This is a genomic window from Kitasatospora sp. NPDC092039, assembly GCF_044756065.1.
GTDB lineage: Bacteria > Actinomycetota > Actinomycetes > Streptomycetales > Streptomycetaceae > Kitasatospora.
Window position 1 is genome coordinate 599,879 of record NZ_JBIVSD010000003.1, and the last position, 56,005, is coordinate 655,883.

Here is a 56,005-nt window from a genome sequence, read left to right on the forward strand (position 1 = left end):
GCAACTGCCGTGGCGCTGCCTCCGGCCCCGAGCCTCACCACGGAAGCATGAAGACCACCCTGCGCTTCCGACCGGGTCTCGTACACGGCCCGCAGCTGCGCTGTGCACGCCGCCTGCAAGCCATCCCGAACTCCACCAAGGCCGCCGGTCGGCCGCCCCACCGGCCCGCCGGGGACCGCCCGCCCGACCACGGAAAGATCCACAATGTTCACCATCCACAATGACGCCAACGCCACCACAGACGACGAGCGCCGCTACGAACGGCTGATGGAAGCCGCGATCCCGTTGGCCGGTGACCTCTCCCAGCTGCCGCTGCCCAGCCGAATCACCGTTCGCCTAGCGACCCCGGACCAGTTCGTGGCCTGGCAGACCGAGCACAACCAGCTGATGGTCGACAGGGGTATCGAATCCCTCGGGCTGGGGCGAGTGAAGCGTCGGCTGCTCAGGGCGACGACGATGCTGGCGGTCAAGACGAAGGGCAAGGCCATGGCCGAGAAGTTCGCCCCCGTGGTCCAGGGCGCGATCATCTTCCGCTCCGAGGGCCCGGTCCTCGTGGTCATGCCTGCCGCCCATGCCGAGTCCCGCGGTACCGACCGCTTCCTGACCTGCATCTTCGCTCACGAGATCACCCACCTCGCCCAGGCCGAGTTCAACCCGGCCCTCCCCTACGCCATGGTGCGGCTCGGCATCCGGGATCAGCTGGACCGCCGGCCCCAGGATGAATGCCGCTTCCCGTCCGCTGTCCTTGAGGGCCACGCCTCCTGGGTCCAGGCGAGGGCGTCCGAGCGGCTGTGCGGCGTCGCCACCTGCAATCGCCTGGACGGCGAGCCTGAGCCGACCGAGCTGTTCACCCGGCTCACCGCCGAGTCCCCCAGGGCGGACGCCTACGACCTCGGCGAGAAGTTCATCGTTGCCGTCCACACCTTCGGCGGCTTCCCGATGGTCGAGCGCCTCCTGAAGGACGAGGACTGGATGCCGACCAACCGGGAGATCCAGGACCCGGCCATCTGGTTGGATCGTCACCAGGACGCCTGAGCACGCATCGATTGAGGCGGTGGACGAAGACCGGCAGCTGCTCCTGAGGCAGCTGCCGCCGCCACCTCGGCTGCGCGCGCCACAGGGCCCGGGACGACACAAGAAAGGGCGCCCATCTACCGTCCCTCCTCGCCACCCAGCAGCGCGAGGAGGACGACGGTGGAGTTCATCGTGACAGCCGAGGATGTCGCCCGCCGTCTCGGTTACCCCACCCCGCTCGGCGACTTGGTACAGCAGCGCATCGAGGTCGCCCTCGAGGACGCCCAGGAGACCCTGACCGCGCACCTCGGCCGGCCGCTGCTGCCCGCGCAGTACACCGAGAGCGGTGTCCACGCCGGGGCAGACGGCTGGGTGCTCAGCCACGGCCCTCTCATCGCGGTGATCTCCGCCGTCCTGGACACGGGCACGTCGGGCCCCCTCGGTCTTCCGGCATACACCGTCACCTACACCGCCGGCATCGACGCCCGCACCGACCCGCAGACTGCCCCGCTGCGCCTGTGGGTCCGGGCGACCGCCTGTCACCACCCGCTGCTGGCCGACGCACCCGCGCGCCAGCGCCGGGTCGCCTCCGCCTCCGTGGAGGGCCAGTCGGTCACCTACGACACCGCGGCCGAGCCGCCGGTGGTGCTGGCGCCCCCGGACCTCGCCACCACCGACCGGTGGCGGCTGCGCGGCCGCAGGGTCTACCAGGCCCCGACCCGGCCGAACCCGCCCGGCCTCACCGTCGGGTCCTACCGCTCGGGTGGGCTGTGATGGCCGTCCTGCTTGCAGACAGACAGCTCGGCGTCCGTACCCGGGGCACGCCCATTCTGGATGCGCACGGCGCGGGGGTGACCGGGCCGCTCGGCCCGCTGCGGGGACCGTGGCCAGGCCGCGCCATGCCGCAGACCGACGGCACGTGGCACCTGGCCCTGGACGGGAAGGCCGGCCTCCTGCTGGTCGGCGACGTCGTGGTGGAGCCGTCCACCGGCACCGAGTGGACCGTCCTCGCTGCCGACCGGTTGGCGAACACCGACGACCCGTCACTGACCTACGTGCGGATCCAGGCGCGCGCCCGCGTCTCGGACGGCACCCGACCGGAAGGACACCCGTGATGGCACACCTCGAGCTGCCCTCGGACATCGCGCGCCGCCTGGCACCCCTCATGCTGCAACGCACCCAGCGTCTGGCCGAGGAAGTCGAGGAGGAAGCCCGGCGGCGAGCCCCGGCGGCCAAGACCTGGCACACCCAGGAAGATGGCCAAGCACGGCCCAGTCACCAGGCCGCCGACGGCCAGACCGTACCGGCGCCGATCCCCTTCTCTGTCGGGAATACCACGCTCGCCGGGCCTCGGGACGCTGATGGCCCGACCGAGGAGACGACAGGATGCCGGTGCACGGTCACCGAGGACCCGGAAGCTGTCGCTGAGACGATCTTGGCGGGTAAGGCCGCCATCAACGGCGAGCGTGTCCGTGCCACGGTCACCTGCGACTTCCCGCGAGCCGCCGAAGCCGAGTTCGCGCATGGCGACGGCACGCACTTCATGAGCGGCGCCGCCTCCCAGGTCGCCGCCCGGCACCGCTGACCGGCACTGCGGGCCACCGCGACTGCCTCTGGAGGGTCAGGCGGGGCGGACGGTACAGGCCAGGCCCTGCTTTCCTTCGCCCGGTCACCCCATCACCGTCCGAAGGAGCCGACATGGCCCAGCCTGACCGCGTCCGGATCGTCCTCGCCCACCACCTCACGCGCGAGGACAAGGACCTCCTGCCCGGCGACGAGATCGAAGTGCCGTACCACGAGGCCCGGCAGCTGATCAGCGCCGGATACGTCGCCAACGTGGACCCGGCCGATACGGACGCGGTGGCCAACGCCCTCGCGCCCGTGGTCGAGCCCAAGCCGGCCGTCGCCCGGCCGCCGGCGAACAAGGCAGCAGGGCAGGCAAGTGAGTGACCTGGCCTCCCTCGACGCCGAGGAGCTGGCCGTCGCCTGGCTGTCGGGGCACGCCGAGCTGACGAAGGTGCTCGGCGGCCCAGGCCGGGTCGGGGCCCGCAACGCCCCGCCCTACCCCCGGATCCGCATCACCCAGGTTCCCGGCGGCTCCGCGCCGGGCTGGCGTTGGATCGCCACCGTCCACCTCCAGGTCGAAGCGCTCGGCGACCTGGACCGGTCGACTCCCCGGCCCGTACTGCGTCGGGCGTTCGCCACCGCGGTCAAGGCTCTGCACGAGCTGGCCGAGCAGGGCGCGATGTCGGGCCGGCCGGTGGTGACCGCGGTACGGGCGCTGTCGGCGGGCGGGTGGCTGCCGGAACCGACCGGCCAGGCCCGCTACGTCGGCGTGGTCGCCCTGACCGCGCACCCGCCGGCCACCTGAAGCGCATTGCGCGAGTTGTGCGACAGCCTCACGCGCGGCGACGGCGCGACGCTACTGCTCGCAGCGGCCTACGGTCCAGCACGTCCCTGCCTGCCCGTGTTGAGGAGGATCGGCTGTGCCCGCGGAGAGCATGTTCGTTGCCCAGATGGCCCGCCTGTACCTGGCCGCGCCGGGTACGGCCGCGCCCACGGACCCGGTGACGGCGATGCCGACCGGTTGGAAGGAGGCCGGGCTGTTCAAACCGAGCAGCCTGGAGTGGAACACCGACCCGAAGTTCGAAGATCTCAAGTCCCATCAGCTGCGGTACGCGGCCCGCACCATCCAGACCGAGGACGCCGCGACCATCAAGGTCGAGCTTCAGGAGTGGAACGCGGGCAACATCATCGCGGTGTACGGCGGTGGCGAGGTCACGAGCGTCACCCAGAACGGCAAGACCTTCTACCGGTTCAACCCGCCGAAGGTGGGCGGGCGCAAGCAGTTCGCGGCGGTAGTTGAGCTGATCGACGGCGTGAAGCACTACCGGCGGATCGTGCCGCTGTGCGAGCAGGTCGCATCGGTGGCCCAGAAGTACCCCAACGACGCAGAAAGCACACTGCCGCTGGAGCTGAAGGTGATCGGAGGCGAGGCCGGCGACCCGTGGTACGACCTGACCGACGACCCCGGCTTCGCCCCGGCAGCAGCTTGAACTACCCGTGGTGGTAGTGGTGTTTGGGCTGTGCCCATTCGCAACCCCTGCGCCTACTGTGGATCACGTCGGGCAGCCCACCCCCCCTGGGGCCAGCCCGGCCCATGATGCCCCGTCCGATCCCCCCGGGCGGGGCATCGCCGTGTTTGCGGTGGGCTGGATGTGAGGCGGGACGGCCGGCCGGTATGACTCGACCGATCCGCCTAGTGCTACCTAACCAGTGCGACTTTTCGCTAGCTTGTAGTCGTACCCAGTGAGTGATACTTTCGGGGTGTGGCGAAAGTATCGGTCTCTATCCCGGACGCACTCCTTGGGCGAGCACAGGCCCTCCATCAGCACGACAGCGTGAGTCAGCTCGTGCAGAAGGGCTTGGCGCTCCTCGCTCCGGAGGCTGAAAAGCTAGACCGTCCGGAGTGGGCGAAAGCTCGCATTGCGGCGGCGGCCAACCGGTTCCGAGCCGCGGCCCGGCAGGACTACGAGGACGGGTACCGCGCGGGTATCGAGCTGGCCGAGCAGGCGCCCTGGGACTGGGTGCTCTGGCTCGAACGGCGGCAGTTCAACATCTCCTACCTCTTGTCCGTCCACTCGCGCGTGGAGCATCGGCCGGAGGATGGTGGTGCTGAGGTGGAGTACATGACGGCCTGCCGGTCGGGGTCTTGGCCATCCGAGTGGCACCTGGCTCTCTTCCAGGTATTCCGTGCCGAGCTGGCCCCACCGGGGGAGGAGGACTGCCCTTACCGCAGTGATCAGTTCCTCGCCGGTTTCGGGCAGGCTTTCCGGGACGTCTGGGATGCGGTCAACATGTCCGTTGACTAGCGACCGTGCCATGGAGTGCAAGCTGACACTTCGCTCCTAAGAACCCCGCCTACCCCTCGCAGTGCTTCCGACGGCTACCAGCGAGGGGTGGCGGTTGCAGTACCCATCTGAACCAAGCCAGAAAGGTACCCAGTGAGCATTATCGCGCGTCGTTCCCAGGAGAGCCACGTGCTCTCCTCCGAGTACGTCTTGCCCGGCCGGATCACACAGGCCGTCCGGGACCGGGCCGCGACCGACGGCCTTCCGGTGGTCCTCCTCAGCGTCCTCGTGTACGGAACCGTCCAGGGCCTGTCGGCCGGGCAGGTGATGTTGCTGACGGCCGAGGTTTCCCTGTTCGTGGTCGCCGAGCGCTGGTGGAGGGCCCGGCGAGCTTAGCCACCGTGCCCAGCGCTACCACTTAACCCGTAGGAGGGGCCGCCGGTACGCCGGCGGTCCTGCCCGGGTTGATCGCGGTCTACAACCGCACCCGTGCTGCTCTCTGCACTCGGTGTTGGGCGCGACGCTAACCGGCGTCGGCTCTTACGGTCTGCGGCGTTCCGTTGCCGACAGACCGAGGAGCCGACGTGGTCGGGATTGACCTGGACGCCGCTCGTGAGCGCCGTCTGGCCGCTGCTGCCGAGAAGGCCTTTCTCGCCAAGGCCGAGTACACGGTCGGCGAGGAGCCGCTGATCTTCGGGGGCACCACCGTGGCGATGCTGCCGGCCGAGCTGCCGCTCGCGGTGTGGGAGCCGCTGATCGGCATCCCGTACCTGCCGCTGCTGCTGCGCTCCCTGGTGGAAGCCGCGCAGACACAGGGCGACGAGCAGTCCGAGGCCGCGAGCCTGATCGTGGACGTGCTCGGCTCGGAGCCGAGCCTGCCGTCCGACCTGCTCGCCGCGGCCGCCGAGATGGGCCGCCGTCTGCTCGGACACGACGGGTTTGCCCGGCTGATGGAGCAGCGCCCCAGCCACCCGGACATCTTTGAGCTGGTGCGTGCCGTCTGGGCGAAGTACTTCCCGGGTGGGAGCCTGGGGGAACTCATGGGGCCGTCCGGCTCGCCTTCGGGCGCTGGGACGACCTCGAAGCCGACTTCCAGCGGTACTACCATCTCGACGCCCGCGGTGTCTGGCGACGGCCCGGTGACCCTGGATTCGTCGGGACCCGGCGCTTCCTGACCCTGATGCGGGGGCTGCCTGCCGAGGCCCTGCTGCGGCGAGATGGGGCGGAGATCGGTGCTGACCGCTGGGGTCTGACGCAGGAACTGCTGGCGCAGCTGGTCGAGCTGGTATCGGTGGTGGCGGCGGAGCACCGCCTGCGGCGGCCGGTCGAGCTGCCGCGTCCGGCCCACCTGAGCGCTGGCCGCGAGTACGAGCGGGACGTGCAGGGCATGGCCCGCGCGGTCGCCGTGCTGCGCCGCAGCGGGAAGGCGGCCAGCCGTGGCTGAGGAGATCGACTCCGGCCGTCTCGTTGTCGAGGTCGTCGCCGACTCGTCGGGGTTCGCGGCGAATGCCCGAGCGCGCGTCGATGCGGCAGTGCGCAACCTGCGGGCCAAGGTCCGGTTGGACCCGGACGCCTCCGGGCTGCGCGAGCGCGTCGAAGCTGCTGCGCAGGCCGCCCGCGCCCGGATCGAGGTCGCGGTCGACTTCGACGCTTCTGGGCTGCGTGAACGCGTCCGGGCTGCTGTCGAAGCGGCCGCGGCCAGCGTCAAGGTCGACCTCGACGTCGAGACGGCCGGGCTGCGCTCCCGCGTCGAGGAAGCGCTGGCCGGCCTGTCGGTGCGCGTGAGGGTCGACGTCGATACCGCCGCCGCGACCAGCCGCCTCGTGGCCTTCCGCACCCTCGCGTCCCGGCCGGTCGACGTCCCGATCAACGCTGGCGGTGGCAGCGGGGGGCTGGCCCAAGCGGCACAGGGCCTCGGCTCCACCGTCGCCGGGCTGGTCCGCTTGCCCGCGATGGCCTCCGGGGCGCTCGCCCTCGGCCAGGCCCTCACCCAGGTCGCCGCCGGGCTGTTCGCGATGGGTGCGGCCGCCGCGCCTGCGGTCGGTCTGCTCGGTGCCCTTCCTGGCGCGGCGACCGCCGCGGTGCAGGGCGCTGGCACCCTGCTGGCCGCGTTCAGCGGCATTGGTGCCGCGGTCAAGGCACTCGGCCAGGCGGACAAGCAGTCTGCCGGGGCCTCGTCCGCTTCCGCGCAGGCCCGGCAAGCCGCCGCCGATCGGGTGGCGGACGCGCAGCGCCGTCTCGGCGCCGCCCAACGCGACAGCGACGAGCAGGCGCTTCGCGGCGCCGAACAGGTCGCGCAGTCCCGGCGCCGTCTGGCCGATGTCCAAGAGCAGGCGGCGGCATCGGTTGCCGCCGCCGACCGACAGCTGGCGGCGGCGGAACTCACGGTCACCCGCGCCCACCAGGCCGCCGCGCAGGCGCAGCAGGCACTGAACGACGCCCGGCAGGCCGCGCAGCGCACCCTGGAGGACCTGAACCGGGACGCGGCCCGCGGGCCCCTGGAAGAGCAGAAGGCGCTGCTCTCCCTAGAGCAGGCCCGCGCCCGGCTCAACCAGGTCAACGTCTCTCCGTTTTCGTCGGAGACGGACCGGCGTGAAGCCCAGATCTCCTACCAGGAGGCGGTCAACCAGCTCGAGGACGTTCGTATCCGCAACCGGCGGCTCGCCGAGGATGTCAAGAAGGTCAACCAGCAGGGTGTCGAGGGCAGTGACCAGGTCACCTCCGCGAAGGAACAGCTCGCCCGCGCCCAGGAGGCCGAGCAGGATGCGGTCCGGGGCGTCGAGGACGCCGAGCAGCAGTCTGCCCGCGCCCGCGTTCAGGCTCTGCGCGAGGTCCAGGATGCGCACGCCGACCTCGACAAGTCCGTCCGCGAAGCGCAGGGCCAGCAGCTGCGTTCCGCCGAGCAGGTGGCGGACGCCCAGCGGGATGTCGCCCGCGCGGTGCGGGACCAGTCCCAGGCGCTGAACACTGCTGCCGGGGCCGCCAGCGCCGCTGAGCAGGCACTCGCCGCACTCTCCCCGGCGGGACGGCGCTTCGCCCAGTTCATCTCCGGCACGGTGCAGCCGGCTCTCCGCAGGCTGCGGGACACCGCGCAGGGAGCCCTGCTGCCTCCTCTGGAGATAGCGATCAGCCGCGGCCTCACCCTGCTACCGATCTTCAACCGGGCGATCGGTGACACCGGTCAGGTACTCGGGCAGGCCGCCCTGCGAGGCGCGGAGATGGCCACCTCCGGACCGTGGCGGGCGGACCTGGCGCAGGTCGCCTCGACCAACACTCGGGTCATCGGCTCGTTGGCGAACGCCGGGCTGAGCGCGGCCGACGGGCTGCGCAACATCACGGTTGCCGCCGCACCGTTGCTGGAACGCCTCGCCCGTGCCGTTGAACGCGGTCTCGCGCTGGCCGCCGCGTTCATCCAGGCCCGCCGCGACGGCGGTCAGCTCAGCGCGTTCTTCCAACGTGCCGGGGACACCGGCGCGCAGCTGTGGGGAATCCTGCGGGACATCGCCCTCGGCGTCTTCAACATCGGGCGCGCCGCCGCCCCCGCCGGACAGCAGCTCCTCACCTCGCTGTCTGCTGCAGCAAAGTCGTTCCGCACGCTCACCGGAGAGGGTGAAACCCAGGCCAAGCTCGCCGGGTACTTCGCCAACACCGTCCCCGTGCTGCAGGAAGTCGGGCGGCTGGTGGCGGCCCTCGGCATCGCCTGGTTCAACTTCACCAACAACCCGGCGTTGGCGCCGCTGATCGCCCGGCTGCGCACCGAGGTGCTGCCTGCCGTCATGCAGCTGGCCGGATCGCTCGGCAACGGCCAGCTGTGGGAGCAGCTCCTCGGGCTGCTCTCCTCCATCGTGGGCATCGCCGCCCAGCTCGGCGGCCTCGGCAACACCTTGTCCGGGTTCCTGTTCGTCATCCAGGCCGTCGCCTCTGCCGTGCAGCTGCTGCTGTCGATCCCCGGCATGGGCGCCTTCGTGTCGGCGCTGCTGACGATCGCCGGCGTCGCGGGCGGGGTCATGGCCGTGGGCAACGCGATCGGCGCTGTTCGCGGCGCGCTGACCCTGCTGTCCGCCAACCCGATCATGCTGATCGTTGCTGCGGCCGCCGCCCTGGTGCTGGCGTTCACCACCGCCTACCAGAAGTCCGAGTGGTTCCGCAGTGCCGTCAACGGGGCGATCAGCGGCCTCGCCGACGGCGTGCGCTTCGCGCTCGACAGCATGGTGTCCTTCGCGGCCTGGTCGTGGGGCAAGCTCACCGGGATCTTCGCCCCGCCTATCCGCTTCCTGGTCAACACCGTCTACGACGGCGGGATCAGGCGGGCCTGGAACTGGATCGCCGACAGCTTCGGGCTCGGCAAGCTGCCGTCGTTCACCGTCGGGTTCGCCCGAGGCGGTGTCGTGCCCGGCTACGCGCCCGGCCGTGACACAGTGCCCGCCATGCTCTCTCCCGGGGAGGGCGTACTGGTGCCGCAGGCCGTACGCCAGCTCGGCGGAGAAGGGGGCATCACCGCCCTCAACGACGCTGCCCGCGCCGGGCGCCTCGCAGACGCCGGCGCGCCCGTGCAGGGCTTCTTCCTCGGCGGCCTCGTAGACGGCGCGTTCGACAAGCTGCGCGGCTGGGCCGCCGGAGCCCTGGGCAAGGCTCTCAATCCCGTGCGGTCCTGGTTCAACTGGATGCCTGACAACGCGTGGGGCGGCATGCTGCGCGGCATGGTCAACCGGGCCGTCGACGGTGTGCTGGCCTTCGTGCGCGGCTACGCCACCGGGGGAGTGGTGCCCGGCTACGCGCCCGGCCAGGACAGCGCCCTGGCCCGGCTCAGCCCCGGCGAAGGTGTCCTGACGCCGCAGGCCGTGAGAGGACTCGGCGGCGGCGGGGCCGTCAGCGCGATCAACGCCGCCCGCGGCCAGCTCGCCACCGACGGCGGCCAGGGCCAGTGCATCGGCACCGTCATCTCACCCGGAGCGATCGTGCAGTACATCACCAACCCGCAGCCTGAGACGCCGGGGGAGACCGTCAACAACCGGCTGCGCGCGCTCGCGAGCTTCGGCCTGTTCGACAAGGAGAGCGCCTGATGGCCCGCGAGCGCTGGCTGGTGGACGGCTACGACCTCACCGACGGCCTGGTGCGCGACATCGAGTACCGGGCCGGGCTGATCGGCACCCCCGCGGTCGTCGGAGCGAACGCCACCGTCCCGAACCGCATCGGGGAGTTGTGGCGGCCCAAGCGCCACGGCCCCGGCAAGTTCACTCTCACCGTGTGGCTGGCGCCCACCAAGGGCGGGTGGCAGGACGTCGAAGCGGCGTGGGAAGACCTGCTGCGCGCTGTCGCCCGCCCGCACCGGCTGCTCACCTTCGAACGGCACACTGCCGCGGGCCAGGTGCGCCGCTGCGAAGGCGAGGTGCTGTCCGCGCTCACCCCGACGCCGCTGGGCCAGAGCGGCATGCGCATCAGCCTGGAGGTCAACGTGCCCGCCGGATACTGGGTGTCCGCCGACACCAGCACCCAGGCGACCGCCCCCGGCACGCCCGTGCCCCAAGACCTCCCGCTGACCGCGTTCTCCGACGCCACCGCGCCCATGGAGCAGCTCGCCTATCTGCTCACCGGCCCGATCACCGCCCCGACCGTCACCGACACCACTGACGGGACTGGTGGCGACGCCTTCACCTACACCGGGCAGATCGGCGCCGGGCAGAGCCTCACCGTAGACGCCGCCACCTGGCAGCTGACCGGCAGTGGAGGCTTCGTCCCCGACCCGGGGCGCCTGACCAACACCGGGGCGGCCTTCCTGCGCCTGGCCGCCGGCCGCCCCGGCAAGCCGCCAAGCGTGCGCCTCACCGGAACCAACACCGGGCCCACCACCCAGCTCGCCGTCACCGGCCGCCGCGCCTACCTGACCTGACAGGAGAACCACCGTGGCTGTCCACCTGCGCGTCTCAAGCCCGAGCGGCAGCCTGCTCGGGCTGCTGCCCTACCCCGCCGACCTCAAGACGCAGGCCGAGCACAACGGCCCCGGCGCACTGACCTTCACCTACCCGCGCAACGGCCCGGGCGCCGGTCTGCTGTCCGGGGACGACCCGCGGATCTCCCTCGTCATCGACGGCGTCGAGCAGCCTGAGCGGTACCTGCTGGAGGACGACGGCGACGACCCGGCCGACGACGTGGGTGCGGCTCGGCCGGTCCAGGTCGGGTGCCGGGGCGCCCTTGCCCTGCTGGAGCGCGCCGTGATCTACCCGGTCGGCCACACGCCGGGCAAGGCCGTGCAGGGGCTGGACGCGCACTTCCCGTTCGTCAACGCCACCCCCGGGGCCGTTCTCGCCACCCTGCTGCAGCGCGCCCAGGCCCGCGGCGCCCTGCCCGAGATCAGCTGGGACTTCACCTCCGCCGCCGACAGCGCCGGCCGCTCCTGGCCCACGACGTACACCGTCCAGTACGACGCCGGAGGTGACCTGCTTAAGACCGTCGCCTCGATCACCGGCGCGGGGTGGGCCGACGTGCGGATGGAGGGCTACCGCCTGCACGCCTACGTGCCCGAAACCGTGTGTGCCACCGATCACCCCGGCATCGTCCTGTACCTGGGCCGGGACGTGCTGAAGGGCCCCCGGCAGCGCTCCCGCCGCTCGGTGCGCTCCCACCTGCTCGCTGCCGGCGACGCCGGCAACCTGGCCGAGGTCGTGGACTCCACCGCCGCGGCCCGCTACGGCCGCCGTGAGGCCTTCGACGGCCGCGGGGGCATCACCGATGCCGCCACCCTGGCCGAACTCGCCCGTGTCACCCTCGGCGGCATGGTGGCCGCCGCCGAGGGCTTCACCATCGAACTCGACCCGACCGCCACCCAGCACCGACCCGGCATCGACTACCGGCCCGGGGACTACATCCGCTACGACCAGCGGCGCACCAGCCCGACAGAGCTGGAGCCGCTGCGGGTGCGCACCATCGCCACCACGTACGACGACTCCGGCCAGCCCAGTAGCAGCCTCGAGCTCAACGACATCTTCGTGGAGCAGCGCATCCGGGTGCAGCGGCAGCTGGACGCCCTCACCAACGGCTCCGCGACGGCCTCCCGCACGCCGCTGCCGCCGCTTGGCGACCGCAACGACACCATCGCCCCGAAGCAGCCAGACGCGGTGCTGCTCGGCTCCTGGGCCTACCTGGACCGGGACGGGCAGCAGCACGCCGCGCTGGCCGTGTCCTGGCCCGCAGTGACGCAGAACGCCGACGGCACCGCGTACGACGACGCCGGCAACTATTACGTCTCCTACCTGCTGCCCGGCCTGCGGATCGCGGCGCAGGATCCGCAGTGGTCCCCGGAACAGGCCGTCAACGGCACCATCGCCCACTACGACCAGCTCCCGGCCGGCCAGCGTGTCCAGGCCCGGGTGCGCACCGTGGACGCCTCCGGGAACTCCTCCACCTGGCGGCTGTCGGAGGAGATCATCCTCGCCAGCGACACCACGCCGCCCCCGGTGCCGTCGAAGCCCGCGGTGACCTCGCTGATTGGCGCGCTGCGGGCGGTGTGGGACGGGCACGGGGCGCAGGGCGAGGAAATGCCCGCGGACTTCGCAGAGTTGGAGGTGCACGCCTCCACGGCAGCCGGCTTCGTCCCCAGCGCGGCGACGATCGTCGACCGGCTCGCCGGAGCGGCCGCCGCCCCGATCACCGGCCTGACCTACGGCACCACCTACTACGTCAAGTTCGTCGCCCGTGACCGGGCGGGCAACGCCTCCCAGCCTTCCGCCGAGGCCTCCGCCGCTCCGACCGTCGTCATCAGGTCCGACCTCGCAGACCAGATCATTGGCACCGCCCAGCTCGCCGACGCCACAATCATCGGCGCGAAGATCGCGCTCGCCACCATCCAGGACGCCAACATCGGCACCGTCTCCGCGAGCAAGCTGACCGTCGGCACGCTCAACGCGGACGTCTCGGTGTCCGCCCGCATCAAGACCGCCGACACCGGCGCGCGGGTCGAGCTGAACTCCGGCGGCCTCGAGGCGTGGAACGCCAACGGGGTGAAGACCGTCTCCGTCTCCGCCTCCACCGGCGACGTGCGGATCGTCGGTGGCCTCTCCAGCGGAACGACCGGGCAGCGGATCGAGATCAACCCCAGCGGAGGCCTCCCGGAGATCCGCTTCTTCCCCACCGACGGCAACAACTACGCGTTCATCAACGCGGTCGGCGGGAACAACGGCGCGGCGTACATCGGGCTGAACAGCGGGAGTTTCCCGCACAACGGGCAGCCAACGGCCTACCGGCTCTACCTGACCGAGTACAGCTCCGCACTGGAGACCATCCGCACCGACACCCAGAAGCCGTGGGGCGGCACCGTCCGTATGAACGCGGGCGAAGGCGCCGCGCTCGCCTACACCGTCGAGGACACGCTCCACGGCTATGTGATCGCATCGCAGGCAGGTGCCCAGTTCGGCCGGCGCAACGAGGACGGCAGCTACAGCGAACTGTGGCTCGACAGCTCGGCGCTGCAGTACAGCGGTACTTTCCCGAACTACTGGTACACCAAGCCTGACCGCGGCCTGTTCACCGGCACGGTGGGGATGACCAACTGGACGGCCATGTCGCTCTCCTACGGACCGACGATGACGTCGCCGATGGTACCGATCGTCACCCTGCGGGACTGGCAGGCGATCCGAGCGTGGCAGGTCACCGCATCCAGCCTCACCGGCTTCACCACCACCCTCGCCGCCGCCAGTACCGACGGCTCCGTCGGTTTCTGGTGCTACCGCATCTGACAGGAACGGAGATCACCATGCCCGAGCAGTACCGGGTACTTTCCGCGGTCCGAATCAACGTCGGACCGACGCAGTGCTGGGCCGTGCGCCAGCAACGGCCGGACGGAGAGCACCACATCACACTCTTCCCAGCCTCCTCGCTGGAGTGGCGGGCGGCCGAGTACGACATCGACCACACCACCCCGGCCGGCATCGACCAGATACTCGACATACTGCTCCACGAGCCGTTCGTCCCGGACCCGCTCGAGAACCGTGACACCGACCCGGCCGCCGCGAAGGGCCTCACCGCCCCCGCCACGCAAGCGGTGCACGGTCTCACCGCGGGGGACACCGTGCCCATCACCTTGCACAACGCGCCCGACCGGGCCACCGCCCGTCAGGCACACCTCGAACGGATCGCGCACATCAAGCGAACCCGCGTCGCCGTCACCGCCGGCCCCGCCCCGGGAAAGCTCCGCGGGGCGCCAGCGCGGGCCGCACCGGACCCCCTCGATGAGATCCGCCGCAACCACGGCATCACGTCCCACGGCGTAGCGGCCAAGGTCGAACTCGTGGAACAGGCCCGGCAGCAGCTCGCCCGGCCGCAGCCGTCCTCCGGCAGCACCACCGCGCGCTCCGCCCCGGAGGACTTCACCACTTCCGTGTGGGACGCAGCCGTGCCCCGACGTGACGAAGCGCAGCAGCGCGACGGAGACGACACGGCGTGATCGACCACCCCACTCCCGAACAGCTCGACCGCCTGCTCAGCACCGCCGACCGCCGCCGACTCACCCCCGCCGAAGCCGCCCTCCTCCGAATGGGACTCCAACACCTGCAGAAGGCGGCCGCCCGTCCCCCTCAACCGAAACCCGAAGGACAACCGATCATGGAACACAACGTCGCGCCCATCACTGTGGACGCCGAGCCGTACATCACCCGGCTGCGCACCCAGATGGCCGAGGCCTGGGGCCAGGTGCAGGCGCAACTCGCCCTCGCGCACGAGGAGAACGCGGTGCGCGCCGCGCGAGAAGCCGAGCAGGCCCGGCGGATCGCCGAACTCGAAGCCACCGTCGCTGAACTGCAAGCCAGCGCCTCGACGCGACCGTAGACACCGTCGCGCCCTACCGTCCCCCGCTGTGAACCGGGACCCGGACGACCAGCACCCTCCCGCTGGCCGACGACACCGACGGAGGACCAGATGGAGCGAGATCACCGGCTGGAAGACGATCCGGGACCTGATGCTGTTCCTGCTCGGAGCGGTCGTGATCGTGAGGGAGACGTGGACCCCGCCGGTCGACCCGAGCGTGGTCATCACCGGCCTGACCCTCGCGGGGCTGCCAGCCGCGCTGTCAAGGGACGAACGGCCACCACGCGAGTAACCCCCCGAGCCAGGCTACTGGCCCGGTACCGGTTCACCACCGGCTACCTGGCCGCTGCCGGCGCCGCGATCGCCGCCACCTGGCCGCACTGAATCACCCGCCCCGGCCCCGGCCCTGTGTCTACGGCCAGCGCTACCCTAGAGTGATGATGTGGCCGCCGGGCCGACCGGCCGCGTGCTCTGGCAACAAGCCCCTCGGGGCTGTCTCCTATCAAGGGGAGCGCGCGGACCCGGGCGGCTTCGCAACCCGCGGGCCCGGCGGCCACACTTCCTAATCTCCTGTATCACCAGCCGACTTGGCCACGTGGTGGGGTGTTCCCACGTAGGCCCGGCTGGCGGGAGGGTGGAGGCAGGCAGCCACGCCGGGGCCTGCGAACCCCGGTGCCGCCACGGAGACAAGGAAGGCACCCTGAGGTGACAGCACCAGCTCAGAAATCACCCCCCGCGACCGAACAGGTCACCCCGCTGACGGACAACCGCGCGGAGATGACCATCGAGACGGCCGACCAGGTCCTGGAGATCACCGGCGAACAGCGGTTCTGGACGAAGGCCCAGCGAGCAGCCCTCGCCACCATCGGCCTCGCCAACGCCCCGACGCACGACCTCGTCGCGTTCTTCCACATCTGCAAGTCCACCGGCCTGGACCCCTTCCGCCGCGAGATCTACTACATCCAGCGCAAGCGCAAGGTGGGCAAGCAGGACGAGCTGTACTACACCGCGCAGACCGGCATCGACGGGTTCCGGCACACCGGGCAGCGCACCGGCCGATTCATCCGTCGGGTCGGCCCGTTCTGGACCGGACCCGAAGACGACCCGAAGTGGTGGATGCAGGGCGAGGACGGCATCAACCGTCGCCGCTGGGTCGACGTGTGGCTCCACGACCAGCCGCCCGCCGCCGCGATGTGCCGGATCGAGCACCGCAGCATCGCCGGGGACGCGACAGTCACCCAAGCCGTCGCCGTCTTCTCCGAGTTCGCCGTCGGCAGAGACGAATGGCGCAACGACCCAGTCACGGGCGACGGCTACAAGACCGGCAAGCGCATCCTGACCGGGCAGTGGCCGACGATGGGCGCCCACATGATCGGCAAGGTCGCGGAGGCCCAGGCGTGGCGCATCGCCTTCCCCCGCGAGCTGGTGAACATCTACGAGCACGCCGAGATGGAACAGGCCGACGCCGCCCAGCGCGAACTGGAGCGCGAAGCAGCAGCAGCGCGCCGACGTGAGGCCCGATCGCAGGAACAGTCCGGTGCCGTCATCCCCGGCACGGTGGTCAGCACCTCCGCCCCCGAGGCGGCCGACGGAGCCACCGAGCAGGGCGCACCCGAGAGGGAGCCGGCCGACACCCGGCAGGAACCGGCGGACGACGCCCCCACCGCCGATGAGCTGCGTGAAGAACTGCGCGCCTACGCCTCCGCGATGGGCAGCACCGTCGCCAAGATCACCTACCGGTGGCGGAAGGCGACGGGTACTGGCCTTGATGAGGCAACCGGCGGGCAGCTTGCCGTCCTGCTCGGTGAGCTGCGCCCCTACGTCGTATCCGCGCTGGGGCCCCTCCCCGAGGCGGCCGAGCACGTCGAGGCCGGCGGCCTTCTGGTTCGGCTCAACCCCGACACCACCGTGTGGAGCAGAGAGGACGCCCGCGAGGGCTAACCCGCTCCGCCTGCTTACTCCACCCGCAGGGCCGCGCCCCGGCCGCGTGGCCCTGCGGCCTGCCCACACGGACACCACATGCAGCCTCTCATCGAACAAGCCCGCCAGCTTGCCCGCGCCCGTCTCATCGGCCCCAGCCCCCTACCGTGCCGCTGCGGCGCGCCCCGTCACGCACACCGGGGACAGAAGCGCTCCGGCGGCCATCCCTCCACCAACTGCGCCCGCTACCGCCGAGACTCGGCCGACGTGCTCCTCGAACGGGCCCAGACGGCAGCCCACGCCCGGCTCGGCGACGACCTCGCGGCGTCCGAGCGCACCGGCCGCCGCCGACGCTCCCGCCGCCCCAAACAGCCCGGCCAGTGGTCGATCGGTGCCTCCGACACCAGCTCCTGCCGCCGCGCGATCTGGTACCGGGAAAACCCCCCGCCCGGCTACGTCCCGGCCCCTGTGGACCGGCGCGCGGCCCGGGCCGGAACCCTGATCCACGACTCGGTGTCGCGCCGCCGGCGCGCCCTGTACCCCTGGCGCCTGTACGAGCAGACCGTCACCCTGCCCGGCCTGGACCGGCCAAGCCGCTACGACGAGTACGACCCCGTGACCGGCGTGCTGTACGACTACAAGACCGCCGGGGACTGGAAGTGGTCGCTGGTCGGGGAGAGCGGCCCACCGGAGACCGAGTGGGAGCAGGGCCAGCTCTACGCGCTGGCGCTCCACCTGGAGGGCCAGCACGTGGTGGAGGTGCGGATCGTCTACTTCGAGCGCAAGAGCGGTGAGGACGAGGAGTTCACCCGCCCGTTCGACGAGCAGGCCGCCCGGCGGGCTCTCGGCCGGTTGACCGCCATCGCCACGGCCCTCGACCTGGGCACTGCCCTGCCCCGGGACCGGTCCGGGCCGAGCACCGATGTGATCTGCCGACGGTACTGCCCGGCCCGCACCCACTGCTGGAACATGCTTGAAGCCGAGGCCGCCGGCCGCTCGCCCGAGTCGTACACCCTCGTTACCGACAAGGCCGACATCGAATGGGCCCTGGGCGAGTACGACCGACACCGTGCCGCGAAGTCCGCCGCCGAGAAGGCGCAGAACGTCGCCAAGGCGCTGCTCGACGGGGTCGCGCCCGACACCTACGGCGAGTACGAGTACGTGCGCACCGCCGGGCGGCTCAAGGACCCTGAGCCGGACCATCAAGGACGCGTCAGGCAGCTCGAGGCGTTCTGGGACCTCCCGCCGAACGAGCGGCCGGCACTGCAGGAGCTCGACTACCCGACCAAGCGGTCCCGCACGCCCGGCAGCACCCAGGTCCGTCGGGTGCGCGCCGCCAAGCGCGGAGCCCCACCAGTACGTGGAAGCCGGTAAGGACGCCAAACGCGGCGCGCATCGCTTCTCCTGGCCAGGCGCTCCGTGCCTACGCCTGGCCAGTCCCACCCCGGACGTCGAACGGCGCCGTTGTCTGTCGGCTGACCTAACGTCCGCGCATCGCAAGCACATTGAGAGGAACACCGTGACCAGCCCGTACGACCCCGCGACCGTTGTGCCTCGCTCGCCCTGGTTCACCGAGCGGCCGCCCGCTCTCCGACCCGCCGCACACCTCGTGCCGGTGCAGCCCGCCGAAGGCCTCGGCGCACCGATCTACGAGCAGATGGTCGCCGAGTACGGAGATCCGTTCGGCCCACTCGGCCCGATACGTGCCCGGTACCTGCATCGTTCGCTTGCCCGACCGACTGGAGACTGAACCCCAGCCCCAACACCGGAAGTTGTCGACGCGACCTAACCCGGGCAGCCGCCTAGGTTCCCCGCTCATGGCAGCCCCCCGCTACATCGACTACACGCCGCTGGACGAGATCCGGCCCGCCGCTCGCAACCCGAAGGGCCACGACGACGACGGGCTGGATCGTTCCGTCGAGCAGTTCGACTTCACCGAGCCCGGCCTGCTGGACGAGCGCACCGGGCGCCTGGTGGCCGGCCACGGCCGCTACGAAACCCTGGCGCGGCGCCGCGACGCGGGCAAGGCCGCCCCGGAAGGCGTCGTCGTCACCGCCGACGGCACATGGACCGTTCCCGTCGTACGCGGCTGGACATCGCGCGACGATGCTCACGCCGAGGCCTACCTGATCGCCTCCAACCACCTGACCACCGTCGGCGGCTGGGACGGCGAGGGCCTGGCCGCGATGCTGTCCGACCTGGAGCAGGTCGACCCGGCGCTGTTCGCCGCCACCGGGTTCGACCACGCCCAGATCGACGCCATGCTCGCCGAGGTCACCCCGGACGGCCCGGACGACGACGCGGACGACACGGACGACGGCGCCGCCGAACCCGATCAGCCCACCCGCGGCGACCTTCTGGCCCTGGCCGGCGTTACTGTCGGGGAGCCCGAGCACCAGGTCGAGACCGGGCAGGTGTGGGAGCTCGGCGACCACCGCCTGGTCGTCGCCGAGGTCTTCGACGGCTGGCCGCAGTGGACCCCGCTGCTCATCGAGGGCAGCCTCTTCCTGCCCTACCCCACCCCGCTCGCCCCGTTCGCGGACCGGGCTCTCGGCCGGCGCCTGGTGATGGTGCAGCCCGAGCGCTACCTGGCCGGTCACCTCCTGGACAAGTGGGAGCGCATCAGCGGCGAGGCGCCCACGCTCCTGGACGAGTCGTGACGGCGGTCGTGCCGACCGGCGGTGGCACCTTCGACCGCGACGAGAGGCCCCTCTACTTCACCGCGGGCGGCGGGGAGTTCAACGCGGGCCCGCACGTGCTGACGGCCGTCAACGAGCTGATGGGCCATGCCGAGGAGAAGCGGCTGCGTGACCTTCTGGACGCCGGATGCCGGGTGCTGCTGGACAGCGGCATCTTCTGGCTCACCAACCGGCACAGCCGGGCCCACGGCGTCTCCATGGACGAGGCCCTGGCGCTCGCCCCTGAGCAGATCGACGGGTTCGAGGAACTGCGGGAGCGGTACATCCACCTGGCCCGCACGTACGGCGACTGGCTGTGGGGCTACATCGAGCTGGACCAGGGCGGCCTGCTGCACAAGCGGGCGCAGCGAGCAGCCCTTCAGGGGCTCGGTCTGTCGCCGATCCCGGTGTACCACCCGCTGGTGGACGGCTGGGACTACTTCGATGAGCTGGCCGAGCGTTACGACCGGATCTGCGTGGGCAACATCGTCCAGGCGTCGGCTCCGGTGCGGCTTCGGCTGCTGCACACGATCTGGGAGCGCCGCCAGAGGTACCCGCACCTGTGGATTCACGCGCTCGGCCTGACCGCCAACGAGTGGTGCCTGCCGCTGGCCCCGGACTCCTGCGACTCCTCGTCCTGGCTGGCACCGCTGCGCTGGAACCACCAACGGATCGAGACCTCAATGCTGCGCCGCGTCGGCAACCTGCCCGCAGGCTTCCGCTACGCCCCGGGCGACAGCGGCTCCTACCAGGCCGCCGCCCGGCTGTGCGCGGACGCCGCGACGGCGCTGGGCACCTGCTGGCGGCACGCTGCCCATCGCGTCCAAGAGCTGACCGGCGCCCCCGGCGGCACGGTGCTGGAAGGGGCGCAGCGATGAGCCCGATCTACCAGCCCGCCGCAGTGAAGCGCACCGGTGGCGGCGCGTTCGACCCGGCAGACCGGCACCTGTACTTCGCGGCCGGGGACTCCGAGCACTACCCGCACTACGCGCTGCTTGCCACGAACGACCTGCTGACCGCCGGCCACGAACGCCGGCTGGTCGCTCTGCTGGACGCCGGGCACCGCGTCCTGCTCGACTCGGGGATCTTCTGGCTGACCAACCAGTACAAGCGGGCCCACGGCGTCTCCATGGACGAGGCCCTGCGCTTGGCCCCGGAGCAGATCGACGGCTTCGATGACCTGTTCGCCCGGTACGTCGAACTGGTGCAGCGCCACGGCGACCGGCTGTGGGGCTACATCGAGCTGGACCAGGGCGGCCGGGACAACAAGATCCGCACCCGCGCCCGCCTCGAGGGCGAAGGCCTCTCGCCGATCCCCGTCTACCACCCGCTCGTGGACGGCTGGGACTACTTCGACGAGCTCGCGCAGCAGTACGACCGGATCTGCTTCGGCAACGTCGTCCAGGCGCCGGCGCCTGTCCGGCTGCGCCTGCTGCACACCCTGTGGGAACGGCACCGGCAGTACCCGGACCTGTGGGTGCATGTCCTCGGCCTGACGGTCAACGAGTGGTGCCTGGCCGTCCCCCCGGACTCCTGCGACTCATCCACCTGGCTCGGCCCTCTGCGCTGGCCCGACGTGCGGGTCGACTCTGCGCTGCTGCGCAAGGTCGGCGTGGTCAACCGCGGCTTCGCGTACGACCTCGACCAGCCCGCCCACCCCACCCGCGGCCGCACCGCCTGCTGCCTGATGTGCGCGCAGACCGTCGACGCCACCACCACCGTGTGGCGGCTCGCCCGCACCACCCGCGACGAGCTGCTCGGCCAGCCGTCCTACCCGCCGCTCACCGAACCGGAGGCACGATCCTCGTGACGCCACCTGCCACTGTCTGGGCCAAAGTCGAGCTGCCCGGGTTCCACCACTGGCCCGCCGCGCCCGACCACCGCTCCTACCTGCGGGCCCGGCACCGTCACCTGTTCCACATCACGGTTGCGGTCGCCGTTGCCCACGACGACCGAGACATCGAGTTCCACGACCTGGGCGACCTGATCCGCGGCTGGTGGGGCCCGGGAGCCCGAGAGTGCGGCCCGGCCTCGTGCGAGACCCTGGCACGCACCCTCGCCGAGCACCTGAACAGCGTCGACCTGCGAGTGACGATGGTCGCGGTGTCCGAGGACGGCGAGGCCGGCGCGATTGTGCACCTGGTCGACACGGGGGAGCAGCAGTGAGCCACGCGATCACCGTTCGCCACAACTTCGAGACGGCGCACCGGCTGCCGCACCTCGCCGGGAAGTGCGAGAACCTGCACGGACACTCCTGGCTGGTCGAGGTCACCGTGACCGCTCCGGTGCTGGCGGCCGGCACCGTCGTGGAGTTCGGCGCGTTCAAGCGAGCCCTGCGGGAGTGGATCGACACCTTCCTCGACCACGGCACCATGCTCGGCGCCAACGACCCGCTCGCCGCGGTCCTGGCTGGGCAGGGCAGCAAGTTGTTCCGCTTCGGCGCCGAGGACCCGACCGAGCAGGAGCAGCACGCCGCCGACCTCGGCTGGCCGAGCGTGGAGGCCGTCGCCGACCTGTTGGCCCGCGTCGCGACGGAGGCCCTGCACACCCTGCCGCGCGCCGCAGGCGCGTACGTCTCCCATGTCGGCGTGTCCGAGACCGCCGTCAACGCCGCTTCCTGGACGGCTGCCCCGTGAGCGCCCTCGTCGTCCCAGACGCCGGCCTGCCGGTCGCCCAGATGTTCGGGCCCACCATCCAGGGAGAAGGGCCGACGGCTGGCCAGCGGGCCCTGTTCCTGCGCCTGGGCGGCTGCAACCTCAGCTGCACGTGGTGCGACACCCCGTACACCTGGGACGGCAAGCGGTACGACCTGCGGCAGGAGATCCGCCGCGTCCCAGTGGTCGAACTGGCGGAGTGGGCTGCCGCGCACCCGCACGCGATCGTCGTCATCACCGGCGGCGAACCGCTGCTGCACCAGCGCACCGACGCCTGGCGCTCGCTGATGGCCGTGCTGCGGTACACCACCCGCCGCGTGGAGATCGAGACGAACGGCACCCTGGAGCCGAAGCCCGTCAGTCTCGGCGTGCCGAGACTGGCCTTCAACGTCAGCCCCAAGCTGGCGAACTCCGGCATGCCGGAGGAGCGGCGGATCAAGCCGGACGCCCTGGAGGTCCTCGCCGACCTTGCCCACCGCGGCCGCGCCCGGTTCAAGTTCGTCGCCGCAGGCCCGGACGACCTCGAAGAGATCGCCGACCTGGTCGACCGCTTCCGCATACCCCCGCACGCGACCTGGGTGATGCCCGAAGGGACCACCGCCGAGCGCACCCTCGACGTCGCCCGGGCCCTGGCCGACGACGTGATCGCGCGCGACTGGAACCTGACGATGCGGCAGCACGTGCTGCTGTGGCCTGGAGAACGCAACCGATGACCACCCCCGCCCACACCGTCGACCTGGACGGCGCGGCCGAGCACGCCGCCGGCCTGCTCGCCGCCCTCGGCATCCGCTGCGACACCGAGGCCACCTCGGCCACCCCCCGGCGCATGGCCAAGGCCCTCGCTGAGCTGACCGCCGGCGTTCGCCTCAACCCGGCCCGGCACCTGGCCGTCACCTTCCCGCCGGAGGGAGAACGGGCAGGGCTGATCGCCGCCGTTGACGTGCCCTTCGACGCGCTCTGCGAGCACCACGTGCTGCCCTTCCACGGCCGGGCAACCGTCGCCTACCTGCCAGCTCCTGGCGCCCGCATCGTGGGCCTGTCCAAGCTCGCCCGCCTTGTTCAGGAGTTCGCGGCCCGGCCGCAGGTCCAGGAACGGCTGGGTCAGCAGGTTGTGGACGCCCTCGGCGCGCACCTCGACATCCAGGGCGCGGCCTGCCTGATCCGCTCCCAGCACGCCTGCATGACTGCACGCGGCGCCCGCGCGCACGGTGCCGCGATGGTGACCAGCCACCTGACGGGGGCGCTCCATGCCGACCTGGCCCGCCGCGCTGAGGTGCTCGCCCTTGTTCCGCCACCGACCTGACGTGGCAAGGGAGTTGTGCCCAAGAGGCCAGTTCGCGCGGGAGGATGGCAGGGCCAGGCCGGGACCGCGAATCCCGGCCGCCCACGTCAAGGAGACAACGATGATGCTCAGGGTTCCTCTCGACCTGCCCGCCACCGCGCTGCGGGTCGGCGACCTCCGCGCGTTCCTGGGAGTGATGCCCGATGACCTGCTGGTCATCGCCGACTGCCCCGGGCCGGAGGGCTCCGGCCGCACCCCGCTGGGATGGCCGGTGAAGGCGCCGGTGCGCGACGAGTCCGGCCGCCGCGTGCCCGTGATCGCCCTCCCGCAGGTCGGCGCGGACGACGACCACGCCATGACGGTGTCGCGCCTGTACAGCCTCCTCGCGGACCTGCCCGCGAACGCCCCCGTCGTCACGGTCTGGGAGGCCGAGGACGGCCCCCGCCAGACGACGATCGGCACCCCCGAGTTCGGTGACCTCATCAACGAGGACTCCGGGCTGACGATCCGGGCGGCCGTCCTGCCCGCCGTCCTCAGCGGGGCGACCGGCACGGCGTACGACGAGATCGCCTACAACCTCGGCCGGGCCGCCGGCGGCCAGGTCCTCACGTGAGTACCTGCTCCGGCCGTATCGGGCCCCCGGGTGGGCGCCCTCGCATAGTCGCGAGGGTGCTCACCCGGGCGGGACCGCCAGCCGGGCAGTGCACCGCAGGGCACGCTGCCTGGGGGCCCCGTCCACTGGCTGGCTTGAGGCCGAGGCCGTGCTACCGGCGGAGCATGGACCACAGGACGGGGCCGGTGAGCCCGATCAGCGCTGAGGTGGTCGTCGGCCACCCGACCTGGTTGTGCAGGCTCGCGGTCGTCAGCGCGCCGTGGCCGCAGACCGCGAGGTCCCGCCAGGTGACCGGCCGGTCCACCGCCGAAGGCGGCGCAGAGCCTTTGAACTGTGTCATGATGGGCGTGTTCCCTTTCTGCTAAATGAGGGCAGCATTGCGGAGCGCGCGGGTCACCCTCCCTTTAAGGGTGACCCGCACCGCGCCCCGATACTAGGGACATGGCTGACGTCTCGCCAAATCAAGAAAGTCCCCTCACGAATCGTTCCAGCTGAGGGCTGTCTAGGCGCAATGCGCCTAGAGCTCCAGAGGCCTCCAGGGCTCGCGTCTCCATGGTCGGGTGGCGCGCTTGCTGCCCCGGCTTACACGCCTTGTCGCCCACAGCGGCACCGCTTGTCTAGGTGAATTGATACAGGTGAGCGGCCTTTGGGGTCGAGGGTAGTTTGCTAAATGGCATTCCATAAATGACCTCACTGGTTAATTGACAAAGCGAAACGGGAAGCCTAATACATTTCCCGGCTAGGGTAATGCGCGCGACCGCCTTGGATTTCCCTAGATTTGCTGCTAATAGTTTATATTATTCCGCTCCGGAAAATGCGATCACGCTTAAGCTTATTCCTGGAGGGGTGTTAAATTTTTGGGGGATTGCTAGATTGCCATTGTTAACCTCCTAAACGCCTAGTCTCCGGTGCTTGCGGGTTGGGCGCCCGAGGGTGTCGACAAGTCGTTGGCCTGGGGTTCGTCGTACTTTCGGCTGTGTGAGTAGTCGCCGCGGTCGCCGCCCAGCCCTTGATCCCGAGGTGGAGAAGCGACTCCTGGACGCGGTCCGGGCGGGCGTTCCAGTCAGCGACGCGGCGCCCATGGCCGGCGTTCATCCGAGCACCGTGTACCGGTGGCTGGAGCGTGGGGAGCAGGAGCAGCAGCGGCGGGAGGCGGGCTTGCGGGCCCGGGTCGGGGAGCAGCCGTTCTGCGAGTTCCGCGACAGGTTCACGCGCGCGCGCAGCGAGGGCAAGGCGCAGCTGGTGCTGCTGGTGCGGAAGGCTGCGACAGGCGGCCATGTGGTGCGGGAGCGCACTCGGACGGTGCGCGACCCGGAGACCGGCGAGCGGGTTGTGCAGGTCGAGCGGGACTTCGCGCAGCCGGACTGGAGGGCGGCCCAGTTCCTCCTGGCGTGCCTGGCGCCGGAGACGTTCGGCCGGGCGGCGCAGGCTCGGATCGAGGTTGCGCCGGCGGGCGGCGGCGAGCTGCCGGCGGCCTCGGTGGACCAGGGGGTCGGAGTCGAGCGGCTGGCGGCCCGGTTGGCCAAGATCCGGGAGGACTTTGCGGCGGAGCTGGAGGAGGACGCCGCGGTGGTCGACGCAGAGCTGGTGGAGGGCTCGTAGGGCTGAGGCGAGGGGGGTCGGTTCCCCCGCGAGCTGACCAGTTCCGGTCGTGATCGGCCCGGGGTTCATGTCGACCGTTCGCTCCAACTTCTCGGCCATATGGGGCTGTTGTCCCCATTGTGCTCCCTTGGCGAGTGTGGGCGCAGTCGGGTCAAACAGGCCCAAAGTGGGACAGGGGAGAGTCCGCATGGCGAGCAAGGACGTTGAACTGGGCCGGGCCACCGCGGCGGTGGCCGAGAAGGTCGTCGCCGAGCTGACGGCCGCCAACCGTGTGCTGCAAAGCGTCGGCCTCGGGGAAGTGCCGGACTACGCGATCAACGGCGGCGTCGTGCTCAGCACTGTTCCGCAGGAGATCCTGAGCCTCTCCGAGGTGCGGCAGATGACCACCCTGGCCGCGCTGTGGAGGCTGTGGGCGAAGGGAAAGAACGTCGCCGCGATGCACCCCGACATGGCGTCGGAGCTGGCGACCTACCGGCTCGGCACCCTGCCGGGGCAGTTGTTCCGCAACCTGGCACGCTACGTCAACCTGATGGTGGTCTTCGCCGAGCCGCCCACGATGGAACTCAACGCGGGAGGCGGTGGCAGGGGGAGGCTGCTGGCGATTCTCTTCAGCGGGCGGCGCACCCCAGACAAGCTGCTGTGCCTGACCAGCGACCACCGGATGGATGAGATCGCCGTTGCCGTGATCTGCGAACCGCTCGCCGAGGATGGCTCCCCACTGTCCCCTCCGCCCGGCGGTACGACACCGTTGCTGGAGTTCTGCCACCTGACGATCCCCGCCAGGACTGGCGACAAGTTCACCGCCGAGGACCTCGCGCTGAGGATCGCCCGCAAGGGCGGCCGGACGGCGCCGACCGACGCGCAGTGCGCGATCGTGACGAGGGCTCTGCAGGTCGCCGTCTATCTGTGCTCCTCAAAGGCGGACATCGCCTCTCCGCCTCCGCCGCGAGGCAAGGCCGCCAAACCCGGCAAGCAGCGGCGCTGGAACAAGCCGGACACCTTCCTGCGCCTCGGCTGGCGGCTCGGCCCGCGCCTGAAGGCCGCCCGGGTACGCGCCCAGGAAGCGCGGCGCAGCGCCGCTCAGCGCGCCGGCGGCAACGGCGCGGCGGGGGGCTGGAGGCAGTACACCCACCTGCGGGCCGGACACATGAAGATCGTCTGGTACGGGCCGGGCAAGACGCTGTCCGACTCGCGGTTGATCGAGCCGTACTGGGTGTCGGAGGACCTGCTCGACGCGGATGGGGAAGCCCCCGAAGGCATCATCCGGCCTGTGAGGTGAGGGTGTTGTCCGGTTCTGGCGGTGGTGGGGAGGGTGGCGTGGTCCGTCGCACCGAGGGCCCGCTCCCGCTCCCTGCGGGGGCGCGCTTCCCGGGCCATCCGTGGGCCGGGAACGCCCTCGGGCCGTGGTGTCGGCGGACCTGCCGTTGCCGAGCCCGCCGCGAACGGGGCGGCCCTTGGAGGACACGATGCCTAACCCGACTCTGCCCGACCTGCCACCCGGTCTCGCGCAGCGACCGCGCGACCTGCGGCGAGGCCTTCCGATCCCTGTCGTCAACGAGCGCCCGGACGGCTGCCCGGACTTCGCTGTTCTCAACGGTGCGATGGCCCTGAAGATGGCCGGCCTGCACCGGTGCTCGCTCTGCGGGCGCCCGCTGGAAGGCCCGGCCGCGTTCCTCGGCGGCCCGGTGTCGGCGAAGAGCGGCCACTACTCCGACCCCCCGATGCACGAGGACTGCGCGGAGGCGGCGCTCACGCTGTGCCCGCACATCGCCCGGCCCCACGCCCGTCGAGCGAGCGAGCGGCGAATCTCGGACGACGCGACCGTGCCGGTCGGGTTCACGCTGGAGAGGCCCGAGGAATGGGTGATGGTCATCGCGTCCAGCTACCTCATGGGGGTCACGCTGGCCGAGGGAGGCGGCGTGGTCCCGCTGTTCGTTGTGGTTGGACGGCAGCGGCAGCGCCGATTCGTCTACGCCGACGGGGTGTTGGCCGAGCAGAGCTCCAACTGACGGCGCGACCTTAACGATGGGCCCGGCCTAGCGTCCCGGCACACCAACCACCCGACTGGGAGGAAACCGTGCCGATCACCAACCGGGGCGACCGTGGGCGGGAGGCGAGCCGATGAAGCTCGTTTCCCGCTCCGAGTGGGGCGCGGCCGCGCCCACCGGCTCCTTCACCCGCATCAGTTCCACGACGGGCGTCAAGGTCCACTACGAGGGCTCCGCCGTGCCGGCAGGCCTGCTGGGCGATCACGGCCGGTGCGCCGGCCACGTGCGCGACATCCAGCGAGCCCACATCAACGATCCGAACGAGGACTGGATCGACATCGCCTATTCGTTCATGGTGTGCCCGCACGGGTACGTGTTCGAGGGGCGCGGCCTCGGCCGCAGGAACGGGGCGAACGGCAACCCGACGCTGAACGGCGCGCACTACGCGGTCTGCGCGATGCTGGGCACTTCGGGAATCACCTCGCCGACCGACGCGATGCTCGACGGCCTGGTGGACGCCATCGAGTACTGCCGGGCGCAGGGCGGTGCTGGCGGAGAGGTCCGCGGGCACCGCGACGGCTACGCGACGAAGTGTCCGGGGGACGAGCTGTACTCCTGGGTGCAGCGCGGCGCCCCCCGGCCCGGCGGTGGTGGCGGAACGCCCGCGCCTGAGCCGTCGGGCGACAGCGCCGGCGTCTACACCGTGCAGCCGGGCGACACTCTGAGCGCGATCGCGGGTCGGTTCGAGACCAGCGTGGCGCAGCTCGCGGCGTTCAACGGCATCGCCAACCCGGATCTGATCCAGGTCGGGCAGCAGCTCCAGATCCCGGCCCCGCCGTTCCCGGGGCGCGAGCACTTCGTGCTGGGCGCGCACAGCCCGTACGCCCGTCAGCTGCAGAGCTGGCTCGAGGCGGGCGATTGGGGTCCGCCGTACCGGGTCGGGCCGAGCGAGGACATGGAGCAGCTGGACCTCGAGAAGGTCGCGGCCCTCCAGGAGCACTACGTCGGCGACCTCGGGCCGGCGGACGGGCTGACCGGGCCGTTGACGTGGCTGTATGCCTACCAGACGGCTCACGGACTGCGGGCCCGGTAGGGCGCAACTCGGTTGTGGGGCGGGCGCGTTGAGTGTCCGCCCCGAACCAAAAGTTACCGAGGTAGTCTTATTTGACTTAGGTCTCTTTTGTGCGAGGCTGGTCCTGCCAGCCGGGGACCGCGATCCCCCGGCCCGACGAAGGAGATAGCCCGATGACCGAAGCCACCCCCGCCGACTCCCCTGCCGAAGCCACCCCCGCCGAAACCGCCACCGCCGAGGATGGAGCCCGCCGCCCCCGCCGAGCGGTGACCCTGCGCCTCGACCTGCGGACCCTGGCGGCCCTGGGCCTGGCCGGAGCCGGATTCATCACCGGCACGCTGGTGATGAGCCGCCCGGCGGCCACCCCGGCACCCGGTGCCCAGCCCGCCCAGACCCCGGTCGTGCCGAGCCTGACGGCAGCTCCGGTGCAGCTGGGCACCGACGCCCCGACGCCCCCCGCCCCCCAGTCGACCCCGACCCTGCCCCTGACCCCGGCCTCTGCCGTGGCCCTGGTGAACGCCCCGGATGCCCCCGCTCCGACCGTCTCTGGCCTGAGCCCGGCCCCGGTCCCGCCGGTGCAGAACGGCGAGCGGAACGGCCCGACCTCGGCTCCCCTCCCGACCGTGACGGTCACCGTGACCCACATGCAGGCGGCCCCGACCGTCGTGGCGGCGCCGTCCCCGACCGGGGGCCCGGGTATGTGCGTCCCGCCCGCGTCCCCGACCGGGGAGGTCGGCCCGACTCCGGGGCCCGTTCCGACGGTGACCCCCACCCCGACCAGCGCGCCGGTCACCCCCGCCCGGCCGACCCCCAGCCGCTGACCCCGCGCCTGACCGGCCCCGCCTCGGCGGGGCCGGTCAGGCCGCCCCTTGAAAGGAAACCGCCATGCGCGGCACCGCATTGCTCGTCGGCTCCCTCCTTGCCGGACTGGTGCTCGGAAGCATCAGCGGCGCCTCCATGGCCCGCAGTGCCGAGGGCCCCGCCCCGGCTGCGACCGTCACCACCACCCAGCCCGCCGACCCTGGCTGCGCCATCCCGGCGGCCCCGGCCAAGCCCAGTGCGGGCCCGCCGCAGTCCTCCCCCGGCCCGTCTCCGGCTCCTGCGCCGCGCCCGGCGTAGGAGCCCCGCGAACGCCGGGCCGGGCGACGTGACCACAGACCGTTGCCCGGCCCGGAACCACCACCGAATCCACCGCAGGAGTAACCGTGACCGTCAACAAGCGCGTCCTGATCGACCGCATCGCGCCCACGCTCGGAGGCCGGCGACCCGCCGCCCGTGCCGTCGAGGCGATCCTCGACGTCATCGTGCGGGCTGTTGTCGACGGCGAGCAGGTGTCCGTCACCGGCTTCGGCACCTTCCAGGCCGTCGAGATCGGGAGCCGGACCGCCCGGAACCCGAAGACCGGCACCGTGGTGCAGGTGCCGGCGCGTCGAGTCCCCCGCTTCCGTCCCCACGCGCGTTTCCGCGACTTCGCCGACGGCCGTCGCGGCGTGCCGCAAGACGGCATCGCGATCCGCAAGGACCCGAAGGGTACCCACACCTCGACTCGCGGTGCGGCATGAGCGGCCTCGCGGCGCGGCTGGCGGCACTGTTCGCCCAGTTCCAGCCCGAGCCGCCCACCCCGTACGTGCTGCAGCGCGACATCGACGTCTCCGGCGTCTCCGGCACGGGCGTGGTCGCGGAGGGCTGTATCTTCTCGGCGGCCGCCGGCTCCACGGGGGCCACCCGCTGGCGCGGCGAGCGGGGATCGACCGTCGCCTGGGACCGCGCCTCCGACATCGAGTCGATCCACGGCCACGGCGGTGCGACCCGCGTTGTCTTGCTGCCTGTGCCCGCCATGCTCGCCGCGCTCGCCTCCATCGCCGAACTCGCGCCACAGCGAGGGAGTGACGAGTGGGGACGCGGCTGGAACGAGGCACTGCGCACGGTCCACGGCCTGGTCGAGCGAGCCATGGCACCTCACCTGCCCAACGGTCGGGAGTCGCAGCGCAACATAAAATCAGACTCCAGTATTTAAAGTGGACCTAAGTCTTCTTTCGTTGGAGGCTGGCCATACCAGCCGGGAGTGCGAAACCCGGCTCCGCGTGGAGGAGTTGAGATGACGGTCGTCAACCATGGAGCGGTCCTGAGGGGCCTTCGGCCGATGCTCGGGGGCACCATCTCCGGCCAGCGCCAGGTGCAGCGAATTGGGTCGGTGATCGCCATCGCTTCCCTCGAGCCGAGCCGGTTCTCCGACGAGTGGGAGGGGGTGCGCATCCGCATCGTCTGTCGGACGGGCGGCGAACTCGACAGTAACGTCTTCCTGTTCTCCGAGCACGGCGTCCTGCCGGCGGGGGGCAACGGGCGGATCACCGCCTCCAATGCGGCCGACGTTGAGGGGCTGGACCCCCTTCGCACCGTTCGGCTGGCCCGGGCGGTCGCGGAGTACGTCGGCGCCTTCCAGTAGTGGCTCGGTGGTGGGCCCGCCCGGTCGGGGCGGGCCCGCTGCGCTGCAGGGGGCAGGTAGAGATACTTAAGTCTGGTTTGTTGACTCAAGTCTATTCCTGGTGGAGGCTGGTACTGCCAGCCGGGGACCGCGAACCCCCGGCCCGACCCAGGAGAGACCGATGGCCTTCAGCAACGGGATCCACCCGCCCCTGACCGACGGGACGACCGTGGAATACCTCGGAGACGTGGAGCACCTGCACCACCGGATGCTCACCACCCGCCGAGGCACGAGCACCTGCGACACGTACACCGACGAGACCGGCGCGCAGCAGCACCTGTACGACCTGCTCGACGGCGACGAACTGGTGCTGAGCCACGTGCACCCGAAGGACCTCATGGACTGGACCCCGCCGACGGACGAGAACGGGCAGCCGCTCGACCCCTTCTCCCCGGACCGCGGCTAGCCCGAGTGGCCCGGTGGCAGGGCGTACCTGCCGCCGGGCCCCGTAGCCGGCCTTCCGACCGCCACCGGACCAGGAAGCAACCATGGAACCGATCAAGGTCATCTACCACGGCAGCAAGACCGAGCTTCACGGCCGGGTCTTCACGCTCACCACCAACGAAGACTGCGCCGGCCACCCCGGCGGGCCCTTCAACGACCTCGAGCCGTGCATCGTCCTCGTCACCTACGACGGCACGGGCCTCCAGCACGTCCGCCCGAGCAGCTTCACCGTCCTCGCCCCCGACGGCGACCCGCTCTACCGCGACGCCCAGGACGGCGACTGGACGTGGCTTCCCGGCCGCGGCAGTGTCCGTTTCGCCTACACCGAGCCTGGCCTCAGCCCTTGTACCGTGTGGGTTCACTACTACGGGTTCACGGGCCGCTGGACCATCCTGTCCGCGCTCGTGCGTCGCGATGAGTGGACCGCGAAGCGCTCCCGCTACAGCTCCCCGCACGACATCCTCACCTGGCGCATCCGCGTGGCCCTCGATGACCTCGCCGCCGACCGCAACCACGCCATCACCGACGCCTACGAACGCTGCGCCGACCGCCTCGAGCGGCGCATGCAGGCACTCGAACTCGGCACGCCCGCTCCACCGCCCGCCGGCCACTCTGCTGCAACCCGATGAGGGGACCCATGCGCGTCTTCACCAGCGCCACCTACCTAGACGACGGCCAGGCCATCACCCCAGTGAGCATCGCCCTCCTGCGCGAGGACGGCGCCTCCTACTACGCCATCGACAGCTCGATCGGGCGCGTCCGCTTCGACCCCACCCAGGTAGTCGGGCCGGGCCTGATCCACCTGCCCTGGTGCGACGGCCGCCTCGACCGCCGCGACCCGGACGTGCGCAGCCACGACCGGCTCGCCTGCGAACTCCAGTGGTTCCTCAAGGACACCCCCAGCCCCGAACTGTGGTCGTGGCGCGGGGACACCGACCACCTCGTCCTCGGGCGCATGTGCCGCCGCCTCGGCGCGCTGCCCCGCGACGTGCCGGACTGGGTCGGCAGCCTGCGCCAGGAGGCCCAACGCCTCGCTGTGCCCCTGCGGGACCTGCCCCGGTGGCCGCATTCCAGGGACCACCCGATGGAGAGCGCGCGCCACTTCCAGCGCATCGCTCGGTGTCTGGACGCCGCAGCCGCTGCCGACCCCCGCGAGCTGGACGCCGCACACCGGGGAGGTGACTGGTGAACCTCGCCAACCACACGACCTTGATCGGTAGTCTGCTGCGTGACCCGGAGTACTACCAGGCGCCCGGCGCGCCCGCCCGGGCGAAGTTCACCCTCCTGCAGCGCCCGCGGCTCGCCGAGGCCGGTCAGCCGCGCGACCCGCAGGCCAGGCAGCTGACCGTACGCTGCGTGGCCTGGCGGGACCTCGCGGACAAGACGGCAGCGACCCTTCGGGCGAACGACCGGGTCATCGTGGTCGGACAGCTCACCCAGCGCGTGCACCAGCCGCCCGGCGAGAGCCCCCGGCTGCTGGTCGAGCTGACCGTCGAGGCGATCGGCACTCTGTTGTAGAGCCCGTGCCCGCGCCCTGCCCCGCAGGACGCGGGCACACCGCGCTGTTCGCCAGCGCCCGCGGCCCCTGGTAGACATAGACGACCCCCGGCCCCAGCCGGACCGCAGCACGAAGGAGAGCACCGATGAGCGGCAAGGAGCCGGCCGCGACGCCGAAGCGCAGCAAGACGCGCCGCACCGCGGCGAGCCCCGGCGAACGACTCGCCGCCGCTGCCCAGGAGCTGAAAGCCGCGCTGGAAGCCGTCAAGGACGCTGGCCTGGAGCCGATGGACCTCCTCGAGCAGCTGCGTGAACCGCTCTCAGTGGTCGACGACTCCGCCACCACCATGCGCGAGATGCGCCTCGCAGGCGTCATCGCCGCCTACCCTGACCGGTCCGTGCCCGTGTACCAGATCTCCGACACCGCGGGCTTGACTTCAGCTCTCGTCACCCGTTACGCCAAGCAGGCCGGACTGGAACTGCGTAACCGCCGCGCGGGCAGCTAGCTAGCTGCCAGCCGTCTGACTCCGTAGCTTGGCGAGAAGGTCTCGACCGCCCTGCTGTGTCCGGGCGGCATCCCAGGCCTCCTCCTCCATCGCGGCGAGTTCGTCGTCGTCCATGTACTCCCACGGGGCGCGACTGGTGGTGGCGCCGAGGCGGTACTCGCCCTGCTCGTAGTCGTCCCTGTCTTCGTCCTCGGCGAGCTTGCCGACCTTCCGCAGGATTTCCTCCTTGCGCTCCCGCCGTTCCAGTACCTCGTCGAGGGCGCCGTCCAGGCACCCGTAGCCGGTGACGCGGGTGGGCGGCGCGGGACGGGTCCGGGACTCGACGGCGTCGCGCAGCGCCATCCACTGCCGTCGGCTGCGCACCGCGCTTCGACCAGGGCCCGCGGCGGCGTCGAAGGCGGTGAGGAGTGCGGCCAGCTGCTCCCGGGTCGGCAGGGCGCGCCCGGCGAGGACGAGGTGCAGGGTGCTCTTCGCCACCTGATGCCCGGCCGCTTCCGACAGGTCCTGGAGGGTCCTGAGCGTGGGCTGACCCGCCCGGGCCCGCATCTTCCTGAGCCCCAGCGCCAGCTTCTCCAGGGTCCGTCTGGGCTGGTACTTCTCGGCCGCCGGGGCCGGTTCGGAGGCCAGGAGAGCAGCCCGCCCGATGGCCGCCGCCCGCCAGAGGTCGCTGATTTTCTGCACGGCCTGGCGCTGGGCGTTGCTGTCCCCGGGGTCTGCGGCCGCGCGGGCGAACGCCTCGGCGGTGCTGAGCCGGGGTAGCCGGTGGCCGGCGGCGGCCTGGCTCAGGGTCGCGGCGCCCTTGGGGTTGCCGAGGGCCACAGTGCGTGCGGCGAGGTCGGCGTAGGTGAGCCCGCTGGCGTCCTTCATCCGGCGAAGGGCCAGGGCGAGCGCCCGCAAGCGCGGGCTGGTTCCCGCCGGAACGGGGTTGGTGCGGCGGCCCACGGTCAGCGTCCCCGGCCGTCGAGCTGGTTGCCGCCCGGGTGCCTGCGGGCGAGCAGCCCGGTTGAGGCGGCGGTCGTCACCACCGTCAGCGCATCCGGCACCGGGGTGCCGGTCAGCGCCAGGGTGGCGAGCACCAGGACCAGGACGACCAGGAGCACGGCCTCAGGGCCGGCCAGGTGGGCGTGGGGGAAGGGCGCGGCCGGACCGGGCAGGGACTTCATGCGGATCTCCTTCGGAGGGGGCGCCGGATCGGTCTGCGGCGGCCCGTGCGGCGGTGGGTCAACTCGGCTGCGCTGGCGTCCGGTTGCCCCTTGAGTGAACCTGCTTCGCGAGCCGATGCGCTACTCCGTTCGTGTCGGGCGCCGTGTCGACGTCAAGCGGTCGCGGAATGGGTTCTGCGTGGCGACCTGCTGGTTTCCGCGACTTTGATCTGTTTCTGTCCAGGCGTGTCCGGACCCGTTCGGCCCAGAGAGGCGCCGGCGGCGTAAGGGCTGGGGCGCCGGTTCGGCGCTTTCAGTCGACGCGGGAACTGCCTGAACTTCGTGCCTCGAAGGGTGTGCCCAAGGGCATCTGCCCGAGAATAGACTGAAGTCAAGAAAGCCGACGGAAGTCAGCTTCATTGCCCGCCCGGACCGCGAATCCGGGCAGACCTCACAGGAGACACCCATGCGCGACAGCGACGTCATCACCGGCCGGGCCGACCTCGGCGCTATCGACAACACCACGGGGGTGGCGGCCTTCTACTCCCACCGCCAGCCCGCCTGGCACGGCCTCGGCACCGTCACCGAGGAGGCCAAGACCAGCGAGGAGGTCCTGCACCTCGCCCAGCTGGACTGGGAGGTCGAGAAGCTCCCGATCCTGCCGATGAACAGGGGCAAGCTCGGCAAGCGCATCCCGAACCGCTTCGCCACCGTCCGCACCGACACCGGCGACTGGGTCGGCGGCCTGGTCGGCAACACGTGGACTCCCATCCAGAACCGCGACGCCTTCACCTTCCTGGACGAGCTGGTCGGCGGCGGCCACGTCACCTACGAGACCGCCGGTGCCCTCGACGGCGGCCGGGTCGTCTTCATGTCCACCAAGTCCCCGAGCATCACCCTGGACCCCGAGGGTGCGGCCGACCGCATCGACCTGTACACCCTGTTCGCCAACTCGCACGACGGCCGCTCCGCCGCCGTCGCCGTCGAGACCCCGGTCCGGGCGGTGTGCACCAACACCCTCGACCTCGCCGTCAACGAGGCCCAGCGGGTCTGGAAGGTCCGCCACACCGCGACCGCCCTTAGTGACCTGGAGGAGGCCCGGCGCACCCTCGGCTTCACCGAGCGCTACGCCGCCGCTCTGGAGGCCGAGGCCACCACCCTGTACCAGCAGGCGATGACCAACCAGGAGTTCGACAAGCTGATCAAGAGGCTGTTCGGGGCCCCCAGCAAGGACTCGCGCAAGCACATCGTCGCCGCCTTCGAGGAGCGCCGGGACCGGCTGCACCACCTGTTCGCCGAGGCCGACACCCAGGACAACATCCGGGGCACCCGCTGGGCCGCACTCCAGGCGGTCATCGAGTTCGAGGACTACTTCCGGACCGTCCGGTCCCCCGAGGACATCACCGAGCAGAAGCACCGCGCCAACCTCGCGATGACCACCCTGCTGCACGACCAGAAGAACCCGACCAAGGACGCGGCGAAGGCCCTGCTCCTCGCGGCGTGACCCGGCGGCCGGGGGCCTGCGGGCCCCCGGCCGACCGTTAGCCGCTCCACGTCACTCCGGTCGCGCCCCCGACGGCGCGACCCCGCCACCTGGAACGAGGAATCGCCATGTCCGACAACAGCCCCCACATCCTCGCGATGGCCGAGCTGGCCGACTTCACTGCTTGTGCGCTCGGCCGCGAACCGGCCGGCGAGATCGTCCTCGCCGAGTTCGGTGAGCCCCTGCGCCTGCTCTGCGCGGACATCCCCGAAGACCCGAACCGCGTGTCGTCCTTCGCCCGGGCCTTCATCGGCGACGTCGGCGAGTTGCCCGCCACCAGCGCAGGGCAGCGCAGCGTCGCTGTGCTCATCTACGCCCGCGCCGGCCACAGGATCGAGCACGTCGACCTGTACGCCGTTGTCTGGCACCACCTCGCCGTCGAGTGCGCGCGGCATGGCCTGACCGTCATCGAAAGCCAGTTCATCACCCCCACCCATTGGCGGCCCCTGCCCGCTCAGCTGTCCGCTGCCTTCAACCCCCGCGCTGCCATGCCGCCGACGGGCGACCGGCACGCCGCGGACGACGACGCGGAGGACACCGGGGGCGTGGTGGCCGAGATCCTGCGGGCCTTCGCACAGGAGCTGGAGGCCGGCCGCGAGGACACCAAGCAGAACCTCATGTCGCTGCTCGACGCCATGCTGACCGGCCGCCGCGACATCGAGGAGCTGACCGCCGCACAGGCGGCGCAGCTGCTCCTCGCGGCCCAGAATGAGGACTTCCTGAACATGGCCTCGGCCTACTGCGAACCCGCCGAGGTGAAGCGGGCAATGGAGATCTGGTCGCGCGTTGCGGCCCTGGGTGTCGGCCCGTACCGCCATCTGGCCGCCGCGCCGCTCACCCTGCTGGGTATCGCGCTACTGCTCGACGGGAATGCGCAGGCGGCCGGAGGTGCGTTCCTCTTCGCGCTGGATGCCAAGCCCGGGGGTGACCAGGCGCAGGCGCTGCTGGAGTTGGTGTCCCTGGATGAGCGCGACCAGCTGGCTGGCGTGCAGGGGATCGTCGCGGCGGAGCTGCGGGCAGCCCTGAGCCGGCGGCGCGAGCAGTAGTCGGAGGTCGTGGTGTTGCCTTGGGCGGCCGCCGCTGGCGCGGCCGCCCGGTCGCCCCCGCCCGGGCCGAGATCTTGAGCAGTTGGGGTGTGCCCAACAAGCCCGCCTGCAAATAGACTTCAGTCAAGAAAGGGGACGTAAGTCCTCTTAAGTTGCCGGTCCGGACCGCGAATCCGGACCACCCCTGATAGGAACCCATGACCGACAACCCGCTCCTGCTGAACGGCTCCGAGGCCCTGGTTCACCAGCTGCCGTTCCTCTTCGACTACCACCCCGAGAACAGTGTCGTTCTCATCGGCGTCACCCCTGCCGGTGAACTGCTCGGTTCCGTCCGAACCGACCTGCCCGCCGACCCTGCCCTCTGGCCGTACGTGGCTGAAGAGCTGATCACCTACCAGCGAGCCGATGCCGCGAGGTTCAAGTTCCCCACCCACCAGATCGTCGCCTACATCTGCCCCGACCCCGACGACCCCGACAACGGGCCGCAGTCCCGCCTCACCCACCAGCCGCTCGCCGACAGCATTCGCGACGCCTGCCGCCGCCAGGATCTGGTCCTTCGCGAAGCCCTCTACGTGACCCGGGCCCGCTACTGGTCGATGCTGAGGCCCGGCCCCGCCGACGGTCACGCCCTCCCCGAGCCGCCCGCAGGGCTCGACCCGGCGGGCCTGCCCCGCAGCAGCGACGTTCTGAAGTCCCTCGCCCCCGCCACCGGCGCACGCGCCGCCGCCATGACCGCGACCCTCGACGCCGTCCTGCGCACCATGCACGCCGACATCCTTTCCGGCGGACACCAGAGCGTCGTGGACGACGCGATCGATCTGATGACGACCACCATCGCCGAACTCGTTACCGGCGCCCGCCAGGCCGAGGACACCCCTGACGACCTCACGGCCCGGCTCCTGCTCGCCCTCCAGTACGAGGACGTGCGCAACATCGGGCTCCTGCACTGCGAGGACCACGAGCTGACGGCCGCGAACGAGCTGTGGCTCGCCCTCGCCCGCCACTGCCCTGCCGCGTACGCAGAGCAGGCCGCCGTGCCGCTGGCCCTCCACGCGTTCACGGCGTGGGCGCTCGGCGACGAGGCTAGGTCCCGCCTCGCCCTCCAGGCCGCCGACAGGTGCATCCCGGACCAGGAGCTGACCAACTTCCTCATCCACGAGCTCAACAGCGGCGCGAGCTTCACCTACCTGCGCGAGCACCTGCGCAAGCACCGCGTTGGCCGGAGCAGCCGCACCACGGGCTGAGCGACCCGTCCCGGCAGGGGCCGTACGCCGAGCGGCCCCTGCCCACCCCTACCGACCACGAGCGGAGAGATCCTCTTGGACATCAACATGGTGCCCACCTTCGACGTCCTCAGCCCCGCCCAGGCCATCGAAGCACTGCCCTACCTCCTGAGCTACCAGCCCGACGGTCCCGACGGCATGGTGTTCATCCTCGCCCACGACACCTTGCGCGACCGCCCGCTCTTCTGCCAGAAGTTCGACCTGCCCGGGGACAAGGGCAACCCCAACGAGGCCGCCCACCACATGATGCACAACACGCTGCACCGCATGGAGGAGTTCGCGACCGGCCCGACCAACGTCCTGCTGTACCTGTGCGCGAGCCGGCAGGACGCGAGGGATGGCCACGCCGCGATGACCCGGCACCGGGCGCTGGCGGACGCGCTCCTGCTGTCCGCCGAGGCCCACGGCATCGACACCCTCGCCGCCATGTTCGTCACCCCCACCCACTGGTGGGCATACCACCACGCCAACCCCAACTACCGGCACGAGGGCATGCCCGTGGACGGCCCGGACAACCCGGGCGTGGTCACCATGAACGCCCGCGCCGTCGGCATCCCCACACCGCCCAGCGAAGCGGAGATTGTCGCCGCCTTCGAACCCGTCACGGGGAAGGAAGCGGAGATTCAGCGCGCCGCGATCCAGCGCGCCGTCGCCGATCGGGCCGCCCGGGTGCAGGCCAGCAGCTTCGACGCCGAGACCGAACGGCTCACGGTGATCCTCGACAGGCTGCTGCTCGGCGGGGGAGACGGCACCCCCCTGGAGAGCCTCACCCCGGGCCAGACGGCCGAGCTGATCGTCGGACTACGGCACCGGCCCCTGCGGGACGTCGCGATCGGATACATCGAACCGGCCGAGCTTCCGCGCGCCCGGGAGCTGTGGGCGCTGCTGGCCCGCCGGTGCGCCAGCGCCACCACAACGCTCGTCGCTGCACCCCTGGCCCTCGCCGCGTTCACCGCCGCCGTCGCGGGAGACGTCCCGGCCGCGCTCATCGCCCTTCAACGGGCGCACACCGCCGACCCGCGCTACCTTCTGGTCCGGCTCCTGATGGAGGCGATCGCGTTGACGGGCTCCGTGGACGACATCGCCGACGGGATCCGCCAGGAACGCGCCGATCGCCTTCGCGGCCACGACAGTTGACCACCCGACCGGGGTGGGCGCGCCACGCCCACCCCGGCTCCGACCCGCACAGCACTTCAGGCCAAGAGCAGGGGGACACCGTGAACCAGGGCCGACCGCAGCCCGAGCCCGATGACGACCCGACGCCGGCCGTCGCCGACCCCGCCACCGGGGAGGTGCGGGTCGTCGCCCGCCTGTGCGACACGTGCATCTACCGGCCGGGCAACCTGATGCACCTCGCGCCCGGCCGCGTACGGCAACTCGCTGCCGAGGCCCTCGCCGCCGACGGACACATCGTCTGCCACTCGACCCTGCCCGCACTCGCCCCGCCCGGGACCAAGGGTGCGATCTGCCGCGGCTTCGCCAACGCCCATGGCAACGCCATCTTCGCGCTGCGCGTGGGTGCCGCCTTCGGCCGCATCGTCGAGGTGCCGCCGCCGCACAAGCAGGCGTGAACGGGAGCGGCAACTTCTGCCGCCCCGGGTGCACTTGGTGTCTGGGGCGCAGGGCTGTGCAGTGACAATGAGGCGCTGGGCGGGACGAGGGTGGAACAGATCAAGGCCGCCGCCGGTGATCTACCCGAAAGCCCGCGCTCACCGGCACTCGCCGCAGAGGGTGGCCTCGGGAGCCCGATCTCCCAAGAGCGAGTACAGGCAAGCCCACTACTCGATACCGTGGCGTTCCGTAGCGGAACGGATACTGAAGCCGGGGGCCAATGTGAAGGCCAGCAGCATCACGTTCGGGAAGTTCATCGCGCTGCGCCGTACGGCGAAGGGCTGGACACAACTGCGCCTGGCCCACGAGCTGAATCGCAGCGAGGACTGGATGTCCCAAGTCGAACGCGACATCCAAGGGGTCAAGGACCTCGTGCTGCTGCGGCGGCTCGCCGAGGTGCTGGACGCCGACCTCGGCGAGCTGATGGCCGCACCGCAGCCTGCTGCCGATCGGCCGAGATCGCGCGCCCGGAAGTCCGCCTCGGCTACGCTGACGAACACCCGCGCTGTCGAGGAGGACGATGTGCGACGCCGCCCGTTCCTGACCATGGCGGCTGCCGCCCTCGTCGCCCCCGCCGCGGCCCCCCAGGCCGCCCGCGCCGAGGAAGGTGGCTCACTGGCTGGGCTGGAGGACCTGCTCCTCTACGGGACGGACCGGGTGCCGGCCTCGCGTCGTGAGCCGACCCGGCAGTCGGTCACCGCGTCGGTGGAGACGTCGCGTCAGGAGTTCCGATCGGCCCAGTACGCGGCGCTCGCCCGGTCCCTGCCCGGTCGCATCGCCGCCGCCGAGGTGGTCGGAACAGCGGAGGAGCGCGCCCGCAACGTCGCCCAGCTGTACAACCTCGCCACCAGGTTGTGCATCAAGATCGGTACCAACAACCACGTCGCCGTGACCTCCGACCGAGCGCTGATCGCTGCCCGCCTGTCCGGCGACCCGCTGGTCGTCGCCGAGGCGCAGCGCATGGTCTCCAGCTCCTGGCGCCGCCAGGGGAGCCTGGCCCGCGCGACCGACATCGTGGTGGTCGCCGCTGAAGACCTGCTCACCGCGTCCCTGCCGCAGGCGGCACGCCTGGCCACGCGGGCCGAGCTGTACGCCACCGCTGCCTACACCGCGGCGAAGCTGGGCGACCGTGCCTACGCGCAGGCTCTGATCCAGGAGGCCGCCGACAGCGCGGCCGCAGCCAGCCGCGCATCCGGGCAGACGGACGGCGTGCGCGGTGTAGCCCTGCACGAGGTGTCCGTGCACTACGAGCTCGGCGATGCCGGCCGCGCGATCGAACTGGCCCGCACGATCAACCCGGCCGAGCTGCCGACCGCCGAGCGGCAGGCCAGGTTCTGGACGGACGTTGCCCGCGCCTTTGCCCAGTGGGGCAAGCCAGGACCGTGCTACCAGGCCCTGCTCGCCGCCGAGGAAGCGGCCCCGCAAGAGGTCCGGCGCGGAGCCGTGCGCGACCTTGCCACCGACCTGCTGCGGCATGATCGCAAGCTCCCGGGCGTGCGCGACCTGGCGGTGCGCGCGGGCGTCCGACCCGTCTGACCGCAGCCGTACTACGGCCCGTAGCCCGACTACGGATCCGGCCTTTCGCCCGGCGGTTCACTGGGGAACGTCCACCCCTCCCCCCCCCCCGCTGCCGGAGGCCTTCCCATGCCAACGCCCAGCACCTCCCCGCCGCCCGCCAACCGGCGGCACGCCGCCCCGGACCGCGACCGGCTCGGCGCCTTCCTCACCGCCTCCTGGGCAGCCCTTCACCTGCCCGTACTCGCCCTGCTCGGCCTGGCGGTCCACAACCAGCCCGCCGAGGCCAGTCCCCGGATGGCAGTGACCGTGCCCGACCTGCCTGCCTCCTGAGGCGCCGTGACGGCCCCGCCCCCTCTCTTCCACTCGCTCGCCCGAGAGGAGATCCAGCCATGCACCGGCTGACCGACGCGCCCGCGCTGCACACCGAGCTGGAGCGCATCGACTACCGCACCACCCCCGCGTACTACTTCGACACCGAACACGTCACCGACCCGGTCGTGCTGGAGTTGCTGAACTGCTGCCCGACCGTCTTCGGCATCAAGAAGGCCATCACCGACCTGCTGGCCGGCAACCTGGACATCCCGCTGCCGGAAGCGACCGGGACCATCGAGCGCGGCGCCACCGTCCGAGGCCACGTGATCGTTGCCCCGGGGGCCGTCATCGCCGAAGGCGCTGTCGTCACCGGCCCGGTCCTGGTTTGCCCCGGTGCGCGGGTCGAGGCCGGCGCCCGGGTACGCGACAACACCGTCATCGGCCCCGGCTGCCGCATCGGCTTCGGAGCCGAGGTCACCCGAAGCCTGCTGACCGGCGGCGTCTTCATGAAGCACACCTCGTTCGTCGGCGACTCCGTGCTCGGCCGCGGCGTCAACATCGGCGCCTTCGTGTCGACCACCGGCCTGCGAGTCACCTCCGGACCGGTCACCGAACCCGCCACCGAAGAGGTCTGCGCCCACCTCGACGGCCGCCGCATCGCCACCGGCCAGACCAAGTTCGGCGCTGTGATCGGCGACGGCGTGATCGTCCCTGCCGGCACCGTCCTCCAGCCCGCCACTCTCATCGGCGCGCACACCCTGTTCTACCCGAAGACCCAGGTCGGGGGCTTCTTCCCGGCCGGAAGCCAGGGAAGGTGACCATGCCCACCACCGATACCACCCCGACGGCCGACCAGCGGGCCGTACGGATCACCGGAGGCCGCCGCCTGGCCGGCACCGTCCCCGTGCAGGGCAGCAAGAACGTCGCCCTGCACCTGTACGCCGCCGCGATCCTCGCCGACGAACCGCTGGCGCTCCTCGGGGCCCCCGAGATCCTCGACACCGGCGTGGTCGCCGAGATCCTGCACCGCACCGGAACCCCCGCCACCGCCACCAACGGCGACTTCCGCACTCGCCCGGCCGACTCCTATGTCCCCGCCATCCCGGACGACCTCGGACGGCGCGTCCGCACCACCGCAGTGATGGGCGGCGCCCTTCTGGCCCGCGCCGGCAAGGTCACCTTCCCCACCCCCGGCGGGGACGCCTTCTGTGTGCGCCACATCGACCGGCACCTGGCCGCGATGGAAGCCGCCGGGGCCGAGGTCGAGGTGAACCGGGGCCGGGTACGGGCCCGGTTCACCGGCAAGCGGCTGCCGTTCGTCACCGACGCCGAGACCCGCTCGTGGGGGCCGAGCCTGGGCGCGACGGTCACCGCGATGCTGCTGGCCGCCCGTACCCCGGGCACCTCCGCGATCCTCAATCCCAGCGTCGAGCCCGAGGTCACCCACACCGCTGCCCTGCTCTCGCAGGCCGGCGTCGGCATCGAGTGGTGCGGCCGGACGGCCCTGAACGTCACCGGCACCGACCGCATCCGGGGCGGGGTGTTCACCGTGCCGCCGGACCGGCTGGAGGCCGCCACCCTCGCGCTGGCCGCCGCCATTACCGGCGGCACCGTCCACCTGGACGGCTTCCCGCCGGCCGCGTTTCCGGACGGGCTGGTGTCGGTGTTCGCCGACGCCGGTATCCAGCTCGACCCGCTGGACGGCGGCACCGCCGTCAGGGCCCCGGCCGGCCCGAGGCCGGTGCAGATGGCCACCGGCCCGCACCCGGGCTTCCCGACCGACGTGCAGCCGCAGCTGACCGCCTTCCTCACCCAGGCCGAGGGCACCTCCCGCATCGACGAGCGGATCTACACCCAGCGCGACACCCACCTGCCCGCCCTGGCTGCGTTCGGCGCCGCCGTCAACGCGACCGGCCCAGTGATCACCGTCCGGGGCCGGTCCGCTCTCACCGGCGCCGACGTGGCCGGGGAGGACATCCGGGCGGTGACCGCTCTTGTGATCGCCGCCCTGGCCGCCGAGGGCACCTCTACGATCCGAGGGATGTACCACCTGCGGCGCGGATACGGCAACCTGCTGCCGAAGTTGGCCGCGCTCGGTGCCCACCTGACGACCACCCAGGAGTAGCCGTGACCACCACCGTGCCGTGGACCCCGAACGCGCTCGCCGACCTGCGCGAGTGCCTGGACCTGATGACCGCAGACGGCACCGTGCCCGGCGGCGTCATCGCCCACGGCATGGTCGGCGGTGCGCTCGGCTACCTGGCCTCCGGCGTCGTCGCCCCCGAATGCGGCGACGCCCGGCCGGGGCCGGACACGGTGTACGACGTGGCCTCGCTGACCAAGGTGCTGGCCACCTGGCCGTTGATCGGCACCTCCCTCATGGACGGCTTCACCCTGGACACCCCGATCCGCGAACTGCTGACCGGCATCCCCTCCGAGGCGCCTGGCGGCCAGGTCACGGTCGGCCAGGTCCTGGCGCACACCTCCGGCCTGCGGGCCGACACCCGCCTCGACCGGTACCGAGGCCGCACCGAGCCGCTGGCCGAGCTGATCTGCGGAGAGCCGCTGATCGCCGCCCCCGGAGCCGGTCACCGCTACATCAACCGCGGCTTCATCCTGCTGGGCCTGGCCCTGGCCCACTACCGGTGCCGGCGCCTGGACGAGCTGGCGGCCGAGCTCTGGCAGCACCTCGGCATGACAAGCACGACCTACGGACCCGTCGCCCGCTCTCCCAGGGTCGCCCCGACCGAGCAGCGGTTGACCGGCGGGCCCCGGCTGTGGGGGGTGCCGCACGACGACAACGCCGCACTGCTCGGCGGGGTCGCCGGCCACGCCGGGGTGTTCACCACCCCGGCCGACCTCGCCACCTTCGCCACCCACCTGCTGTCCTCGCACGCCACCGGCGGGCCCCTGGGCCGCTGGCTCGCCCACAGCATGCAGCCGCAGGCCGAGATCGAGCCCGGCCTCGACCGGGGCCTGGCCTGGATCCTCGCCGACGACGGCCGGGTCGCCTACCACCACGGCTTCACCGGGACCAGCCTCTACCTCGCCCCGGCCACCGGCCGCTACCTGGCCATTTGCACCAACGCCGTCTACCACCACCAGGACAACCGCGCCCGTCTCGCCCCGCTTCGGGCCCTCGCCCTCAAGGCGATCACCGACGAACCCTAGGAGGCCCCTGTGCCCCGTCCCACGCTCGCGGCCCTGACCACCCTGCGGCTCGGCGGCCCGGCCAGCGACGTCCTGCAGGTCGCCGACCCCGACGACTGGTTCGAAGTGGTCCGTACGATCGGCGACCGGAAGGAAGAGGCACCCCTGACCCTCGGCCACGGCAGCAACGTCATCGCCTCCGACACCGGCCACGAGGGCACCGTCGCCGTGATGAACACCCGGGGCATCACGGTGAAGCGGGTGGACGACGACACGGTGGCCGCGACCGTCCAGGCCGGCCACCCGCTCGCCGACCTCGTCCAGTGGGCCGCCGCAGAGCAGCTGGCCGGGGTCGAGTGCCTGGCCGGTATACCCGGCACTGTCGGCGCGGCCCCCGTCCAGAACGCCGGAGCGTACGGCCAGCAGGTCTCCGACACCCTCGACCACCTCACCGCCTGGGACTGGGACATGGGCCGACTGCGGACCCTGCCCGCCCAGGCGTGTCGCCTCCGCCACCGCGACAGCCGCTTCAAGAACGACCCCGGCCGCTGGACCATCCTCACCGCGACGTTCCACCTCACCCGGTCACCGGCCGCCCCCATCACGTACCAGCCGCTCGCCGACGAACTCGGCGTCCACGTCGGGGCCCGCCCGCCCGTCGCCGAGGTGGCCGCCGCCGTCCTCGCCAACCGTGACCGCCGCGGGCTCCTCCTCGATCCCCACGGACCCGACGCCCGGCAGGCCGGATCGGTCTTCCTCAACCCGCCCGTCACCGCCGCCCAGGCCGCCCGCTGGTCGGCTGCCGGCTGCCCGGTTCATACCGACAGCGACGGGCAGCTGCGGGCCAGCGCAGGCTGGCTACTCGAACTCATCGGCTGCCATCCCGGCCACCGGATCGCCGACGGAATCCGCTGCTCGGACCGGCGCACCCTGACCATCACCGCCCACGACGGAGCGACCGCAACGGGCTTCGCCCACACCCTCGCCGCCCTGGCCGCACGCGTTGACGTCGCCACCGGGATCCGTCTGCGTCTCGAACCCGTCCGCGTCGGCCAGTGGCCCGCGTGAACCGAACCACGGCGGATCAGGCCCAGTACGGCGACCCAACAAGCCTGCTCACTGCTGGAGTTGGTGTGCCCATCACGTAGGCGGTTGGAGAGGTTGGGGGTGGTGGGGCTGCAGAGCACCCCACCACCCCCAACCCGTCGCAGGGCCGCCCTGCTCGACCGAAGGCCGCCATGACCACACCACCGCCCCCGAAACCCGCCACCCCCGAAGCCCTCACCGCCGCCCGAGACCGCCACCGCGAAGCCGCCGCCGACACCAACCTCGGCACCACCGCCCGCCGCTACCACCAGCACGCCGCCTGCGGCTTCGACTGGGCACTCCAAGCCCTCGACACCCGGATGGCCAACCACCACCTCGGCTACGCCTACGCCTACGCCGAGCAGGCCGCCCACCACGCCCCCGCCACGACCCGCTGGACCCTCGTCCTGCCCGGCCCGTTCTGCGCCTGGCTGACCGAGAACGAACTGCTGCCCCACGACTTCACCGGCGATGAACCCACAGACCGGCTGCTGCTCGCCTACCGCGCCGGCACCGTGCACCGCATCGACCCCTCCAGCTGGAGCCTGACGATCCCGGCCCACGACTCCATGGCGATGCACGAGATCACCCGCCTCGCCGAGCGGTTCGTCCAGCACAACTCGGACGACAACCCCCGCACACCTACCCAGGTCCGCGCCGCAATCGCACTCACCGAACGGCTCGAAACCCTCGCCGACGGCATGCTGCACGCGACCATCTGACCCCCGGCCGGGCCGCGCACCGGCCCGGCCACAACCTCGCCCAGGACCACCATGCCGAACCACCGACCGATCCTCGCGCCAACCGGGCCCGCCCCCTACCGGCGTGCCGACCCGGCCCGCGCCTTCCAGGACGCGCTGCTCCGCGAAGCCGAAGCCGAGGCAGCTCTCGCCGCCACCGCCCTCGAACTCCTCGCCGCCCACGTCCGCACCCCGGCCCCCGAGACCGCTGCCATCGAGCTCAGGGCCACCCTCGTCTCCGACCGCATCCACGCCCTGTGGGCAAACCCCCGCGACCACCGGTACCCGACCCCACCGCTGCTCTGGCGGCGCACCCCCGCACTGTCCTCCGAACCGACCTGGCTGAAGAAGGCGGAACGACTGCTGCCCGCCGTGCTCCTCGGGGCGCGCCTTCCCCTGATCGAGCTGGCCGGCCACCACTACACTCGCCGCCTGCTCAACCTGCCAGCCCCGGACGTGGCCTCCGCCCTCGCCTCCCGCATCCGCCGGGCCTTCCCCCACGCGACCGCGCTCCTGCTCAGCCTCGACACACGGCCGCGCGCCATCACCGTCCAGGTGACGGACATCGTCGGCCCCGACGGCACCTCCCTGCACGCCATCCCCGACGAACACGACTGGGCGGCTCAGCCCACCCAGACGTGGTGGCGGCTCAACAAGGGACCCGTTGTCCGAGCGGTCCGCCACCTGTGGGCCCACCCCGACCACCGGGCCCGCCACTTCCAGGAGCAGGGCCACCACTCCCTGATGTGGAACCAGGGCCTACAGGCGCTCGTTCTACCCCCCACCCCGGCCCTGGTCGGCCCCATGGACTCCTGACGCCCTGGCGGGCCCGTAGAAGCCCTCTACAGGCCCGCCAAGGCGGAGAACTCCGTAGGGTGCGAGAGGTTCCTTCAGAGCCCTACCGGCAGTTCAGCAAGGAGGCGTCCGTGCCCAACAAGCGCGAGGTCAACCACATCGTCCGCACCGCGTGGAGCACAGACCAGGTTGCCGACCGCGGCCTGGGAGCTCTACGTCAGACGGTGCTCGAGGATCTGATCCGCAGCGCACATTGCAGCCTTAACGGCACCGGGGACGTCCGCATCACCATCGAGACCGACGAGTGGGGCACCGTGGGGCGGGGACACGCGCGGTGCAGCGACCCGCTGTGCGTCGACCTGGTTGCCGCGCACCGCAGGGGGCCCTCCGATGAGCCGAAGCCTCCCATGCGGTGAAGGACCCCTGGACCACCGCACCGAGGACTTCAACCCGCCCGCCAGACCGGGAGCCGTCCGGCACCGGCCCGCACACCAGGACAACCGCAAGGGGAAGACACATGCTCAAAGCCGCCATGCTGACCGACGACGAGGCCGTAGCCGTCCTCTCCGCCGCACACACCTTCGGGCCCGCCGACGAGGTGCTGGCCCAGCTCGCCATCACCGCCGGCCTACGGCTGCAAGAAATCGCCGACCTCGACGCCAACGACATCACGGTTGAGCACGAAACCGGCCCCCTCGACAACCAGGGCGCCGAACCGGATCACGGCCTCGCCCGCCCACACGACCAGAACAGCCCGAAGTACCTCGTTCGAATCGGCTTCGGCAAGGCCCCGCGGACCATCCCCGTTGCTCAGCCCGCCAGCCGAGCCCTCCACACCTGGAGGGCCGTCCGCCCCAACCGCACCCCGCTGCTCCCCGCCGCATCGACCCCGGATCAGGTCACCGGCCGGTGGAAGCACCTGCTCCTGAAGGCCGGCGTGAACCGCACCGGGGAAGAAGAGAGCGTCCTCGGAGCGGGCCGCCACCGACTCCTCAAGTACCTGCTCGGCCTGGAGGAGCAGGGCGTACTGCCCTACGGCTGCGCTGGGGCGTACCTCGGTCTGCCCGGCGCCGATCTCGGCACGCTGCCGCCGCGGTGGGGCGACGACGTGATCCATGCCATCGAGGACCAGCCCCGCGGTGCCAGTACCGCCGTGCGGGCCGAGGAGCGGTAGGCGAGAGCTGAGGAACGACGTCTGTATCCGCCGAACCAGGCCAGGGTGTGACAGCAGGATGAGGCGACTACGGCACCCGCAACACCTCGGAGGCAGGGCACCGTCCAACACGCCTGGCCAGTGCCCGGCCGGGTTGGACCGCGGTGATAATGCCGTTGCCCTTGGGCTTCGGCAGCGTTGTATCCGGCATGACGAGAAGCACCGCCTTCACCGTGCTCAGCCTGACCGCAGCGGTAGTCGCTGCCGGGATGGGCGCCGCTAATCCGGCCGCCGCTGGTGGCCTCGGGGCCTTCCTCTCCCCCGCCTTCGCCACCGACTGCGCCAACGCCCACGATGCCGCACGCAGCAAGGGAGGGACGACCAACGGCAGTGGAACCGCCGGAGGGCTTCTTGCCGCACTCCCTGTCCATACTCCGCTCAACCACTGCGGCGGAGCTGACCTTCCGATGCCAGGCAGATCACACCTCCTGGCAGAGCTTGTTGACGGGCTCAAAGGGCCCATTGTCATTCCAAGCTCCCCAGCCGAATAGGCATCGCCCTCGCCGCCCGATGCTTCGGGGGACCGGCCGCCCCGTACGACCGGATGGGACGGCCCAACGCTGTCCGGCGAAGTAGAGGGTGGCGAGTGCACGCATCCAGAAGGTGGCCCGGTGCGGGGCACGATCAGGTAGCTTAGTTCCTGGGGTCGCCGAGGGGGATGAAATCCTAGCCCCTCGTGTTGGAAGATCCGAAGCTGTCGAGTTTCCGGTCCGGCATCGTTCCTGGGCACCGCCAGTGGGCGTGGTTCGTCCGCCCTGTCAGGTGGCCGACGCGGGGACGGTGCGGGGATAGAGCGGGGATGAAGCGGGGACGGAACCGCCCGATTCGAGGGCGGACCGGAGTAGACTGGTGTGGACGGCAGATGAGCCGCAACACTGTGTGACCTGCGGAAACGTGGACGAACGTGGACGCGGACCTAGCTAGGGGTACTACCTCAACTCAAGAGCTGGCGGACTTTTATTCCGTAGGTTCAGGGTTCGAGCCCCTGGTGGCCCACCGCACCGAGGCCGGATCAGGCGATCTCTGATCCGGCCTCCGTCGTTCCCCGGCGCGGGTGTCCCGCCGCCGCCCGGGGTCGCGCACCGCGACCGCCGCCTCCACCACGACCGCCACCGCCACGGCTACCGCCGCCGCCCGGTCCGAGGCAGGCCGCCGGTGCTCCGGGCGCTCAACTCCGGTGCCCGCGACGGCGTCCGGGTACGGTGTCCGGTGGTGGAGCGGCCCCGGGCCGGCCGCGGACGGTTCGGGCACCGCCGTCGGCCCTGACGCCCGCGGTGCCCCACGGGTCGTGCCGGTGGCCGGATTCCGACGTCGGCGAGGCGCCGGCGAAGTGGCATGGGTCACGTCGTAATCGGGTGTTTTCGACTGTTCTGCGGGGGTGTTGCCCGCCGGTCGGCGGGGTTGTCCGAGGGCCGAGGGTCGGTGATCGTGTCGGGCCTAAATATGATCGGAAGCCACGATCGTCGGTTAGTGGTGACGGTCGTATGTGCAACCTGGGAACGGTCCGGACCGTCTCTCTGTGTGCGGTGCGCCGGATCGTCAGGGGCGTCGCTTCCGTCGGTGAAAGGTACGCGCATGTCAGGTCGGAGGGGCGAGAGCCCGGCTCGGGGTGAAGGCGTGCCCGCGACGGAAGACACCGCGGGCTCCGTGCCCGCCCCGCGCGCCGGCGGCCGGGCCGAGGCCCGCCGCGCCGCCCAGGGCAGGGGCGGCCGCGGCGGTGGCGGAACGACGGACGCGGCGGCGGGAACGACGGGCGGCCGGGCCGCGGCGCGCAAGAGCGCCAAGCCCAAGAAGAACGTGAAGAAGATCGTCGCCTGGTCGACGGCGGGCGTGCTGGTGGTCATCGCCGGTGTCGGCGGTGCGATCTACCTCAAGCTGAACGGCAACATCAAGTCCTTCGACGCCGATGCGATAGCCCGCAACCGCCCCCCGGAGGCGAAGGCCGACGCGGACGGCAACAAGCCGGTCAACATCCTGCTGATCGGTTCGGACAGCCGCGGCAAGAACAACGCCGACCTCGGCGGCGGCGAGGACGGCGGCGCCCGCTCGGACACCACGATCCTGCTGCACGTCTACGCCGACCACAAGCACGCCGTGGGGATCTCGATCCCGCGCAACGCCAAGGTCGAGCTGCCGTCCTGCAAGCTGCCCAACGGCAAGTGGACCAGGGGCGGCAACACCGACCTGTTCAACTCCGCCTTCTCGCTGGGGGGCAGTGACGACGGCAACCCGGCCTGCACCCAGAACACGGTGGAGAAGCTCACCGGCATCCGCGTCGACCACACCCTCGTCATCGACTTCAACGGCTTCGCCGCGATGACCTCGGCCGTCCGCGGCGTGGACATCTGCCTGCCGAAGCCGATCTACGAGGGGGACATCAACCCGAACCTGAAGAAGAAGGGCGACCTCGTCCTGCCGCAGGGCAAGCAGACCGTGGAGGGCCAGAAGGCGCTCGACTACGTCCGGCTGCGGCACGGCATCGGCGACGGCTCCGACATCGGCCGGATGAAGCGCCAGCAGGCGTTCCTCGGCTCGCTCGCCAGCAAGATCAAGAAGGACGGGATGAACCCCACCACCCTTCTGCCGCTGGCCGACGCTGCCACCAAGTCCCTGGTCGTCGACCCCGGCCTGGACTCCGCCGACAAGCTGCTCTCCTTCGGCCTGTCGCTGAAGAACATCGACATGCACGACCTCAAGTTCGTGACGGTGCCCTGGCGTTACCGCACCCAGGACCAGGACCTCGACATCGTCCAGGCGGACGCCAAGAAGCTCTGGGACACCCTCAAGGCCGACCAGACCATCGACGGCCAGAACGCCACCGGCCAGCAGCCGGACGCCCCGGCCGACACCACCAGCGCGGCCCCGCCGCCGCCCGCGCAGCCCACCACGCCGGCCGCCCCGGCAGCGGACACCGCCAACTCGTCGATCAGGGTGGCGGTCTACAACGGCACGGCCTTCAACGGCCTGGCCGGCAAGGCGACCGAGCAGCTGAAGGCCGCCAAGTTCGTCGCCAGCACGGCGGGCCAGGCGGCGAGCACCAAGTACAAGACGACCACGATCGAGTACGGCTCCGGGCAGAAGGCGAACGCCGAGAAGGTGGCCGCGCTGTTCCCGGGCGCCAGCCTGGAGCCCAGCGGCGCTCGGGGCATCTCGGTGATCACCGGCCAGGACTTCGCGGCCGCGATGGGGATGGCGGCCACCGCCCCCGCCGCCGGCGCGCCGTCCGCTGCCACCCCGGCCGTCCCGGCGCCCCCGCAGCCGCTGCCGACCACCATCACCAACGAGGCCCGTTCCGCCGACGACGACATCTGCGCGAACACCAGCTACGGCAGCGGCGGCTGACCCCGCCCGCCGCGGGACGCGGGACCACCCGAGCACCGGGACGACCCCTGGGCCGGCGCCCTCCGGGGCGCGCGGGCCCGGGGGTCGTGCCATGGTGGGCCCGTGGCCCCCGGCGGGGCCGCGCGGTCACCGAAAGGCGGACCCCCATGTCCGAGATCGCCCTCCAGCTCGACATCGCCGCGCCCCGGGACGTGGTGCTCGCCGCGCTCACCACGCACGACGGGCTGACCGCCTGGTGGACCACCGGCGTGGACCGGGACGGCGACGTGCTGCTGTTCGACTTCCCCGACGTCCCCGAGCCGTTCCGGCTGCGGGTGGAGCGGGCCGACCGGGGACGGGTGGTGTGGACCAACGCCGGCTCCTTCCCGCCGCACTGGGCCGGCACCTGGATCAGCTGGGAGCTGGCCGACCAGCCCGGCCGGCCCGGCACGCCCGAGGCGCCCGATCAGCCCGCCGCCCCCGACCGGCCGGACGAGCCCGCCGAGCCCGCCGCCGCCGAGCGCACCCGGCTGCTGTTCCGGCACGGCGGCTGGCAGCCGGGCAGCGAGGAGGGCGTCCCGGCGGTGGCCGGCACCTGGGCCGAACTGCTGGTCCGGCTCAAGGACTACGCGCAGAGCGGCAAGGTGCAGCCGTACTTCGTCACCGCGCACCGCCACGACGCCCCGTGAACACCGGGTGGGAGCCCCGTGACGATCCGGCGGCCGGTCGCCCGCCAGGGCGCCGTCCGGTGGCGGGATCGCGGCGGCGGGCCGATGGTGGCGGTGTACCGCCGTCGTCCCGGCCGGGCCGCACCCCCGCCCGGCCCGACCGCCCCGACGGCCCGACCGTCCCCACCACCACAGCCGCCCACCACCGCCTCCGGGAGGCCCCGCGATGCCCGTAGTCACCGATCCGTACAAGCCCGGCACCCCGTGCTGGGTCGACCTGATGGCGAGCGACCAGCAGGCCGCGCTCGACTTCTACCGCGACCTGTTCGGCTGGCAGGGCGAGGTCGGCCCCGCCGAGTTCGGCGGCTACGCCGTGTGCACGCTCAACGGCAAGCCGGTCGCCGGGATCATGGCGCAGATGGTGCCCGAGGGGCAGCCGGCGCCGCCCGTCGCCTGGACCACCTACCTCGCCTCGGACGACGCCGACGCCGCCCGGTCGGCCATCGTCGAGGCCGGCGGCACGGTCCTGTACGACCCGATGGACGTCGGCACGATCGGCCGGATGCTGGTCGCCGCCGACCCGACCGGCGCGGTGTTCGGGGTCTGGCAGGCGATGGACTTCATCGGCGCGGGCGTGGTCAACGAGCCCGGCGCCCTGGTCTGGAACGAGCTCAACACCGCCGACACCGACGCGGCCGGCCGCTTCTACCAGCCGGCCCTCGGGCTGCGCCCGGCCACCATCCAGGGCATGGACGGCTACTTCTCGCTCAACGTCGGCGACCGCACGGTGGGCGGCATGCAGCCGATGCCCGACTACCTGTCGCCCGGCACGCCCCCGCACTGGATGACCTACTTCTCGGTGGACAGCACCGACTCCACGGTGGACGCCCTGGTCAAGGCCGGCGGCTCGGTGATCCAGCCGGCCTTCGACATGCAGTCCGGCCGGATGGCGGTGGTCCAGGACCCGCAGGGCGCGGTCTTCGCGGTCGTCGAGGCGCCCGAGGCGCAGATGCCCGACTCGCCGTGACGGCTGTGACGCCTGTGACGCCGTGACCCCGCGGAGCCGCCCCGGGCCACCGGAAGCCGCCCCTTCCCGCGACGCGCCGCCGGGAAATGGGCGGCTTCCCCCCGTTCCCGGGTAAGACTGCACCCATGCTGGGGCTACCGGACGACATCCGCGCTTTCCTCTTCGACCTCGACGGGGTGCTCACCCAGACCGCGAAGGTGCACGCCGCGGCCTGGAAGGACACCTTCGACGCCTTCCTGCGCGCCGAAGCCGCCCGCACCGGCGGCCCGTTCGTCCCCTTCGACTCCGTCACCGACTACGACACCTACGTGGACGGCCGCCCGCGGCTGGACGGCACCCGCGCCTTCCTGCTCAGCCGGGGCGTCGAACTGCCCGAGGGCACCCCGGAGGACCCACCCAACTCCCGTACCGTGCAAGGGATCAGCCGGGCCAAGAACGACACCGTGCTGCGGCTGATCCGGGAGCAGGGCGTCCAGCCGTACCAGGGCTCGGTCGACTACGTGCACCGGCTGCGCGCGGCCGGGCTGCCCGGCGCCGTGGTGTCCTCCAGCGCCAACTGCCGTGACGTGCTGAGGGCGGCCGGCATCGAGGAGCTGTTCGAGGTGATCGTGGACGGCAACGTCGCCAAGGCCGAGGGCCTGCCCGGCAAGCCCGCCCCCGACACCTACCTGTACGCCGCCCGCGCCCTCGGCGTCGAACCCGCCCACGCCGCGGTCTTCGAGGACGCGCTCGCCGGCGTCGCCTCCGGCCGGGCCGGCGGCTTCGGCGCGGTGGTCGGGGTGGACCGCACCGGCCAGGCCGCCGAACTGCGCCGGGACGGCGCCACCGTGGTCGTCCGGGACCTCTCCGAGCTCCTCGCCGAGGAGCACGGCGAGCGGGCCGAGCACGACGGGGCAGGCGCATGAGTTCCGCGGACAACTTCGCCATCGACCCCTGGCAGATCACCGAACAGGGCCTGGACCTGGCCTCGATGGCCCGCGCCGAGTCCATCTTCGCGCTCTCCAACGGGCACATCGGCCTGCGCGCAAACCTGGACGAGGGCGAACCGCACGGCCTGCCCGGCACCTACCTCAACGGCGTCTTCGAGCTGCGCCCGCTGCCGTACGGCGAGGGCGGCTACGGCTACCCGGAGTCCAGCCAGAGCGTCATCAACGTGACCAACGGCAAGATCATCCGACTGCTGGTGGACGACGAGCCCTTCGACCTGCGCTACGGCCAACTCATCAGTCACAAACGCTGGTTGGACTTCCGCGAGGGCCTGCTGCACCGGGAGGCCGAGTGGACCTCCCCGGCCGGGCGGACGATCCGGGTGCGCTCCTCCCGGCTGGTCTCGCTCACCCAGCGCGCCGTCGCCGCCGTCGAGTACAGCGTCGAGGCGGTGGACGGCCCGGTGCGGATGGTGCTCCAGTCCGAGCTGGTCGCCAACGAGCAGCTGCCCGGCGGCCCCGAGGGCGACCCGCGGGCCGCCGCCGTGCTGGAGGCGCCGCTGCACCCCGAGGCGCACCACGCCAGCGGCACCAAGGCCGTCCTGGTGCACCGCACCCGCTACAGCGGCATCCGGGTCGCGGCCGGGATGGACCACGTCATCGAGGGCCCGGAGGAGTCCGACACCGTCGCCGAGTCCGAGGCCGACCACTGCCGGATCAGCGTCACCACCGTGCTCCAGGCCGGGCAGCGGCTGCGGCTGACCAAGTTCATGAGCTACGGCTGGTCCGGCACCCGCTCGCTGCCCGCCGTCCGGGACCAGGTGGAGGCCGCGCTGACCGCCGCCCGGTACACCGGCTGGGACGGACTGGTCGCCGAACAGGGCGAGTTCCTCCGGGAGTTCTGGGAGACCAGCGACATCGAGATCGAGGGCGACGTCGAACTCCAGCAGGCCGTCCGGTTCGCCGTCTTCCACGTCCTGCAGGCCGGCGCCCGCAGCGAGGAGCGGGCCATCCCCGCCAAGGGGCTGACCGGGCCCGGCTACGACGGGCACAGCTTCTGGGACACCGAGACCTTCGTCCTGCCGGTGCTCACCTACTGCCTGCCCAACGCCGTCAACCAGGCCCTGCGCTGGCGGCACACCACCCTGCCGCTGGCCCGCGAGCGGGCGGTCCAACTCGGCCTGTCCGGCGCGGTGTTTCCGTGGCGGACGATCCGCGGC

The 56,005-nt window shown here is 71.6% G+C and carries 63 protein-coding genes and 1 tRNA gene (1 of these 64 only partly in view); 61 read left to right on the forward strand and 3 right to left on the reverse strand.

What is annotated here, in order from left to right:
* The first annotated feature begins 204 nt into the window (after nt 1-204).
* The 26 genes from ACIQI7_RS09045 (at nt 205) to ACIQI7_RS09170 (ending at nt 23,810) form a co-directional block, all read left to right on the forward strand.
* Nucleotides 205-1,035: a hypothetical protein gene (locus tag ACIQI7_RS09045; protein ID WP_401106628.1), complete on the forward strand. Its 831-nt coding sequence runs from the start codon at nt 205-207 to the stop codon at nt 1,033-1,035.
* A gap of 171 nt (nt 1,036-1,206) precedes the next feature.
* Nucleotides 1,207-1,788: a hypothetical protein gene (locus tag ACIQI7_RS09050; protein WP_401106630.1), complete on the forward strand. Its 582-nt coding sequence runs from the start codon at nt 1,207-1,209 to the stop codon at nt 1,786-1,788.
* Between the two features lie 125 nt (nt 1,789-1,913).
* Entirely contained in the window at nt 1,914-2,129 is a 216-nt protein-coding gene (locus ACIQI7_RS09055) for a hypothetical protein (protein WP_401106633.1), read from the forward strand.
* Nucleotides 2,129-2,599 (forward strand): hypothetical protein, encoded by a 471-nt coding sequence (locus tag ACIQI7_RS09060; RefSeq protein ID WP_401106636.1) that lies wholly within the window; start codon nt 2,129-2,131, stop codon nt 2,597-2,599. Before ACIQI7_RS09055 ends, ACIQI7_RS09060 begins: the two co-directional genes overlap by 1 nt.
* A 113-nt stretch (nt 2,600-2,712) precedes the next feature.
* Complete coding sequence (locus ACIQI7_RS09065; protein ID WP_401106639.1) at nt 2,713-2,964, forward strand: hypothetical protein; 252 nt, start codon at nt 2,713-2,715, stop codon at nt 2,962-2,964.
* Nucleotides 2,957-3,385: a hypothetical protein gene (locus tag ACIQI7_RS09070; RefSeq protein WP_401106642.1), complete on the forward strand. Its 429-nt coding sequence runs from the start codon at nt 2,957-2,959 to the stop codon at nt 3,383-3,385. The genes ACIQI7_RS09065 and ACIQI7_RS09070 overlap by 8 nt, the downstream gene beginning before the upstream one ends.
* A gap of 115 nt (nt 3,386-3,500) precedes the next feature.
* Entirely contained in the window at nt 3,501-4,070 is a 570-nt protein-coding gene (locus ACIQI7_RS09075) for a hypothetical protein (RefSeq protein WP_401106644.1), read from the forward strand.
* Between the two features lie 345 nt (nt 4,071-4,415).
* Nucleotides 4,416-4,886: a hypothetical protein gene (locus tag ACIQI7_RS09080; RefSeq protein ID WP_401106647.1), complete on the forward strand. Its 471-nt coding sequence runs from the start codon at nt 4,416-4,418 to the stop codon at nt 4,884-4,886.
* A 132-nt stretch (nt 4,887-5,018) separates the two neighbouring features.
* Nucleotides 5,019-5,261, forward strand: a complete 243-nt coding sequence (locus ACIQI7_RS09085) for a hypothetical protein (RefSeq protein WP_401106650.1) — start codon at nt 5,019-5,021, stop codon at nt 5,259-5,261.
* 188 nt (nt 5,262-5,449) lie between these two features.
* Nucleotides 5,450-6,040: a hypothetical protein gene (locus ACIQI7_RS09090; RefSeq protein WP_401106652.1), complete on the forward strand. Its 591-nt coding sequence runs from the start codon at nt 5,450-5,452 to the stop codon at nt 6,038-6,040.
* A gap of 5 nt (nt 6,041-6,045) precedes the next feature.
* Nucleotides 6,046-6,309: a hypothetical protein gene (locus tag ACIQI7_RS09095; RefSeq protein ID WP_401106655.1), complete on the forward strand. Its 264-nt coding sequence runs from the start codon at nt 6,046-6,048 to the stop codon at nt 6,307-6,309.
* Entirely contained in the window at nt 6,302-9,928 is a 3,627-nt protein-coding gene (locus ACIQI7_RS09100; RefSeq protein ID WP_401106658.1) for a hypothetical protein, read from the forward strand. Before ACIQI7_RS09095 ends, ACIQI7_RS09100 begins: the two co-directional genes overlap by 8 nt.
* On the forward strand, nt 9,928-10,755 hold the full coding sequence (locus ACIQI7_RS09105; protein ID WP_401106661.1) for a hypothetical protein: 828 nt from the start codon (nt 9,928-9,930) through the stop codon (nt 10,753-10,755). Before ACIQI7_RS09100 ends, ACIQI7_RS09105 begins: the two co-directional genes overlap by 1 nt.
* 13 nt (nt 10,756-10,768) lie before the next feature.
* A complete protein-coding gene (locus ACIQI7_RS09110) occupies nt 10,769-13,597 on the forward strand; it encodes a hypothetical protein (protein WP_401106662.1) in 2,829 nt (942 codons plus the stop codon).
* Between the two features lie 17 nt (nt 13,598-13,614).
* Nucleotides 13,615-14,304 (forward strand): hypothetical protein, encoded by a 690-nt coding sequence (locus ACIQI7_RS09115; RefSeq protein ID WP_401106665.1) that lies wholly within the window; start codon nt 13,615-13,617, stop codon nt 14,302-14,304.
* Nucleotides 14,301-14,684 (forward strand): hypothetical protein, encoded by a 384-nt coding sequence (locus ACIQI7_RS09120; protein WP_401106668.1) that lies wholly within the window; start codon nt 14,301-14,303, stop codon nt 14,682-14,684. The genes ACIQI7_RS09115 and ACIQI7_RS09120 overlap by 4 nt, the downstream gene beginning before the upstream one ends.
* 684 nt (nt 14,685-15,368) lie before the next feature.
* Nucleotides 15,369-16,604: a recombinase RecT gene (locus ACIQI7_RS09125; RefSeq protein WP_401106670.1), complete on the forward strand. Its 1,236-nt coding sequence runs from the start codon at nt 15,369-15,371 to the stop codon at nt 16,602-16,604.
* A gap of 246 nt (nt 16,605-16,850) precedes the next feature.
* The gene (locus ACIQI7_RS09130) at nt 16,851-17,957 is read left to right on the forward strand and encodes a hypothetical protein (RefSeq protein WP_401106672.1); all 1,107 of its coding nucleotides are present in this window, start codon (nt 16,851-16,853) and stop codon (nt 17,955-17,957) included.
* Nucleotides 17,958-18,400: 443 nt separating this feature from the next.
* Nucleotides 18,401-19,243 carry a hypothetical protein gene (locus ACIQI7_RS09135; RefSeq protein WP_401106675.1) on the forward strand — a complete coding sequence of 281 codons (843 nt, stop codon included), beginning with the start codon at nt 18,401-18,403 and terminating at the stop codon, nt 19,241-19,243.
* Nucleotides 19,240-20,139 carry a hypothetical protein gene (locus ACIQI7_RS09140; RefSeq protein WP_401106677.1) on the forward strand — a complete coding sequence of 300 codons (900 nt, stop codon included), beginning with the start codon at nt 19,240-19,242 and terminating at the stop codon, nt 20,137-20,139. Before ACIQI7_RS09135 ends, ACIQI7_RS09140 begins: the two co-directional genes overlap by 4 nt.
* Complete coding sequence (locus tag ACIQI7_RS09145) at nt 20,136-21,071, forward strand: hypothetical protein (RefSeq protein WP_401106680.1); 936 nt, start codon at nt 20,136-20,138, stop codon at nt 21,069-21,071. The genes ACIQI7_RS09140 and ACIQI7_RS09145 overlap by 4 nt, the downstream gene beginning before the upstream one ends.
* A complete protein-coding gene (locus tag ACIQI7_RS09150) occupies nt 21,068-21,427 on the forward strand; it encodes a hypothetical protein (RefSeq protein ID WP_401106683.1) in 360 nt (119 codons plus the stop codon). Before ACIQI7_RS09145 ends, ACIQI7_RS09150 begins: the two co-directional genes overlap by 4 nt.
* A complete protein-coding gene (locus tag ACIQI7_RS09155; protein WP_401106686.1) occupies nt 21,424-21,897 on the forward strand; it encodes a 6-pyruvoyl trahydropterin synthase family protein in 474 nt (157 codons plus the stop codon). The genes ACIQI7_RS09150 and ACIQI7_RS09155 overlap by 4 nt, the downstream gene beginning before the upstream one ends.
* Nucleotides 21,894-22,628 (forward strand): 7-carboxy-7-deazaguanine synthase QueE, encoded by a 735-nt coding sequence (locus ACIQI7_RS09160; protein WP_401106689.1) that lies wholly within the window; start codon nt 21,894-21,896, stop codon nt 22,626-22,628. The genes ACIQI7_RS09155 and ACIQI7_RS09160 overlap by 4 nt, the downstream gene beginning before the upstream one ends.
* Complete coding sequence (folE, locus tag ACIQI7_RS09165) at nt 22,625-23,218, forward strand: GTP cyclohydrolase I (RefSeq protein WP_401106691.1); 594 nt, start codon at nt 22,625-22,627, stop codon at nt 23,216-23,218. The genes ACIQI7_RS09160 and folE overlap by 4 nt, the downstream gene beginning before the upstream one ends.
* A gap of 103 nt (nt 23,219-23,321) precedes the next feature.
* The gene (locus ACIQI7_RS09170; protein ID WP_401106694.1) at nt 23,322-23,810 is read left to right on the forward strand and encodes a hypothetical protein; all 489 of its coding nucleotides are present in this window, start codon (nt 23,322-23,324) and stop codon (nt 23,808-23,810) included.
* A gap of 151 nt (nt 23,811-23,961) precedes the next feature.
* On the opposite strand, the gene ACIQI7_RS09175 is transcribed toward ACIQI7_RS09170, so the two are convergent.
* On the reverse strand, nt 23,962-24,150 hold the full coding sequence (locus ACIQI7_RS09175) for a hypothetical protein (protein ID WP_401106696.1): 189 nt from the start codon (nt 24,148-24,150) through the stop codon (nt 23,962-23,964).
* Between the two features lie 680 nt (nt 24,151-24,830).
* On the opposite strand from ACIQI7_RS09175, the gene ACIQI7_RS09180 reads away from it, so the two are divergent.
* From ACIQI7_RS09180 to ACIQI7_RS09245, 14 genes are all read left to right on the forward strand, one after another.
* Nucleotides 24,831-25,412 carry a hypothetical protein gene (locus tag ACIQI7_RS09180; RefSeq protein ID WP_401106699.1) on the forward strand — a complete coding sequence of 194 codons (582 nt, stop codon included), beginning with the start codon at nt 24,831-24,833 and terminating at the stop codon, nt 25,410-25,412.
* Between the two features lie 187 nt (nt 25,413-25,599).
* Nucleotides 25,600-26,691, forward strand: a complete 1,092-nt coding sequence (locus ACIQI7_RS09185) for a hypothetical protein (RefSeq protein ID WP_401106702.1) — start codon at nt 25,600-25,602, stop codon at nt 26,689-26,691.
* 187 nt (nt 26,692-26,878) lie between these two features.
* On the forward strand, nt 26,879-27,421 hold the full coding sequence (locus ACIQI7_RS09190) for a hypothetical protein (protein WP_401106705.1): 543 nt from the start codon (nt 26,879-26,881) through the stop codon (nt 27,419-27,421).
* Between the two features lie 112 nt (nt 27,422-27,533).
* Entirely contained in the window at nt 27,534-28,493 is a 960-nt protein-coding gene (locus ACIQI7_RS09195) for a LysM peptidoglycan-binding domain-containing protein (RefSeq protein WP_401106706.1), read from the forward strand.
* 152 nt (nt 28,494-28,645) lie between these two features.
* Nucleotides 28,646-29,293, forward strand: a complete 648-nt coding sequence (locus ACIQI7_RS09200) for a hypothetical protein (RefSeq protein WP_401106709.1) — start codon at nt 28,646-28,648, stop codon at nt 29,291-29,293.
* Between the two features lie 64 nt (nt 29,294-29,357).
* Nucleotides 29,358-29,591, forward strand: coding sequence for a hypothetical protein (locus ACIQI7_RS09205; protein ID WP_401106712.1), 234 nt, complete (start codon nt 29,358-29,360; stop codon nt 29,589-29,591).
* A gap of 86 nt (nt 29,592-29,677) precedes the next feature.
* A complete protein-coding gene (locus ACIQI7_RS09210) occupies nt 29,678-30,034 on the forward strand; it encodes an HU family DNA-binding protein (protein WP_401106715.1) in 357 nt (118 codons plus the stop codon).
* Nucleotides 30,031-30,489 carry a hypothetical protein gene (locus tag ACIQI7_RS09215; RefSeq protein ID WP_401106717.1) on the forward strand — a complete coding sequence of 153 codons (459 nt, stop codon included), beginning with the start codon at nt 30,031-30,033 and terminating at the stop codon, nt 30,487-30,489. The genes ACIQI7_RS09210 and ACIQI7_RS09215 overlap by 4 nt, the downstream gene beginning before the upstream one ends.
* A gap of 81 nt (nt 30,490-30,570) precedes the next feature.
* A complete protein-coding gene (locus tag ACIQI7_RS09220; RefSeq protein ID WP_401106719.1) occupies nt 30,571-30,918 on the forward strand; it encodes a hypothetical protein in 348 nt (115 codons plus the stop codon).
* A gap of 160 nt (nt 30,919-31,078) precedes the next feature.
* Complete coding sequence (locus ACIQI7_RS09225; RefSeq protein ID WP_401106721.1) at nt 31,079-31,363, forward strand: hypothetical protein; 285 nt, start codon at nt 31,079-31,081, stop codon at nt 31,361-31,363.
* Nucleotides 31,364-31,445: 82 nt separating this feature from the next.
* On the forward strand, nt 31,446-32,030 hold the full coding sequence (locus tag ACIQI7_RS09230; RefSeq protein WP_401106724.1) for a hypothetical protein: 585 nt from the start codon (nt 31,446-31,448) through the stop codon (nt 32,028-32,030).
* Between the two features lie 8 nt (nt 32,031-32,038).
* Nucleotides 32,039-32,590: a hypothetical protein gene (locus ACIQI7_RS09235; protein ID WP_401106727.1), complete on the forward strand. Its 552-nt coding sequence runs from the start codon at nt 32,039-32,041 to the stop codon at nt 32,588-32,590.
* Complete coding sequence (locus tag ACIQI7_RS09240; protein WP_401106730.1) at nt 32,587-32,919, forward strand: single-stranded DNA-binding protein; 333 nt, start codon at nt 32,587-32,589, stop codon at nt 32,917-32,919. The genes ACIQI7_RS09235 and ACIQI7_RS09240 overlap by 4 nt, the downstream gene beginning before the upstream one ends.
* 125 nt (nt 32,920-33,044) lie before the next feature.
* The gene (locus tag ACIQI7_RS09245; RefSeq protein WP_401106733.1) at nt 33,045-33,404 is read left to right on the forward strand and encodes a hypothetical protein; all 360 of its coding nucleotides are present in this window, start codon (nt 33,045-33,047) and stop codon (nt 33,402-33,404) included.
* Here ACIQI7_RS09245 and ACIQI7_RS09250 read toward each other — a convergent pair whose 3' ends face one another.
* Together ACIQI7_RS09250 and ACIQI7_RS09255 are read right to left on the reverse strand one after the other, a co-directional pair.
* Complete coding sequence (locus ACIQI7_RS09250) at nt 33,405-34,271, reverse strand: hypothetical protein (RefSeq protein ID WP_401106736.1); 867 nt, start codon at nt 34,269-34,271, stop codon at nt 33,405-33,407. It abuts the gene before it with no gap.
* 77 nt (nt 34,272-34,348) lie between these two features.
* Nucleotides 34,349-34,567 (reverse strand): hypothetical protein, encoded by a 219-nt coding sequence (locus ACIQI7_RS09255; RefSeq protein WP_401106739.1) that lies wholly within the window; start codon nt 34,565-34,567, stop codon nt 34,349-34,351.
* Between the two features lie 445 nt (nt 34,568-35,012).
* Between ACIQI7_RS09255 and ACIQI7_RS09260 the strand changes: the two genes are divergently transcribed.
* The 21 genes from ACIQI7_RS09260 to ACIQI7_RS09360 all read left to right on the forward strand — a co-directional run.
* Nucleotides 35,013-36,050: a DUF932 domain-containing protein gene (locus tag ACIQI7_RS09260; RefSeq protein ID WP_401106741.1), complete on the forward strand. Its 1,038-nt coding sequence runs from the start codon at nt 35,013-35,015 to the stop codon at nt 36,048-36,050.
* Nucleotides 36,051-36,157: 107 nt separating this feature from the next.
* Nucleotides 36,158-37,135: a DUF4192 family protein gene (locus ACIQI7_RS09265; protein WP_401106744.1), complete on the forward strand. Its 978-nt coding sequence runs from the start codon at nt 36,158-36,160 to the stop codon at nt 37,133-37,135.
* Between the two features lie 197 nt (nt 37,136-37,332).
* The gene (locus tag ACIQI7_RS09270; RefSeq protein ID WP_401106747.1) at nt 37,333-38,379 is read left to right on the forward strand and encodes a DUF4192 domain-containing protein; all 1,047 of its coding nucleotides are present in this window, start codon (nt 37,333-37,335) and stop codon (nt 38,377-38,379) included.
* Between the two features lie 75 nt (nt 38,380-38,454).
* Nucleotides 38,455-39,555, forward strand: coding sequence for a DUF4192 family protein (locus tag ACIQI7_RS09275; RefSeq protein WP_401106750.1), 1,101 nt, complete (start codon nt 38,455-38,457; stop codon nt 39,553-39,555).
* 80 nt (nt 39,556-39,635) lie between these two features.
* Entirely contained in the window at nt 39,636-39,989 is a 354-nt protein-coding gene (locus ACIQI7_RS09280) for a hypothetical protein (protein WP_401106753.1), read from the forward strand.
* A 262-nt stretch (nt 39,990-40,251) separates the two neighbouring features.
* On the forward strand, nt 40,252-41,565 hold the full coding sequence (locus tag ACIQI7_RS09285) for a helix-turn-helix domain-containing protein (RefSeq protein ID WP_401106755.1): 1,314 nt from the start codon (nt 40,252-40,254) through the stop codon (nt 41,563-41,565).
* A 108-nt stretch (nt 41,566-41,673) separates the two neighbouring features.
* Complete coding sequence (locus tag ACIQI7_RS09290; RefSeq protein WP_401106758.1) at nt 41,674-41,877, forward strand: hypothetical protein; 204 nt, start codon at nt 41,674-41,676, stop codon at nt 41,875-41,877.
* A gap of 59 nt (nt 41,878-41,936) precedes the next feature.
* On the forward strand, nt 41,937-42,677 hold the full coding sequence (locus tag ACIQI7_RS09295) for a hypothetical protein (protein ID WP_401106761.1): 741 nt from the start codon (nt 41,937-41,939) through the stop codon (nt 42,675-42,677).
* 2 nt (nt 42,678-42,679) lie between these two features.
* Complete coding sequence (locus ACIQI7_RS09300) at nt 42,680-43,984, forward strand: UDP-N-acetylglucosamine 1-carboxyvinyltransferase (protein ID WP_401106763.1); 1,305 nt, start codon at nt 42,680-42,682, stop codon at nt 43,982-43,984.
* Between the two features lie 2 nt (nt 43,985-43,986).
* On the forward strand, nt 43,987-45,030 hold the full coding sequence (locus tag ACIQI7_RS09305) for a serine hydrolase domain-containing protein (RefSeq protein ID WP_401106765.1): 1,044 nt from the start codon (nt 43,987-43,989) through the stop codon (nt 45,028-45,030).
* Between the two features lie 9 nt (nt 45,031-45,039).
* On the forward strand, nt 45,040-46,077 hold the full coding sequence (locus ACIQI7_RS09310) for a UDP-N-acetylmuramate dehydrogenase (RefSeq protein WP_401106767.1): 1,038 nt from the start codon (nt 45,040-45,042) through the stop codon (nt 46,075-46,077).
* 170 nt (nt 46,078-46,247) lie between these two features.
* Complete coding sequence (locus ACIQI7_RS09315) at nt 46,248-46,817, forward strand: hypothetical protein (protein WP_401106769.1); 570 nt, start codon at nt 46,248-46,250, stop codon at nt 46,815-46,817.
* A 51-nt stretch (nt 46,818-46,868) separates the two neighbouring features.
* Entirely contained in the window at nt 46,869-47,651 is a 783-nt protein-coding gene (locus ACIQI7_RS09320) for a hypothetical protein (protein ID WP_401106771.1), read from the forward strand.
* A 110-nt stretch (nt 47,652-47,761) separates the two neighbouring features.
* On the forward strand, nt 47,762-48,046 hold the full coding sequence (locus tag ACIQI7_RS09325; protein WP_401106774.1) for a hypothetical protein: 285 nt from the start codon (nt 47,762-47,764) through the stop codon (nt 48,044-48,046).
* A 101-nt stretch (nt 48,047-48,147) separates the two neighbouring features.
* Entirely contained in the window at nt 48,148-48,804 is a 657-nt protein-coding gene (locus tag ACIQI7_RS09330) for a hypothetical protein (RefSeq protein WP_401106776.1), read from the forward strand.
* A gap of 962 nt (nt 48,805-49,766) precedes the next feature.
* A tRNA-Lys gene (locus ACIQI7_RS09335) sits at nt 49,767-49,839 on the forward strand.
* 621 nt (nt 49,840-50,460) lie between these two features.
* Entirely contained in the window at nt 50,461-52,185 is a 1,725-nt protein-coding gene (locus ACIQI7_RS09340) for an LCP family protein (RefSeq protein ID WP_401106778.1), read from the forward strand.
* Nucleotides 52,186-52,331: 146 nt separating this feature from the next.
* Complete coding sequence (locus tag ACIQI7_RS09345) at nt 52,332-52,853, forward strand: SRPBCC domain-containing protein (RefSeq protein ID WP_401106781.1); 522 nt, start codon at nt 52,332-52,334, stop codon at nt 52,851-52,853.
* A gap of 205 nt (nt 52,854-53,058) precedes the next feature.
* Nucleotides 53,059-53,859, forward strand: a complete 801-nt coding sequence (locus tag ACIQI7_RS09350) for a VOC family protein (RefSeq protein WP_401106783.1) — start codon at nt 53,059-53,061, stop codon at nt 53,857-53,859.
* Between the two features lie 125 nt (nt 53,860-53,984).
* Entirely contained in the window at nt 53,985-54,764 is a 780-nt protein-coding gene (locus ACIQI7_RS09355) for an HAD family hydrolase (RefSeq protein WP_401106786.1), read from the forward strand.
* On the forward strand, nt 54,761-56,005 hold the 5' portion of the coding sequence (locus tag ACIQI7_RS09360) for a glycoside hydrolase family 65 protein (protein WP_401106789.1). 1,161 nt of this gene lie beyond the right edge of the window; only the first 1,245 of its 2,406 coding nucleotides appear in the window; its start codon is at nt 54,761-54,763; its stop codon lies off the right edge, out of view. Before ACIQI7_RS09355 ends, ACIQI7_RS09360 begins: the two co-directional genes overlap by 4 nt.

Bases quoted from the DNA above. Each gene is read 5' to 3' on its own strand.
- ACIQI7_RS09330 (WP_401106776.1), top strand. From the start codon at position 48,148: ATGCTCAAAGCCGCCATGCTGACCGACGACGAGGCCGTAGCCGTCCTC.
- ACIQI7_RS09345 (WP_401106781.1), top strand. From the start codon at position 52,332: ATGTCCGAGATCGCCCTCCAGCTCGACATCGCCGCGCCCCGGGACGTG.
- ACIQI7_RS09235 (WP_401106727.1), top strand. From the start codon at position 32,039: ATGCGCGTCTTCACCAGCGCCACCTACCTAGACGACGGCCAGGCCATC.
- ACIQI7_RS09115 (WP_401106665.1), top strand. From the start codon at position 13,615: ATGCCCGAGCAGTACCGGGTACTTTCCGCGGTCCGAATCAACGTCGGA.
- ACIQI7_RS09295 (WP_401106761.1), top strand. From the start codon at position 41,937: ATGCACCGGCTGACCGACGCGCCCGCGCTGCACACCGAGCTGGAGCGC.
- ACIQI7_RS09230 (WP_401106724.1), top strand. From the start codon at position 31,446: ATGGAACCGATCAAGGTCATCTACCACGGCAGCAAGACCGAGCTTCAC.
- ACIQI7_RS09320 (WP_401106771.1), top strand. From the start codon at position 46,869: ATGCCGAACCACCGACCGATCCTCGCGCCAACCGGGCCCGCCCCCTAC.
- ACIQI7_RS09095 (WP_401106655.1), top strand. From the start codon at position 6,046: ATGCGGGGGCTGCCTGCCGAGGCCCTGCTGCGGCGAGATGGGGCGGAG.
- ACIQI7_RS09250 (WP_401106736.1), bottom strand. From the start codon at position 34,271: ATGAAGGACGCCAGCGGGCTCACCTACGCCGACCTCGCCGCACGCACT.
- ACIQI7_RS09265 (WP_401106744.1), top strand. From the start codon at position 36,158: ATGTCCGACAACAGCCCCCACATCCTCGCGATGGCCGAGCTGGCCGAC.
- ACIQI7_RS09245 (WP_401106733.1), top strand. From the start codon at position 33,045: ATGAGCGGCAAGGAGCCGGCCGCGACGCCGAAGCGCAGCAAGACGCGC.
- folE (WP_401106691.1), top strand. From the start codon at position 22,625: ATGACCACCCCCGCCCACACCGTCGACCTGGACGGCGCGGCCGAGCAC.
- ACIQI7_RS09185 (WP_401106702.1), top strand. From the start codon at position 25,600: ATGGCGAGCAAGGACGTTGAACTGGGCCGGGCCACCGCGGCGGTGGCC.
- ACIQI7_RS09060 (WP_401106636.1), top strand. From the start codon at position 2,129: ATGGCACACCTCGAGCTGCCCTCGGACATCGCGCGCCGCCTGGCACCC.
- ACIQI7_RS09045 (WP_401106628.1), top strand. From the start codon at position 205: ATGTTCACCATCCACAATGACGCCAACGCCACCACAGACGACGAGCGC.
- ACIQI7_RS09170 (WP_401106694.1), top strand. From the start codon at position 23,322: ATGCTCAGGGTTCCTCTCGACCTGCCCGCCACCGCGCTGCGGGTCGGC.
- ACIQI7_RS09195 (WP_401106706.1), top strand. From the start codon at position 27,534: ATGAAGCTCGTTTCCCGCTCCGAGTGGGGCGCGGCCGCGCCCACCGGC.
- ACIQI7_RS09350 (WP_401106783.1), top strand. From the start codon at position 53,059: ATGCCCGTAGTCACCGATCCGTACAAGCCCGGCACCCCGTGCTGGGTC.
- ACIQI7_RS09355 (WP_401106786.1), top strand. From the start codon at position 53,985: ATGCTGGGGCTACCGGACGACATCCGCGCTTTCCTCTTCGACCTCGAC.
- ACIQI7_RS09145 (WP_401106680.1), top strand. From the start codon at position 20,136: ATGAGCCCGATCTACCAGCCCGCCGCAGTGAAGCGCACCGGTGGCGGC.
- ACIQI7_RS09205 (WP_401106712.1), top strand. From the start codon at position 29,358: ATGCGCGGCACCGCATTGCTCGTCGGCTCCCTCCTTGCCGGACTGGTG.
- ACIQI7_RS09190 (WP_401106705.1), top strand. From the start codon at position 26,879: ATGCCTAACCCGACTCTGCCCGACCTGCCACCCGGTCTCGCGCAGCGA.
- ACIQI7_RS09300 (WP_401106763.1), top strand. From the start codon at position 42,680: ATGCCCACCACCGATACCACCCCGACGGCCGACCAGCGGGCCGTACGG.
- ACIQI7_RS09200 (WP_401106709.1), top strand. From the start codon at position 28,646: ATGACCGAAGCCACCCCCGCCGACTCCCCTGCCGAAGCCACCCCCGCC.
- ACIQI7_RS09315 (WP_401106769.1), top strand. From the start codon at position 46,248: ATGACCACACCACCGCCCCCGAAACCCGCCACCCCCGAAGCCCTCACC.
- ACIQI7_RS09055 (WP_401106633.1), top strand. From the start codon at position 1,914: ATGCCGCAGACCGACGGCACGTGGCACCTGGCCCTGGACGGGAAGGCC.
- ACIQI7_RS09255 (WP_401106739.1), bottom strand. From the start codon at position 34,567: ATGAAGTCCCTGCCCGGTCCGGCCGCGCCCTTCCCCCACGCCCACCTG.
- ACIQI7_RS09290 (WP_401106758.1), top strand. From the start codon at position 41,674: ATGCCAACGCCCAGCACCTCCCCGCCGCCCGCCAACCGGCGGCACGCC.
- ACIQI7_RS09260 (WP_401106741.1), top strand. From the start codon at position 35,013: ATGCGCGACAGCGACGTCATCACCGGCCGGGCCGACCTCGGCGCTATC.
- ACIQI7_RS09175 (WP_401106696.1), bottom strand. From the start codon at position 24,150: ATGACACAGTTCAAAGGCTCTGCGCCGCCTTCGGCGGTGGACCGGCCG.
- ACIQI7_RS09215 (WP_401106717.1), top strand. From the start codon at position 30,031: ATGAGCGGCCTCGCGGCGCGGCTGGCGGCACTGTTCGCCCAGTTCCAG.
- ACIQI7_RS09225 (WP_401106721.1), top strand. From the start codon at position 31,079: ATGGCCTTCAGCAACGGGATCCACCCGCCCCTGACCGACGGGACGACC.
- ACIQI7_RS09135 (WP_401106675.1), top strand. From the start codon at position 18,401: ATGGCAGCCCCCCGCTACATCGACTACACGCCGCTGGACGAGATCCGG.
- ACIQI7_RS09105 (WP_401106661.1), top strand. From the start codon at position 9,928: ATGGCCCGCGAGCGCTGGCTGGTGGACGGCTACGACCTCACCGACGGC.
- ACIQI7_RS09065 (WP_401106639.1), top strand. From the start codon at position 2,713: ATGGCCCAGCCTGACCGCGTCCGGATCGTCCTCGCCCACCACCTCACG.
- ACIQI7_RS09270 (WP_401106747.1), top strand. From the start codon at position 37,333: ATGACCGACAACCCGCTCCTGCTGAACGGCTCCGAGGCCCTGGTTCAC.
- ACIQI7_RS09220 (WP_401106719.1), top strand. From the start codon at position 30,571: ATGACGGTCGTCAACCATGGAGCGGTCCTGAGGGGCCTTCGGCCGATG.